At 27.9% G+C, this 57,671-nt stretch carries 55 protein-coding genes (1 of these 55 running past the window's edge); 34 read left to right on the forward strand and 21 right to left on the reverse strand.

Going from position 1 to position 57,671, the window contains the following annotated elements:
* The first annotated feature begins 469 nt into the window (after nucleotides 1-469).
* Both ACERKK_RS00330 and purE read left to right on the forward strand, forming a co-directional pair.
* On the forward strand, nucleotides 470-1,621 hold the full coding sequence (locus ACERKK_RS00330) for a 5-(carboxyamino)imidazole ribonucleotide synthase (RefSeq protein ID WP_373771071.1): 1,152 nt from the start codon (nucleotides 470-472) through the stop codon (nucleotides 1,619-1,621).
* Nucleotides 1,618-2,145 carry a 5-(carboxyamino)imidazole ribonucleotide mutase gene (purE, locus tag ACERKK_RS00335; RefSeq protein ID WP_373771072.1) on the forward strand — a complete coding sequence of 176 codons (528 nt, stop codon included), beginning with the start codon at nucleotides 1,618-1,620 and terminating at the stop codon, nucleotides 2,143-2,145. Before ACERKK_RS00330 ends, purE begins: the two co-directional genes overlap by 4 nt.
* A 79-nt stretch (nucleotides 2,146-2,224) precedes the next feature.
* Here the strand turns inward: purE and rpsU are convergent, their stop codons facing one another.
* The gene (rpsU, locus tag ACERKK_RS00340) at nucleotides 2,225-2,437 is read right to left on the reverse strand and encodes a 30S ribosomal protein S21 (RefSeq protein ID WP_071628030.1); all 213 of its coding nucleotides are present in this window, start codon (nucleotides 2,435-2,437) and stop codon (nucleotides 2,225-2,227) included.
* A gap of 116 nt (nucleotides 2,438-2,553) precedes the next feature.
* Between rpsU and moaC the strand changes: the two genes are divergently transcribed.
* The 4 genes from moaC to ACERKK_RS00360 are packed head-to-tail and all read left to right on the forward strand — an operon-like array spanning nucleotide 2,554 to nucleotide 5,358.
* Nucleotides 2,554-3,027 carry a cyclic pyranopterin monophosphate synthase MoaC gene (gene moaC / locus ACERKK_RS00345; protein WP_373771073.1) on the forward strand — a complete coding sequence of 158 codons (474 nt, stop codon included), beginning with the start codon at nucleotides 2,554-2,556 and terminating at the stop codon, nucleotides 3,025-3,027.
* 6 nt (nucleotides 3,028-3,033) lie between these two features.
* Nucleotides 3,034-3,297, forward strand: coding sequence for a YbeD family protein (locus ACERKK_RS00350; RefSeq protein ID WP_373771074.1), 264 nt, complete (start codon nucleotides 3,034-3,036; stop codon nucleotides 3,295-3,297).
* Nucleotides 3,298-3,302: 5 nt separating this feature from the next.
* Nucleotides 3,303-4,076 (forward strand): M15 family metallopeptidase, encoded by a 774-nt coding sequence (locus ACERKK_RS00355; RefSeq protein WP_373771075.1) that lies wholly within the window; start codon nucleotides 3,303-3,305, stop codon nucleotides 4,074-4,076.
* Nucleotides 4,048-5,358, forward strand: a complete 1,311-nt coding sequence (locus ACERKK_RS00360; protein WP_373771076.1) for a M99 family carboxypeptidase catalytic domain-containing protein — start codon at nucleotides 4,048-4,050, stop codon at nucleotides 5,356-5,358. Before ACERKK_RS00355 ends, ACERKK_RS00360 begins: the two co-directional genes overlap by 29 nt.
* Nucleotides 5,359-5,370: 12 nt before the next feature.
* Here the strand turns inward: ACERKK_RS00360 and ACERKK_RS00365 are convergent, their stop codons facing one another.
* From ACERKK_RS00365 to ACERKK_RS00385, 5 genes are read right to left on the reverse strand one after another with little or no spacing between them, the layout of a single operon-like run.
* Nucleotides 5,371-5,640 (reverse strand): hypothetical protein, encoded by a 270-nt coding sequence (locus ACERKK_RS00365; protein WP_373771077.1) that lies wholly within the window; start codon nucleotides 5,638-5,640, stop codon nucleotides 5,371-5,373.
* A 12-nt stretch (nucleotides 5,641-5,652) separates the two neighbouring features.
* Nucleotides 5,653-6,441, reverse strand: a complete 789-nt coding sequence (gene surE, locus ACERKK_RS00370) for a 5'/3'-nucleotidase SurE (RefSeq protein ID WP_373771078.1) — start codon at nucleotides 6,439-6,441, stop codon at nucleotides 5,653-5,655.
* Nucleotides 6,441-9,983 (reverse strand): DNA polymerase III subunit alpha, encoded by a 3,543-nt coding sequence (gene dnaE / locus ACERKK_RS00375; RefSeq protein ID WP_373771079.1) that lies wholly within the window; start codon nucleotides 9,981-9,983, stop codon nucleotides 6,441-6,443. Before dnaE ends, surE begins: the two co-directional genes overlap by 1 nt.
* A 38-nt stretch (nucleotides 9,984-10,021) precedes the next feature.
* Entirely contained in the window at nucleotides 10,022-10,768 is a 747-nt protein-coding gene (locus ACERKK_RS00380) for a patatin-like phospholipase family protein (protein WP_373771080.1), read from the reverse strand.
* A complete protein-coding gene (locus ACERKK_RS00385) occupies nucleotides 10,768-11,313 on the reverse strand; it encodes a DJ-1 family glyoxalase III (protein WP_373771081.1) in 546 nt (181 codons plus the stop codon). The genes ACERKK_RS00380 and ACERKK_RS00385 overlap by 1 nt, the downstream gene beginning before the upstream one ends.
* Before the next feature lie 161 nt (nucleotides 11,314-11,474).
* Here ACERKK_RS00385 and ACERKK_RS00390 point away from each other — a divergent pair, with 161 nt between their 5' ends.
* The gene (locus ACERKK_RS00390; RefSeq protein ID WP_373771082.1) at nucleotides 11,475-12,125 is read left to right on the forward strand and encodes a FlgO family outer membrane protein; all 651 of its coding nucleotides are present in this window, start codon (nucleotides 11,475-11,477) and stop codon (nucleotides 12,123-12,125) included.
* Nucleotides 12,126-12,707: a FlgO family outer membrane protein gene (locus ACERKK_RS00395; protein ID WP_373771083.1), complete on the forward strand. Its 582-nt coding sequence runs from the start codon at nucleotides 12,126-12,128 to the stop codon at nucleotides 12,705-12,707.
* Here the strand turns inward: ACERKK_RS00395 and recJ are convergent.
* From recJ to mnmG, 5 genes are all read right to left on the reverse strand, one after another.
* A complete protein-coding gene (gene recJ, locus ACERKK_RS00400) occupies nucleotides 12,702-14,267 on the reverse strand; it encodes a single-stranded-DNA-specific exonuclease RecJ (RefSeq protein ID WP_373771084.1) in 1,566 nt (521 codons plus the stop codon). The genes ACERKK_RS00395 and recJ overlap by 6 nt on opposite strands.
* Nucleotides 14,267-15,883, reverse strand: a complete 1,617-nt coding sequence (locus tag ACERKK_RS00405; RefSeq protein WP_373771085.1) for a CTP synthase — start codon at nucleotides 15,881-15,883, stop codon at nucleotides 14,267-14,269. Before ACERKK_RS00405 ends, recJ begins: the two co-directional genes overlap by 1 nt.
* 139 nt (nucleotides 15,884-16,022) lie before the next feature.
* Complete coding sequence (ccoG, locus tag ACERKK_RS00410; RefSeq protein WP_373771086.1) at nucleotides 16,023-17,405, reverse strand: cytochrome c oxidase accessory protein CcoG; 1,383 nt, start codon at nucleotides 17,403-17,405, stop codon at nucleotides 16,023-16,025.
* 100 nt (nucleotides 17,406-17,505) lie between these two features.
* Complete coding sequence (locus tag ACERKK_RS00415; protein ID WP_373771087.1) at nucleotides 17,506-18,345, reverse strand: hypothetical protein; 840 nt, start codon at nucleotides 18,343-18,345, stop codon at nucleotides 17,506-17,508.
* A gap of 1 nt (nucleotide 18,346) precedes the next feature.
* Nucleotides 18,347-20,221, reverse strand: a complete 1,875-nt coding sequence (gene mnmG / locus ACERKK_RS00420; protein WP_373771088.1) for a tRNA uridine-5-carboxymethylaminomethyl(34) synthesis enzyme MnmG — start codon at nucleotides 20,219-20,221, stop codon at nucleotides 18,347-18,349.
* 168 nt (nucleotides 20,222-20,389) lie between these two features.
* On the opposite strand from mnmG, the gene ribE reads away from it, so the two are divergent.
* A complete protein-coding gene (gene ribE / locus ACERKK_RS00425) occupies nucleotides 20,390-21,004 on the forward strand; it encodes a riboflavin synthase (RefSeq protein WP_373771089.1) in 615 nt (204 codons plus the stop codon).
* On the opposite strand, the gene mreC is transcribed toward ribE, so the two are convergent.
* The 7 genes from mreC to ACERKK_RS00460 are packed head-to-tail and all read right to left on the reverse strand — an operon-like array spanning nucleotide 20,994 to nucleotide 27,440.
* Nucleotides 20,994-21,779: a rod shape-determining protein MreC gene (gene mreC / locus ACERKK_RS00430; protein WP_373771090.1), complete on the reverse strand. Its 786-nt coding sequence runs from the start codon at nucleotides 21,777-21,779 to the stop codon at nucleotides 20,994-20,996. The genes ribE and mreC overlap by 11 nt on opposite strands.
* Complete coding sequence (locus ACERKK_RS00435) at nucleotides 21,772-22,803, reverse strand: rod shape-determining protein (protein WP_373771091.1); 1,032 nt, start codon at nucleotides 22,801-22,803, stop codon at nucleotides 21,772-21,774. Before ACERKK_RS00435 ends, mreC begins: the two co-directional genes overlap by 8 nt.
* Before the next feature lie 10 nt (nucleotides 22,804-22,813).
* Nucleotides 22,814-24,031, reverse strand: a complete 1,218-nt coding sequence (gene clpX / locus ACERKK_RS00440; RefSeq protein ID WP_373771092.1) for an ATP-dependent Clp protease ATP-binding subunit ClpX — start codon at nucleotides 24,029-24,031, stop codon at nucleotides 22,814-22,816.
* Between the two features lie 14 nt (nucleotides 24,032-24,045).
* Nucleotides 24,046-24,828: an acyl-ACP--UDP-N-acetylglucosamine O-acyltransferase gene (lpxA, locus tag ACERKK_RS00445; RefSeq protein ID WP_373771093.1), complete on the reverse strand. Its 783-nt coding sequence runs from the start codon at nucleotides 24,826-24,828 to the stop codon at nucleotides 24,046-24,048.
* 4 nt (nucleotides 24,829-24,832) lie between these two features.
* Nucleotides 24,833-25,276: a 3-hydroxyacyl-ACP dehydratase FabZ gene (fabZ, locus tag ACERKK_RS00450; RefSeq protein ID WP_373771094.1), complete on the reverse strand. Its 444-nt coding sequence runs from the start codon at nucleotides 25,274-25,276 to the stop codon at nucleotides 24,833-24,835.
* A 50-nt stretch (nucleotides 25,277-25,326) separates the two neighbouring features.
* Nucleotides 25,327-26,370, reverse strand: coding sequence for a lipid-A-disaccharide synthase (lpxB, locus tag ACERKK_RS00455; protein WP_373771095.1), 1,044 nt, complete (start codon nucleotides 26,368-26,370; stop codon nucleotides 25,327-25,329).
* A complete protein-coding gene (locus ACERKK_RS00460) occupies nucleotides 26,367-27,440 on the reverse strand; it encodes an epoxyqueuosine reductase QueH (RefSeq protein WP_373771096.1) in 1,074 nt (357 codons plus the stop codon). The genes lpxB and ACERKK_RS00460 overlap by 4 nt, the downstream gene beginning before the upstream one ends.
* A 92-nt stretch (nucleotides 27,441-27,532) precedes the next feature.
* Between ACERKK_RS00460 and ACERKK_RS00465 the strand changes: the two genes are divergently transcribed.
* Nucleotides 27,533-27,889 carry a hypothetical protein gene (locus ACERKK_RS00465; RefSeq protein WP_373771097.1) on the forward strand — a complete coding sequence of 119 codons (357 nt, stop codon included), beginning with the start codon at nucleotides 27,533-27,535 and terminating at the stop codon, nucleotides 27,887-27,889.
* A gap of 16 nt (nucleotides 27,890-27,905) precedes the next feature.
* On the opposite strand, the gene ACERKK_RS00470 is transcribed toward ACERKK_RS00465, so the two are convergent.
* On the reverse strand, nucleotides 27,906-29,861 hold the full coding sequence (locus ACERKK_RS00470) for an EAL domain-containing protein (protein ID WP_373771098.1): 1,956 nt from the start codon (nucleotides 29,859-29,861) through the stop codon (nucleotides 27,906-27,908).
* A gap of 83 nt (nucleotides 29,862-29,944) precedes the next feature.
* Entirely contained in the window at nucleotides 29,945-31,144 is a 1,200-nt protein-coding gene (locus tag ACERKK_RS00475) for an NAD(P)/FAD-dependent oxidoreductase (protein WP_373771099.1), read from the reverse strand.
* A 347-nt stretch (nucleotides 31,145-31,491) separates the two neighbouring features.
* Here ACERKK_RS00475 and nfo point away from each other — a divergent pair, with 347 nt between their 5' ends.
* Nucleotides 31,492-32,343, forward strand: coding sequence for a deoxyribonuclease IV (gene nfo / locus ACERKK_RS00480; protein WP_373771100.1), 852 nt, complete (start codon nucleotides 31,492-31,494; stop codon nucleotides 32,341-32,343).
* 32 nt (nucleotides 32,344-32,375) lie between these two features.
* On the opposite strand, the gene ACERKK_RS00485 is transcribed toward nfo, so the two are convergent.
* Nucleotides 32,376-32,993 carry a sel1 repeat family protein gene (locus ACERKK_RS00485; protein WP_373771101.1) on the reverse strand — a complete coding sequence of 206 codons (618 nt, stop codon included), beginning with the start codon at nucleotides 32,991-32,993 and terminating at the stop codon, nucleotides 32,376-32,378.
* 140 nt (nucleotides 32,994-33,133) lie between these two features.
* Between ACERKK_RS00485 and ACERKK_RS00490 the strand changes: the two genes are divergently transcribed.
* From ACERKK_RS00490 to ACERKK_RS00600, 23 genes are all read left to right on the forward strand, one after another.
* On the forward strand, nucleotides 33,134-33,487 hold the full coding sequence (locus ACERKK_RS00490; RefSeq protein WP_373771102.1) for a hypothetical protein: 354 nt from the start codon (nucleotides 33,134-33,136) through the stop codon (nucleotides 33,485-33,487).
* Nucleotides 33,488-33,501: 14 nt separating this feature from the next.
* Nucleotides 33,502-35,235: an ATP-binding protein gene (locus ACERKK_RS00495; RefSeq protein ID WP_373771103.1), complete on the forward strand. Its 1,734-nt coding sequence runs from the start codon at nucleotides 33,502-33,504 to the stop codon at nucleotides 35,233-35,235.
* A gap of 332 nt (nucleotides 35,236-35,567) precedes the next feature.
* Nucleotides 35,568-35,957, forward strand: a complete 390-nt coding sequence (locus ACERKK_RS00500; protein WP_373771104.1) for an NAD(P)H-quinone oxidoreductase subunit 3 — start codon at nucleotides 35,568-35,570, stop codon at nucleotides 35,955-35,957.
* Entirely contained in the window at nucleotides 35,939-36,448 is a 510-nt protein-coding gene (locus ACERKK_RS00505) for an NADH-quinone oxidoreductase subunit B family protein (protein ID WP_373771105.1), read from the forward strand. The genes ACERKK_RS00500 and ACERKK_RS00505 overlap by 19 nt, the downstream gene beginning before the upstream one ends.
* Nucleotides 36,448-37,254, forward strand: a complete 807-nt coding sequence (locus ACERKK_RS00510) for an NADH-quinone oxidoreductase subunit C (protein WP_373771106.1) — start codon at nucleotides 36,448-36,450, stop codon at nucleotides 37,252-37,254. Before ACERKK_RS00505 ends, ACERKK_RS00510 begins: the two co-directional genes overlap by 1 nt.
* Nucleotides 37,255-37,259: 5 nt before the next feature.
* Nucleotides 37,260-38,486 (forward strand): NADH dehydrogenase (quinone) subunit D, encoded by a 1,227-nt coding sequence (nuoD, locus tag ACERKK_RS00515; RefSeq protein WP_373771107.1) that lies wholly within the window; start codon nucleotides 37,260-37,262, stop codon nucleotides 38,484-38,486.
* A 9-nt stretch (nucleotides 38,487-38,495) separates the two neighbouring features.
* A complete protein-coding gene (locus tag ACERKK_RS00520; RefSeq protein ID WP_373771108.1) occupies nucleotides 38,496-38,774 on the forward strand; it encodes an NADH-ubiquinone oxidoreductase subunit E family protein in 279 nt (92 codons plus the stop codon).
* Nucleotides 38,774-39,583, forward strand: a complete 810-nt coding sequence (locus ACERKK_RS00525) for a hypothetical protein (RefSeq protein ID WP_373771109.1) — start codon at nucleotides 38,774-38,776, stop codon at nucleotides 39,581-39,583. The genes ACERKK_RS00520 and ACERKK_RS00525 overlap by 1 nt, the downstream gene beginning before the upstream one ends.
* Nucleotides 39,583-42,057, forward strand: coding sequence for an NADH-quinone oxidoreductase subunit G (locus ACERKK_RS00530; RefSeq protein WP_373771110.1), 2,475 nt, complete (start codon nucleotides 39,583-39,585; stop codon nucleotides 42,055-42,057). The genes ACERKK_RS00525 and ACERKK_RS00530 overlap by 1 nt, the downstream gene beginning before the upstream one ends.
* Nucleotides 42,058-42,059: 2 nt before the next feature.
* Complete coding sequence (gene nuoH / locus ACERKK_RS00535) at nucleotides 42,060-43,058, forward strand: NADH-quinone oxidoreductase subunit NuoH (RefSeq protein ID WP_373771111.1); 999 nt, start codon at nucleotides 42,060-42,062, stop codon at nucleotides 43,056-43,058.
* Nucleotides 43,059-43,060: 2 nt separating this feature from the next.
* Nucleotides 43,061-43,681: an NADH-quinone oxidoreductase subunit NuoI gene (nuoI, locus tag ACERKK_RS00540; RefSeq protein ID WP_373771112.1), complete on the forward strand. Its 621-nt coding sequence runs from the start codon at nucleotides 43,061-43,063 to the stop codon at nucleotides 43,679-43,681.
* Nucleotides 43,682-43,690: 9 nt separating this feature from the next.
* Nucleotides 43,691-44,269 carry an NADH-quinone oxidoreductase subunit J gene (locus ACERKK_RS00545; protein WP_373771113.1) on the forward strand — a complete coding sequence of 193 codons (579 nt, stop codon included), beginning with the start codon at nucleotides 43,691-43,693 and terminating at the stop codon, nucleotides 44,267-44,269.
* Nucleotides 44,266-44,565: an NADH-quinone oxidoreductase subunit NuoK gene (nuoK, locus tag ACERKK_RS00550; RefSeq protein WP_373771114.1), complete on the forward strand. Its 300-nt coding sequence runs from the start codon at nucleotides 44,266-44,268 to the stop codon at nucleotides 44,563-44,565. The genes ACERKK_RS00545 and nuoK overlap by 4 nt, the downstream gene beginning before the upstream one ends.
* 2 nt (nucleotides 44,566-44,567) lie before the next feature.
* Nucleotides 44,568-46,439: an NADH-quinone oxidoreductase subunit L gene (gene nuoL, locus ACERKK_RS00555; RefSeq protein ID WP_373771115.1), complete on the forward strand. Its 1,872-nt coding sequence runs from the start codon at nucleotides 44,568-44,570 to the stop codon at nucleotides 46,437-46,439.
* Nucleotides 46,440-47,966, forward strand: a complete 1,527-nt coding sequence (locus ACERKK_RS00560) for an NADH-quinone oxidoreductase subunit M (protein WP_373771116.1) — start codon at nucleotides 46,440-46,442, stop codon at nucleotides 47,964-47,966.
* On the forward strand, nucleotides 47,966-49,468 hold the full coding sequence (gene nuoN / locus ACERKK_RS00565) for an NADH-quinone oxidoreductase subunit NuoN (RefSeq protein WP_373771124.1): 1,503 nt from the start codon (nucleotides 47,966-47,968) through the stop codon (nucleotides 49,466-49,468). The genes ACERKK_RS00560 and nuoN overlap by 1 nt, the downstream gene beginning before the upstream one ends.
* A gap of 115 nt (nucleotides 49,469-49,583) precedes the next feature.
* On the forward strand, nucleotides 49,584-51,401 hold the full coding sequence (locus ACERKK_RS00570; RefSeq protein ID WP_373771117.1) for a 7TM diverse intracellular signaling domain-containing protein: 1,818 nt from the start codon (nucleotides 49,584-49,586) through the stop codon (nucleotides 51,399-51,401).
* Between the two features lie 72 nt (nucleotides 51,402-51,473).
* Complete coding sequence (locus ACERKK_RS00575; RefSeq protein WP_373771118.1) at nucleotides 51,474-52,337, forward strand: menaquinone biosynthesis family protein; 864 nt, start codon at nucleotides 51,474-51,476, stop codon at nucleotides 52,335-52,337.
* Nucleotides 52,338-52,347: 10 nt separating this feature from the next.
* A complete protein-coding gene (locus ACERKK_RS00580) occupies nucleotides 52,348-53,127 on the forward strand; it encodes a UDP-N-acetylmuramate dehydrogenase (RefSeq protein WP_373771119.1) in 780 nt (259 codons plus the stop codon).
* A 61-nt stretch (nucleotides 53,128-53,188) separates the two neighbouring features.
* The gene (gene topA / locus ACERKK_RS00585) at nucleotides 53,189-55,585 is read left to right on the forward strand and encodes a type I DNA topoisomerase (protein ID WP_373771120.1); all 2,397 of its coding nucleotides are present in this window, start codon (nucleotides 53,189-53,191) and stop codon (nucleotides 55,583-55,585) included.
* 2 nt (nucleotides 55,586-55,587) lie between these two features.
* The gene (locus tag ACERKK_RS00590) at nucleotides 55,588-56,100 is read left to right on the forward strand and encodes a YfcE family phosphodiesterase (protein ID WP_373771121.1); all 513 of its coding nucleotides are present in this window, start codon (nucleotides 55,588-55,590) and stop codon (nucleotides 56,098-56,100) included.
* On the forward strand, nucleotides 56,090-56,959 hold the full coding sequence (locus ACERKK_RS00595) for a biotin synthase (protein ID WP_373771122.1): 870 nt from the start codon (nucleotides 56,090-56,092) through the stop codon (nucleotides 56,957-56,959). The genes ACERKK_RS00590 and ACERKK_RS00595 overlap by 11 nt, the downstream gene beginning before the upstream one ends.
* Nucleotides 56,960-56,968: 9 nt before the next feature.
* Nucleotides 56,969-57,671: the 5' portion of a cation:proton antiporter gene (locus tag ACERKK_RS00600; protein WP_373771123.1), read on the forward strand. Its footprint extends 455 nt past the window's final position; only the first 703 of its 1,158 coding nucleotides appear in the window; the start codon lies at nucleotides 56,969-56,971; its stop codon lies beyond the right edge, outside the window.

Genomic DNA, 57,671 nt, shown 5'->3' on the forward strand with positions numbered 1-57,671 from the left:
GCTCTTGAGTTTTTTAATTAGCTTAGCTCAAAACATCTATCATGTTTTTAGCTAAGCTTTTTTTTTAGGTTGTTTATAATTAAGTCATCTTTCCCTTTTTTAAAAGTAATATAATATTAATAATTTATATATTAAAATTGTTAAATTTTGGAGTTGTGAGAAATGAATATTGATTTAATTTTACAAAACATTTTAAAACCTACTATTCTTTTCTTTTTTTTAGGAATGCTTGCCATTCTTTTTAAGTCTATCAATACCCCAATCATTAACAATTTATAATTATTTAATTTAAAAAAACTTAATAGTCATAATACTATTAAATTTATTGGTGCATTATTTATAATATGCTAAGAATCAAATATTTTAAAATAAGATATTTAAACTTTATGAAAATATATGGTGGTAAATACATTGTAATTGATGTAATTTTACTTTTATAATACAAAATTTTAATAGGATGATGAATTAAATGAATAAAGATTTTAACTACTCTAGTTTAAAACTAGGGATTATTGGTGGTGGACAACTAGGTAAGATTATGTCTCAAAAAGCAAAAAAGATGGGCTTTCATGTTACGATTTTAGATCCAACATTTAATTGTCCAGCAGCACAAGTTTCTGATAAACATATATTGGGTGGATTTTATGATAAAGAGAAACTTGAGCAATTAGTACAAGAAACAGATGTAACAACTTTTGAATTAGAACATGTTGACACTTCTATTTTAAAAGAGTTATATGATCATGGCCATAAAATTTATCCATCTCCTTATGTAATGGAGTTAATCCAAAATAAATATGAACAAAAGAAACTTCTTGATGAAAAAGGGATTCCAGTTCCTGCTTATAAGAATGTTGAAAATGATGATGATTTAAAAGCCTTTGGTTTTCCAGTAATTCAAAAAGCAAAGATGGGTGGTTATGATGGAAAAGGTGTTCAGATGCTTAAAAGTGAATCTGATATTGAAATTGCTATTAAAACTGAATCATTTATAGAAGAACTTGTTGATATTGAAAAAGAACTAGCATTAATTGTTGCAAGAAATATTGAAGGTGAAATGAAGTGTTATCCTGTTGTTGAGATGCTTTTTGATGAAAGAGTTAATATTTGTGATAGTGTAATGGCACCTGCAAGAATATCTAAAGAGATAGAAGAAAAATCAATTGAAGTTTCAATTAAATCAATTGAGGCATTAGGAGGTGTTGGTATTTTTGGGGTAGAACTATTTTTAACAAAAAGTGGTGAAGTTTTAGTTAATGAAATTGCACCAAGACCTCATAACTCAGGACATTATACAGTTGAGTCATGTGCAACATCACAGTTTGAACAAATAATTCGTGCAGTAACTAATTTACCTTTAGGTTCAACAAAATTAATTTCTCCTTCTGTGATGGTTAATTTATTAGGGGAAGAGGGTTATGAAGGTGAACCTTTTATTGAGGGAATTCATGATGCATTAGAAATACCAGAATTATCTTTTCATTTCTATGGAAAAAGTTATACAAAACCATTTAGAAAGATGGGTCATATAACTGTATTAGATGATGATATTGATAAAGCATTAGAAAAAGCAATGAGAGCAAAAGATATTTTAAAAATTAGAGGGAGCAAAAAATTATGAGTAAACCATTAGTTGGAATTATTATGGGAAGTGATTCAGACTTACCAGTTATGAGTGCTGCTGCACTTATGTGTGAAGAGTTTGGAATTGAATATGAAGTAAGTGTTGTATCTGCGCATAGAACACCAGATAGATTAGTTGAGTATTCAAAGGGTGCTGAAAAAAGAGGTTTAAGAGTTATTATTGCAGGAGCTGGTGGTGCTGCTCATTTACCTGGAATGGTTGCTGCTTTAACTGCATTACCTGTTATTGGAGTTCCAGTTAGAGGTTCTAATTTAGAGGGCATGGATTCTTTATTATCAATTGTACAAATGCCAGGTGGAGTTCCTGTTGCAACTGTTGCAATTAATGGTGCAAAAAATGCAGGGATTTTAGCTACACAAATCTTAGGTGTGAAAGATGCAAGTTTAAGAAAGAAAATTTCTGAATATAAGAATAAAATGAAAGAAGAAGTAGAAGAAAAAGTAAAAAAACTAGAAAATATTAAATATAAAAAGTATTTAAAACAGATGGCTAAAAAATAGTCACCTTTTTTAAATTAGAAGTTTTTAGACATAAAAAAAGGCCCGATAAAATCGGACCTTTGGATAAGAATTAAGAATCTTACAGTCTAGACTCGTATCGTCTAAGCATGTATAATCTCTTAAGCATTTTCTTTCTAGCATTGATTTTTTGTTTTTTTCTGATCTCTGTCATTGGCTCAAAAAATCTTCTAGCTCTTGTTTCAGTTACAATAAGATTTCTATCACATTGTTTCTTAAATCGTCTGTATGCTTCGTCGAAAGATTCACTATCTTTTACTTTAATGCCTGGCATGTAAAGTTCACCCACTTTCTTTTTAAAATTTTGACACCTATTATATTTAAATATTGCTTAATTCTTATTTAACTATATTTACAATATAATATTATTATCAAAAAAAAGGCAGAAAATTGAATTTAACACATTTAGATGATAATAACAGACCTAAAATGGTCGATGTTTCTGAAAAAATAGAAACTACAAGAGTTGCTATAGCATCTGGTGAAATTACAATGTCAAATGAAGCATATAATGCAATTATAGAAAATACTACAAAAAAAGGCCCAGTAATACAAACAGCAGTAATAGCTGCAATTATGGGTGTAAAAAAAACTAGTGAATTAATCCCTATGTGTCATCCTTTATTATTAAGTGGTATTAACTGTGATATTGAAGAAAAACCTGAACTACCTGGCTTTAAGTTATATGTAACGGCTAAATTAAATGGCCAAACAGGCGTTGAAATGGAAGCACTTACAGGTGTATCTATTGGCTTATTAACTATTTATGATATGGTAAAAGCTATTGATAAATCAATGGTTATTTCTAATGTACAACTTGAGAGTAAATCAGGTGGTAAAAGTGGAAATTTTAAAAGGAATTAATAGAATATGATAGATTTAAATAAAGAAAAATTAGAATTAGATTATCCATGTAATTGGGTTTATAAATTAGTTGTATCAGAAACAATAAGTGTTAAAACAACTGTAAAAGAAGTTGTTTTAGATAGAGAACATAGTATTAAAGAATCAAATGTAAGTAAAAAAGGTAAGTTTAGAAGTTATACTTTAGAATTACTTGTGCATAATGAGGATGACCGAAAAGAATTATATAGAATTCTTGGTGAACATGAAAATATAAAAATGGTATTATAAAAGCTATGAATAGAAGAGATTTTTTTAAAATAACTAGTGCTGGGATTTCAACTTTAGCATTAAATACAAATGTATTTGCTAATAGTGAAAATATCGAACTAAAGAATAGTAGTGATATTTTATTGGAAAATGTATATTTAAAAGAGCTTCAATCTATTAGACGAAAACTAAAATTAGTGCAAAGACATGTTGGATATGGAAATTTTAATCTTTTAAGTTTTGATGAGATGTTAAGAATTTCTAGAAACGTTAGTTCTATTGGTGCATTTACAAAAGAAGAGTTAACATTTTTAGAAACTATTTTTTATAGTAACCCTTTAAATCATGGCTTTTTTGGTGATAGGATTTCTGATAATATTACAAATATGATTAATACTAAAGAAGTTGTTAAAATTCCAAGAACTGGACATTATTTATTTAAAGGTAAATCTTTAGAAACATATAATCAAATGAAAAAAGATATAGGGGATACTCTTACTTTAACTTCAGGAATAAGAAGTATTGTAAAACAAACAAAACTTTTTTTAGATAAATTAGATAAAGAGCATGGAAATATAAGTGTAACTTCTAAATCTATTGCACCACCTGCATTTACTTATCATAGTATTGGTGATTTCGATGTTGGTAAAAAAGGTTTTGGTCATGCTAACTTTACATCAAGATTTGCATTAACAGAAGAGTTTTCAAAAATTAGAAAACTAAAATATATTGATGTTAGATATACAGTTAACAATAAAGATGGGGTAAGGTATGAACCTTGGCATATTAAAACCGTTTAGTGTTTTACTTCTATTTATTGTAAGTTTAAATGCTAATGTTCAAAATTTTGATTTTAATTTTATTAAAAAAGGTAAACAAGATAATAATACCTTACTTTTAATTGGTGGAATACAAGGTGATGAACCAGGTGCTTTTATGGCTGCTTCTCTGATTTCAACTCATTATGAAATCACAAAAGGTTCAGTTTGGGTTATTCCCAATTTAAATTTCTATTCTATAATAAAAAGATCTCGTGGCCCATATGGAGATATGAATAGAAAATTTGCCAATCTTTCTGCAAATGATCCTGATTTTAACTCTATAAAAAGAATAAAAAACTACATAAAATCTGATGATGTAAAATTAGTGCTAAATTTACATGATGGAAGTGGTTTTTATAGAGAAAAATATATAGACAATATTTATTCTCCAAGAAAATGGGGGCAATGCTCAATTGTTGATCAAAAAACTCTCGATGTTCCTTTATATGGAAATATGGAAGAAATCTCTAAAAAAGTTGTTAATTCAATAAATAATAATCTTATTAGAGAATCAGATATTTATCATGTTAAAAATACCAAAACAAGACTTGGTGATAAAGAAATGGAAAAAAGTCTTACTTATTTTGCTATAAATAATGGTAAAGCTGCTTTTGCAAATGAAGCAAGTAAAGAGCTAAATTTAAACGAAAGAGTTTATTATCATCTTTTAGCCATTGAAGAGTATATGAATATTATGGGTATTGAGTTTAAAAGAAAGTTTGAAATAAAACCTAAATATATAAAAGATGTTATTGATAATGATATTTTTATTTCATTTTATAATGATAAAATCAAACTTCCACTTGGAAAAGTAAGAAATAATTTAAGATATTTTCCAATAGATGAAAATGAAGTTTTAGATTTTTCAGTATCCAATCCATTAATGACTATTTTAAAAGATGGAAAAAACTATGTAATTCATTATGGAAATAGAAGACTAGCTACTCTTCATGCTGATTATACAAAAATTGCAAATGAAAATAGGTATATAAATTTATTAGTTGATAATAAATTAAAAAGTGTTAAATTCGGTGATATTGTATATGTAAAAGATTTTTTTAATATTGAAGCTATATCTGATTTAAGAGTTAATATTATTGGTTATGTGAATAAAAATAGTAAAAGTGAAGTGAATTTAGATATTAATAAAAATGATATTGAAAAGAGATTCTCAATAGATAAAAATGGTGATTTATTTAGAGTTGAGTTTTATAAAGATGATTCTTTTGCGGGAATGGTTCTTTTAGCATTTAAAAAATAGAGTATAAATACTCTATTTAAAAGAAACTAATTCTTTTTTTGTTTTTTCTTGATTTAATTTTTTACAAGCTGCTTTAAAAATTTCATTAATTCTTTCTTCGTCATCATTAACAATCTCTTTAATTTCTTCTATTGATTTACCTTCTGCAAATCCAAAGAATATTTTATACTCTTTTTTTGTAAACTTTCTTTTTAGAACTTCTTGAATCTGTTCTTCGCTTTTTAAATTTCCTACTAATTTGTCAATATGTGACATTATAGCTTCTGTAAATGTGAAATCCATGTTTTTCCTTTTTTAGTTGTTCAACCAATTTTCTAAAGATTCTATATCTGAATAAGATGTTAAATCTAACATAATTGGCGTAATTGATATACAATTATCTTTAATCGCTTCAAAGTCACAATCTTTATTTACTGATGATTTCCAGATAAGTGGATGTAATCCTACCCAATAGAACTCTTCACCTCTTGGGTTTAAATGTCTATGCGTATCATTTCCATATTCTCTATAACCAGCTTTAGTAATTCTTATGCCATTGCACTCATTAGGTTTTATAGGAGGGATATTAACATTTAAAAACTTTCTTTCATCTAATGGAAACTGGTTTTGAAGTATTTTTTGAGCTAAATTTGCAATAGTTTGTTTTGCAAGGGCAAAATCAAAGCCATTTTTGATATCACTACAATTATCATTGCAAACTTGAGAAATTGCAATTGCTGGAATTCCTTGTAAAACTGCTTCCATTGCTGCTGCAGCTGTTCCACTATATGTGATATCCTCACCCATATTAGCACCAATATTAATTCCACTTATTACTAAATCTGGTTTGCATGTTTCTTTAAATAGATTATTTAGTGAAATAAAAACACAATCAGTTGGAGTACCATCATCTATTTTATAAAAATCATCATCAACACTAGCTAATCTTAGTGGTTTATCTAAAGTTAAAGAGTGACCACATGCTGATTTGTTTTTTGCAGGTGCAACTACTGTTATTTTTGCAATTGGTTTTAATGCTTCAATTAATGCTTTTAATCCAATAGCATCAAAACCATCATCGTTTGTTAATAATATATGTTTCATTATAAAATAAATGCTCCCTCTATTTGTGTAATTAAGTTTTCTACATTTGCTGTAACTTTATATCCTGAATCTAATTCAATATCTGCAAGTTTTGATTTTACAATTATTCTTAATTCTCTTTTCCCTTGATTATTTGCAACTATATCAAATAACTTATAAACACTATGGTCATTATCACTATATGGAATAACTACTGTTAAAGGAGGTTCTTTTATTTCCATTTGTTTTGTTTTGATTTTCTCTTTTTTTGCATCTTTTAAATCTTCTATTTTAATAATATTCATTCTTGTAAAATTTTCATCTTTTGAAATTTTTACTTTAAATGCAATAGGTTGTTCTAAATCAAAATCTTCTTTAAGCTCTTTTATTCTATCTTCAAATAATAAAAGTTCAATATTTCCATGTAAATCCATAATTGAAGCAATACCAAATTTATTACCTTTTTTTGAAATTTTCTCTACGATATTTTCAATTTTACCAATAAATAAAGCTTGTGAACCATCTGCTAATTCATCAATTTGAGATGATAATGTATAATTTATCCCATCTAATTGGTCTCTATATTTATCAAGTGGATGTCCTGATACATAAAATCCTAAAGAAGCTTTTTCTAGTTCTAATATTTCAGTTGCTTCATACTCTTCTAAAGGATCAAGTTCAATTGTGATTCTTGTTAACTCTTCTGAATCTCCAAATAAAGAACCAGTGGCCATTTTTTTGGCTTTCATTGAATTTGCTACACAATCAGAAATCTTTTCTATTTGTTCTAACATTGCTCGTCTTGAATAACCAAAACTATCAAAAGCTCCTGTTTTTGTAAGTGATTCTATTACTCTTTTATTTACTTTACTTCCATCAATTCTTGAAATAAAGTCAGATAAATCAGTAAAGTTACCACCTTTTTTTCTAGCTTCTAAAATAGATTTTATTGCAACATCTCCAGCACCTTTAACAGCACCCATTCCAAACATTACAACTTCTTCTCCATCTAATTTAGTTGCAGAAAAAACTAAATCTGATTTATTAATATCAGGTGGGAATAAATCAAGTCCTAATCTTTTTACTTCATCAACATACTTTACAACTTTATCCGTATTATCTTTTTCAAGTGTAAGTAATGCTGCCATAAATTCAGATGGATAATATCTTTTTAAATATGATGTATAAAATGTTACAAGTGCATAAGCTGCTGAATGGGATTTATTAAATCCATAACCAGCAAACTTTACAATTAAATCGAATAGTTCTTCACAGTGAGATCTTTGGTAACCTTTTTTAACACCACCATCTGCAAATTCACCCTTAAGTCTATCCATCTCTTCTACAATTTTTTTACCCATGGCTCGTCTTACAAGGTCCGCACCACCAAGACTAAATCCACCAATTGTTTGTACAATTTGCATAACTTGCTCTTGATAAACAATAACCCCATAAGTTGGTTCAAGTATAGGTTTTAAAGGTGCTTCAAACTCATCATAAAAGTAATCAATCTTTGCACGACCATGTTTTCTATCAATAAAGTCATCAAGCATACCAGACTCCATTGGACCTGGTCTGTAAAGTGCAAGAACGGCAATAATATCCTCGAAGTTTGATGGTTTAAGTCTTTTATTTAAATCTTGCATACCATCTGATTCTATTTGGAATAGCCCGATTGTATTACCTGTTTGAATTAAATCATAAACACCTTTATCATTTACATCTGCTGTAATAAAGTCTATTCTTTTTCCATGTCTTTTCTCAATTAGTTTATTTGCTTCTTCAATTACTGTAAGAGTTTTTAATCCAAGGAAATCGAATTTAATTAAATCAACATCTTCAACATATTTACCATTATATTGAGTGGCTAGGGTATCTAAACCTGATGGTTTAAATAGTGGTGTTTTATTCCATAAAGGTTCATTTGAAATAACAACACCCGCTGCGTGAGTTCCTGCATTTCTATTTAGTCCTTCAAGTGCTAAAGCATATTCCCAAACTCTAGCTGATTGGGGATCTGAATCACAAAGTTCTTTTATTTTTGGTTCTTTTAAATAAGAGTTTTCTAAATTAATACCTAATTCATCAGGAATTAATTTTGCCATAGCATCTGCTTTTGCATAAGGCATATCTAAAACTCTTGCTACATCTCTAATAACACCTTTTGCTAATAATTTACCAAAAGTAATAATTTGTGCAACATTGGCTCGTCCATATTGTTGTACAACATAATCAATTATTTCACCACGTCTTGCTTGACAAAAATCCATATCAATATCAGGCATTGAGATTCTTTCAGGGTTTAGAAATCTCTCAAAAAGTAAACCATAAGGCATAGGGTCAATATCTGTAATTGCAAGTGAAAATGCAACTAATGAACCAGCAGCAGATCCCCGTCCTGGACCAACTGGAATTTTCATTTGTTTTGCAACAATAACGAAATCCCAAACAATAAGCATATATCCAGGAAACCGCATATCATTAATAATATCAATTTCAACTTGAAGTCTATCTTTGTATTCTTGATGCTTAGATGGATCAACAATTTTAAGTCTTTCTTCTAAACCTTTCCAACACTCGTGAATAAATAAAACTTTATCATTTTCAAGTGAATACTCAAGCTCAGGTTCTGGTAAAACAAGATTATCAATTTCAGACTTTTGTCTTGTAAATTTAAAGTTTGGAGGTGTTGGATCACCTAATTTTATCTCTAAATTACATTTATCTGCAATTTCTTGAGTTGCTGCGATTGCTTCTGGAATATCTGCATAAAGTTTTTCTATTTGCTGTGGTGTTTTTAAATAAAATTCATGAACACTATGTCTTAATCTATTTGGGTCATCATAAAGTTTATTCATGGCAATACACATAAATGCTTCATGCGCATCTGCATCTTTTTGAGTTAAATAATGTGTATCATTTGTAGCTACAATTTTAATGCCAGTTTCATGAGCTAATCTTAATAATGGATCATCAATAAAATATTGGTCATCAATACCATGTCTCATTATTTCTAAATAAAAATCATCACCAAATATTTCTTTGTATTCTAAAGCTGCCGCCTTAGCACCTTCATATCCTTTTGCTCCATTTTTTACATTTCTTTCATTTTTAGTATTTAAGTGCCAACTTACTTCACCTTGTAAACAAGCAGCAGAACAAACTAAACCAGCAGAATGGTCTTTTAATAATTGTTTATTAATTCTTGGGTAATAATAAAAACCATGCATGTAAGCTTGTGAGCTTAGGAACATTAAGTTTTTATAACCTTCCTGATTTTTGGCATATAGACATAAATGGAATCTTTGTCTTGTAGTTTTATCACCAATTTCCTCATTATTATGAATATAAGCTTCCATTCCAATAATAGGTTTGATTCCTTCTGCTCTCATTGCATTATAAAAATCAATTGCCCCAAAAAGGTTCCCATGATCTGTCATTGCAACAGATGTCATTCCCATCTCTTTAACTTTTTTTGCTAGAGGTTTAATTTTATTTGCACCATCAAGTAATGAATATTCTGTATGTAAATGTAAATGTGTAAATTGTGGTGTTTCTGACATATATAATCTTTAATATTTATTTTGAATTTTAAAGCTGATTATATCTTAAAGTATTTGTGTGCCTCTTTAAAACCAAGATTAAAACACTCTTCTAATTCTTTAAATGTATAAAGAGAAAAACCTCTAATATGATTTGAACCTAAATAGTGGTGAGTATTTTGTATTGAGTGTTTATTATTTTCATATAGTTGTGTGAAAATTTTTCTTTTTACTATTTTTAAAGGGTTGAATTTTGGTTTAAGTAGAGAATACTTTCTTGGAAATAAATCAATTGCATAAATATCATAGTTTTTATTTTCTAAAGGTTTTATTGGAATATTATCAAATAATCCACCATCTATTAAATACATATTTTCATATTTTACAGGTTTAAATAGTGGAACCAAAGCACTTGATGCCATACATAAAGTAAGTGTATCTCCAGTATTAAAATAATGAAGTCTTTTTTCTTTTGTATCATAAGCACTTACATAAACAGGCTTTTTAATATCTTCAAGTTTAGAAATTGGTAAAAGTTCTTTTATGATTTTATTTGATGTATCAATTTTTAATAAGCCATTTTTGAAATAATTAAATTTTAAAGCTTGCCTTATCTCTTTTGATGCAAATATTTTTAGTTGTTCTTTTGCTGAAACTCCACTTGCATGAGAGCATGAAATAATTGCTCCAATTGAAGAGCCACTATAAGCTTGAATTTGCATATTATGTTCTTCACAAAAATGTAAAAAACCAAGATGAAAGGCTCCTCTTGCAGCTCCTCCACCTAATGCTAATGCTAAATTCATTATTTTACTAATAAACCATTTTTTACATTTAAATATGTGTTTTCATTTGTAAGAATTTTTACAATTTCTAAAGCAAAATTCATAGCGGTTCCTGGTCCTCTTGATGTAATGATTTTACCATCAACTATTACGTCTTTATCATCATGGTAACCATCTAATCTAATTTTTTCTTCAAATCCTGGATAACAAGTAAAATTTTTATTTAAAACACCTGCTGTATGTAAAGCATATGGTGCTGCACAAATAGCGGCTATTCTTTTATTCTCTTTTTTCATATTTTTTAATATATTTTGAACATCTTCATTTTGAGCTAAAGTATAAGCATTTGGTAATCCACCAGGTAAAACAATCATGTCATAGTTATTTGGGTTAATATCATTTATTAAGTAATCTGCTTTAATCGTAATATTATTAGCTCCAATTGTAAGAATTTGTTCAACAGCAACAATTGTTACATCAATACTTGCTCGTCTACAAACATCAATAACTGAGATAGTTTCTATTTCTTCGAATCCATTTGAAATAATAATTATTAGTTTTGTCATAATGTATCCTTTTTTACTTTAAGTATATTAAAAAGCTGATTAAATCTTATATAAAAAAAATATGGATAAAAAGTTATTATAAACTCATTAAAAAAGCAATTTTTCAAGAGTATCTAAGCAAATTTTAAATAAAATTTAGCCAATTAGTAAAAGGGGTTTTTATGTTTAAAAGTATCTATAAAGTAGGTTTGATGACTACTTTGTTATTATTTGTACTATCTGGATGTACTCAATATAGAGTTCTAGATAATAATACAAAAGAATGGAACAAGGTTCAAACAACAAAAGAAAGATTAGCTATTGCTGCTGATGAAGAGGAATTTGTTACTACGCAAAGAACTTTAGAATCCACTATTACCTCTTTAGCAACTCAAATGCTAAGAAATAAAAAGATGAATACAAATAAACCTATTATTATTACATCATTTGTAAGACTAGATCAATTTAAGAAAACATCAGAATTTGGAAGAATTATTAGTGAGAGTTTAATAAATGAACTTTCAAATAGAGGTTTTAATATTATTGAATTTAGAGGAAGACTTGCTGTATCTGTTAATGATAAAGGTGAGTATTTTATGACTAGAAAATCTAATGAATTAAAAGGCGAAATTCCTAATACTTATGTTGTTGTAGGAACTTATTCTAGACAATTTGGGAAAGTAATAGTTAATACAAGAGTTATTGATAACATTACTGGGAAAATAATTACAAGTGCAAGAGCAACCTATCAACATGGAAAGGTAAATGATTGTTTAATTTTTAAAGATTGTAGACCTTCTAGAAATATCAAGATTATAAAAGAACATAATTAGATGATATTTTTACACTTTAAAAAAATGAAGATATTTATATTTTCATTTTTTTTAATGTTACTTTTTACTTCTTGCTCACATAAAAATCCATTAAATGGAACAAATGATTTTCATTCTTTAGTATCTAATCTTGTGGATGAATCATCAAATAAAATTAAACAAAAACTCCAAATAAGTGATATTGTACTAGTATCAGATTTTGTAAACTTAAATGATTTAACTAATAAATCAGAATTAGGATTCTTACTTTCTAGTATGTTAAAAGATAGTTTAGTATCCTTAGATATTATTGTAAGAGAAGTAGAATTTGCAAAACAGTTTCAACTAGGTAAAAAAGGTTTTAATGTATTAATTAGAGATAATAATAAAATACTTTCAAATGCTGTAGAAGAAGAAAGATATGCTGTTGTTGGAACTTATTCAATTACAAGTAAAAGTTTAAATGTATTTATTAAATTAATCGATATTAGAACAGGACATATCTTAGCTTCATCGTTTGAAAGAACAGCAATTGATGAAGAAATTTTACAACTTGAAGGCGAAGGACGAACTCAAACTCTTCGACCTCATGTTGTTTTATAAAATATCTTGAATTAGGAATTGAGGTTTTACTTCACCTCTAAATTCATTTTTACTAACTGATACTACTAGTTTAAGATTCTTTTGTAAATTAGTATTTGAATCATTAAATTTTAAAGCTTCAAATATTACTCCATCACTATTAAGTGTTAATTTTAAGTGATTTTTATCTTTACCTATTAAATCATATTTTACTAAAGTAGCATTTGATATTTGAAATATTGGTCTATGATTTTCTAATCCATAAGGTTCAAATTTTTCTATAATATCTAAAAACTCAATATCAACAGAAGCAACATCAAGCTCTCCTAAAGTAATAGGATCAATATGAAGTTTATGTTTATGTTGTTCTAACTCTTCATTTATGATTTTTTTAAACTCTTCAAGATTTTCAATTTTTAAAGCAAGTCCTGCAGCATTTTTATGTCCACCAAAACCTAATAATAAGTGTGAGGCTTTAGTTATTATTGTATGAAGATTAATATCTGCATTTGCTCTTGCACTACCTTTTGCAATACCATCTTTTATTGAGAAAATAAAGGCAGGTTTTTTATGTGCATTTGATAATTTTGATGCAACTATTCCAATTACACCCTCATGCCAATGCTCACCCCATACAATAACTGCATTATCATTTTCATTTGTTTTACTTTGTGCTTTGTTTGAAATATCTTCTTGTAAGGCTTTTCTGTAATTATTTAACTCTTCTAATTCTTGTAAAGATGAGTTTGCATTATATGAAGTTTTTGATAATAAAAAATCTAAGGCAATTGAAGCATCTTCCATTCTTCCTGCACTATTTATTTTAGGTGCAATAAAAAATCCAATATCATCAGAAACTAGAACTTTTTTAGCCATTACTTCATTTAATTTTTTAAATGCTTCTCTTTTTGAAGTTTTTATCTTTTTTAAACCACTTTTTACAAGAGTATAATTAAGTGCAGTCATAGGCATAATATCAGCAACAATAGCAACACAAAGTAAATCTAAGTATTCACCCATATTAACATCTGCATTTATCTCTTTTTTAATTGCAGCACATAAATACCATGCAACTTGAGCCCCACAAATCTCTTTAAACTCAAAAGTACAATCTTCTTGTTTAGGATTTATTATTGCAAGTGCATAAGGAACTTCTTTTCCAACAGTATGATGATCTGTAATAATTAAATCAATACCTTTTTCTTTTAGCTTTAAAGCAGCCTCAATGGCTGATATTCCATTATCAACAGTAATTACAAGTCCACTTTCAATCATATCAACAATTTTTACAGATAATCCATATCCATGAGTAAATCTATTTGGGATAATATGATTAACTTTTACATTTATTGATGTAAAAAAATCAACCATAATAGTTGTAGAAACAACACCATCTACATCATAGTCACCAACTATAGTGATTTGTTCATTATTTAAAATTGCTTGTTTAATTCGTAAAGAGGCTTTATTTATATCTTTGAAGTTATCAGGAGAAGGGATATTGGCTAGACTAGAATATTGATTATTCTGGTGTCTAGCCGATAGTAGTTCAAAAAGTCTATTTTTTGTAACTTTTGACATTAATCTTTTTTATTAGCTTGTCTAACAAACTCTAAAATAATAGGGTTTGGAGTTTCTAAATGTGAAGTAAACTCAGGGTGGAATTGAACACCTACAAACCAAGTATGGTCTTTAATTTCAACTGCTTCAATTAATCCATTTGATTCACCAGAAATAGTCATTCCTGCTGCTTCTAATGCATCTTTATATTTAGGGTTTGCTTCATATCTATGTCTATGTCTTTCAAAATAAACATCATCATTTCCATAAGCTTTTTTAAGGTGAGTTCCTTTAGCTGGTGTAAATGGATATTCACCTAATCTCATAGTTCCACCCATTGGTGATTTATGAGTTCTTAATTGTTTTTGACCACTTTGATCCATAAACTCATCAATTAAGTAAATTAATGGGTTAGGAGTATTTTCATCAAATTCAATTGAGTTTGCATCTTCAATACCTAATACATTTCTAGCATATTCAATTACTGCTAATTGCATACCTAAACAAATTCCTAAGTAAGGGATATTATTTGTTCTTGCATATTCAATAGCTTTTAATTTACCTTCAACACCTCTGTGTCCAAATCCACCTGCAACTAAAACAGCATCAGAGTTTCCAATAATATCATAAGCTCCAACATCTTCGATTCTTTCAGAATCACACCAATGAATATTTACTTTAGTGTTAAGATGTGCTCCTGCATGAATTAGAGCTTCTGTTAATGATTTATATGATTCTTTTAATTCTAAATATTTACCAACAAATGCTATTGTTAATTCATCTTGAGGAACTAAAATATTTTTTACTAAAGTATCCCATTTACTCATATTTGGTTTAATTTTAATATTAAAATGATCAGATAAAGGAGTTAAAATTCCTTCTTTAATAAAATGTAATGGAACTTGATAAATTGATTGTGCATCACCTGCTTCAATAACTGCATTATTGTCAATATCACAAGACATTGCAAGTTTTTCTTTTAAGTTTTTAGGTAATGCTTTTTCAGTTCTACATACTAACATATGTGGAGTAATACCAATTCTTCTTAATTCTTGTACAGAGTGTTGAGTTGGTTTTGTTTTAAGCTCACCTGCTGCTGCAATATAAGGAATTAACGTTACATGAATATTCATTGTATTAGTTTTTGGTAACTCATGTCTGATTGCTCTAATAGATTCCATAAATGGTAATCCTTCGATATCTCCAACTGTTCCACCAAGTTCTACTATTAAAAATTCATGACCTTCTGCGGCTGCATAAATTCTTGATTTAATCTCATCAACTACGTGAGGAATTACTTGAATCGTTTTACCTAAGTATCCACCTTCTCTTTCTCTAGTGATTACACTTTGGTATACTTGTCCTGTTGTAAAGTTATTCTGTGCTGTTAATGTTGTATCGATAAATCTTTCGTAGTTTCCTAAATCAAGGTCAGTTTCTGCACCATCTGCTGTTACAAAAACTTCACCGTGTTCAAGTGGACTCATTGTCCCTGGATCTACGTTTAAATATGGATCGATTTTTAACATAGAAACTTTAAATCCAGATTGTTTTAAAATAGTTGCAATAGAAGCAGCAGTTATCCCTTTACCTAAAGAGCTTAGAACCCCACCTGTTACAAAAATGAATTTTGTCATGTTAAATACTCCAATGAAAATTGTTAATTAGTTATATATATTTCGCGATTATATCTAAGTTCAGTTGATATGTAAGTTAAGTAAGAGTATTTTTACGCTTAGATAAGTTTATATAATATTAACTTACCCAGCATATTATTTATTTTAATTTATCAGCACGAGGGTAGATAAATACAGCTTGTCTTAGAACAGAAACTCTTTTAGGATCTTCAATTGCATAAGCTCTTAAAGTTACTTTTAAAGGTGTGTCTTTTGTTAAATCATTTACTAATACTTTATTAGTTTCAAGTACCATAACTTTTTTAACAAGTTTTCCAGGATTTAAAGTAAATGGTTTAAATCTTTTTATTTCAATATCTTTATTTCCAACAACTTCAAGTTCATATGTTAAAGGTTTATCTTCTGTATTTTGGAATAATAATACAAAGTTATTTCTTACTACATTACCTTCTTTTATTGAATAAAGCTGTGTAGTTTTATTAATATTTAATAACATATACTCTTTTTTTGAACCCATTACAAATAATAGTGCTACAACTAAAAGTAGTGCAACAGCATACATTATTGTAGACTTTCTTATCATTTTAGTAGGAATGTCTTTTTTAATTGCATTTGTACTTGACCATTGTACAAGTGAAGGTTTTCCAAGTTTCCCCATAACCGTTGTACAAGCATCAACACACTCTAAACAGTTAATACATTCTAATTGTAAACCTTTTCTAATATCAATATGTGTAGGACAAACAGTAACACATGATTCACAAGTAGTACATTCATTATTTGGATTTGGTAAATCTTTTGCTTTAAAAATGATTTTTTCTTTATCACCATTATAAATTTCACCACCTCTATTTGTTGAATAAATAGCTTGGTATGTGTCATCATCATATAATACTGATTGAACTCTTGAGTAAGGACATACGTAAATACAGAAATCTTCTTTTAACATAACAACATCATAAATTAAAAAACCTGCAATTGTTAAAACAATTCCAATTAAGAACATATGCTCAGAAGGGTTTGAAATATAGTTGAAAAAATCTTCTGGAGGAATAAAATACCACATAAAATTTGATGCAACAAGTAGTGATAAACATGACCAAATGATAATAGCGATTACTTTTTTAGAAGCATTTGTAGCTTTTGACCAATCTGGTTCTTTTTGTTTATTTTTAATTCTTTTTAGGCCTAGAAGTTTAGATTCGATTAAATCTCTAAATATAACTCTAAAAATTGTTTGAGGACATGCCCATCCACACCATGCTCTACCACCTAAAGAAGTAGCAGCAAAAATACCTAAGAATAAAAGCATTAATAAAAAAGGCATTAAATATAGTTCTTGCATATCAAATGCAGTTCCTAATAAATGTAATTGTTTTTTATCAAATGATAATAAGAACATATGGTGAGAACCAATAGTGATAAAAGGTAAAGTTAATGCAATAATTGTAGCTATTACATAACCATAATACCTTTTTATTCGGTAGGGAGTTTTACTTAAAAATTTATTTTTTTCTTTCACGATAAGACCTTTATAATTTATCTTGAAGTAATTTTATATAAATTAAACTTATAATTTACATAATAAAATTATAAGTAAAACTTATGATTCTTAGATTATTCTACTTAGTTCCCATAATCCTTGCAAATTCTTCTGTTTTGATTTTTATCTCTTCTTTAATATTTTCAAAATTCATATTTTTAAACTCACAAAGTTCTGGATAATCTAAGATAATCTCATCAAAACTTTTTAGAATCTCTTCTAAAGTATCTTTAGAAATTGTTGGAATATTTAACTCTTCAATTAGTTTATCATCATATTTTTTATCTTCTCTTTTGAAAATAACTGGTTTATTTCCACAAGAAATTGACTCTAATGCTGTTTGTAATGACGCTGTTAATAAATATTTACTATTTTGAATCGTTTCTACATACTCTTCTTCATCTATTACATTTGAAAAATGTTCAGTAAAGATTTTTTCATTTCCTAAGAAGAAGTAATGTCCCATTAATAAATCAATATCATATTTTGAAGAGTTTGTAACTAAATCTAAAAAAAGATTATTATAGTCATCATCACCAAAAAAGATTGTTTTTTCTATTGAAGGATTTTTTACTTTAGTATAAATAGTTTCATCAACTAAAATTTTTGAAGTATCTTCTGCTACTGTATATAAAAGAGTACAAAACTCTTTCATATCTTTTTTCATTAATTCATTAGTTTCATCTGTATCTAAAACTAAAATATCTCTTTTTTCCATAATATTGTAAAGATTTCTTACTACATCAATATTTACATATTTTTTAACAGCTAATAAATCTTTTGCAAATGCTCCTGCTCTAAAATCAGATGTACATAAAATAGGGTTAAACTCTTTTAATGCATTTGCAATTGTTGCACATCTTTTTGTTGCTTCAAGACCAATGGCATGACCACTTTTTGCGTATAAATAAACTTGCATATTACTTCTCTTTTTTTTCTTTTATATTTATGTTTAAATGAATAATATCAATAGCAGATGGCGTAATACCTGAAATTTCACTTGCATTAAATAAAGTAGGTGGTCTAAACTTTTCTAATTTTTCAACTACTTCATTTGATAAACCTGCAATTCCTTTATAGTTAAAATCTTCAGGAATTTTTAGTTTTAGCATTTTTTGCATTTTTTCAATTTGTTTTTGCTGTTTAGCAATGTATCTATAATATTTTGCTTCAATAATAATTTGTTCTTTTAAATAAGCATCTACATCTGCAAAAGAAGGTACTAATTTATCAAATTTCTCTACATCTATTGTATTTCTACCGACGATATCAATAAGTAATGCTCTATCTTTAATTTTATCTTCACCAAGAGATTCTAAAAGGTCTAAATTCTCTTTTTTAGATGTAAACCACTCATTTGCCATAAAATCAACAGCTTGCTTTAAAACATCTCTTTTATTATCAACTTTTGCCATAGTTTCATCATCAATTAATCCAAACTCATGACCATATTTACTAAGTCTTAAATCAGCATTTTCTTCTCTTAGAAGAAGTCTATATTCAGCACGTGAAGTAAACATTCTATATGGTTCACTAGTTCCTTTTGTAACTAAATCATCAATTAAAACTCCAATATAACCCTCATCTCGTCTTAAAATAAATGGTTCTTTTTCATCAATTGCTAAAGCTGCATTAATTCCAGCCATTAGCCCTTGTGATGCTGCTTCTTCATAACCTGTTGTTGCATTAATTTGACCAGCATTATAAAGGTTTTTAACTTTTTTAGTTTCTAAAGTATGTTTTAATTCTGTAGGATCTACATAATCATACTCAATAGCATAACCATATCTAATAATTTTTGCATTTTCTAAACCTGCAATTGAGTGAATCATTTGTTTTTGAACATCAATTGGTAAAGAAGTACTAAGCCCATTTACATAATATTCTGTACACATTGAAGTTTGTGGTTCTAAGAATAATTGATGTCTATCTCGTTCTGCAAATCTATTTACTTTATCTTCAATACTTGGACAGTATCTAGGCCCTGAACCTTTGATTTGTCCTGTAAATAGTGGTGCTCTATCAAAATTTGATGTAATAGTTTCATGTGTATCTAAATTTGTATATGTGATATAACATGGATATTGAGTAGGATTAAACTCTTTTTTATTTGTTCTAAAAGAAAAAGGTGCAGGTCTTACATCTCCACCATGAGCATCCATAACATCAAAGTTTATTGATGAACCATCAAGTCTTGCAGGTGTTCCTGTTTTTAATCTTCCAACATTTAATCCTAAATCTTTTAATTGATTTGATAATGTTGAAGATGGTAATTCCCAAGCTCTTCCTGCATCATAAGTATTTTCACCTATGTGAATAAGTCCTTTCATAAAAGTACCAGTTGTGATAATTACTTTTTTAGATTCAAACTCTTCACCAAGTTTAGTTTTTACACCATAAACTTCATTTTCATTTTTTACTAAAAGATTTGATACTTCATCTTGATAAATTTCTAAATTAGGACTATTATGACAAACTTTTCTCATATACTCTCTATATTTATCCATATCAATTTGTGCTCGACTTCCTTGAACTGCTGCACCTTTTGAACCATTTAATATTCTAAATTGGATTCCAGTTACGTCTGTACAAAGACCCATTTCTCCACCGATTGCATCAAGTTCTCGAACTAAGTGACCTTTAGCAAGTCCTCCAATAGCAGGATTACATGAAGCTGCACCAATTTGTTCTACTAGCATAGTAATTAATAAAGTCTTTTTCCCCATTCTTGCACTTGCAAGTGATGCTTCAATACCAGCATGACCACCGCCAACTACGATTACATCATATTCCATTTTTTGCCTTTTTGATTTTCTTTTAAATTATATAGTTTATTGTATTTTTATGTTTGATATTCAATATAGTTTATTAAAAAGTTTTAATAGTTTAAAGTCAAGTATTTAAAATTGGCTTCTTAACATATTTTGGATATTATACCTAAATTTTATCAAAAGGTTTTTTAAGTGTTTACAGGTCTAATAAGAGAGATGGCAAAAGTTGTAAGTTTCAAAAATAATTTCTTAACATTACATGCAAAATATACACCAAAGATAGGGGATTCTATTGCTGTTAATGGTGCATGTTTAACAGTTGTTAAATTTACAAGTGATACTTTTACAGTTGAGTTATCACCAGAATCTCAAAATATCCTTGCAATGGAAAACTATAAAAATGAAGTGCATATTGAACCTGCTATGATGATGGGTGATAGATTTGAGGGTCATATTGTTCAAGGTCATGTTGATTGTCTTGGGACAATTAGTTCTATTAAAAATAATGGTAACTCAACAGATTTTTTTGTATCTTTGCCAAGTACTTATTCTAAGTTTATTATCCCAAAAGGTTCTGTTACAATTGATGGAGTATCTTTAACAGTAAATGATGTAAAAGATGATACTTTTAGACTTACAATAATTCCTCATACTATTAAAAATACTTTATTTAATAGATATAAGGTTGGAACAAAAGTAAACCTAGAAACAGATATGTTTGCTAGATATGTTTATAATATGTTTAAAAAGGATAATGATAAAAAATTATCTTGGAATGAAGTTGATAAAATAATGGCTAATTATTAGCCTTTTTATCACTTCTTGAGTTTTCTTCATAAATATAGAAGTATTTCTTTTCTAGTACATTTGCATAAGGTTTAATCTCAGCTATTTGCATATCTGGATATTTAGTAACTTTAGTAACTTTACCAACTTTTAAGCCCTCAAAGAAAATATTATCCATTCCTGATGTAATTATTTCATCACCAACATTTACTTTTGCCCAAATAGGAATATATTTAATTACTACATTTCTAATATCATTTGATGACATAAAAATCCCAGGTATTTTGTTTTTACCTATAAATACAGCATAAGAAGATTTTTTATTACCATTTAATAAAGCAACCGCTCTATCATTTTCCCTTACAACAATACCTGCTGCATAGTTTTCTGTAATCAATCCTAAAATTGTGTCATCTTTTTTTTCGTGATCTAACCATACTTTTGTAAAATCATTATAATTTATATATGACAAAACTTTTGTTATTGTAACTTTTGATTTATCTTCATTTAGATTAATAGATGTAATTAATTCATTAATTGAGTCAAGTTTTTTTTGGCTTGTATTGTAAAGTATTTTATACTCTAATAAGTCATTGTTTTCAGCTCTTAATCTTTCGATATTTGAAGCTTGACTAAAGTATTTTTCAACTGTTGTTGAAATACTAATTACTTTATTGATATAGGCTAGTTTTAAGTCATTAAAGATTGTTAATTTCTTTACAACTAGTTTATCTAAATCAAAAAGATAAGATAAACTAATTATAATAAGAAGGATAAAAAATAGAAGTTTACGCATTAGTTATTAGTTTAAGTAAAGCGTCCTCATCAAGTACATTGCTTGTACCATAAGCAACAGCTAATAATGGTTCATCACAAACTCTAACTGGTAATTTAATAATATCAGCTAAATAAGTATCAAGACCTCTAATTAAAGCGCCTCCACCTGTTAATACAACACCGTTATCAACAACATCGCTTGCTAAATCTGGAGGCATATTTTCTAATACACTTTTAACAGCTGAAACAATCTCTTTTAATGGCTCTTTAATAGCAGCTCTTACACCTTCACTACCTAGTTCTATACTAGAAAGTAAACCTGAATTATCTCTACCTTTTACAGTGATTTTTAATTCAGTATCTAATTTTATTGCTGTTCCAATTTCAATTTTAATAGTTTCAGCAGTTCTTTCACCAATATAAAGATTGAAGTTTTGTCTAACATGTTCAATAATAGATTTATCAAACTTATCACCAGCAACTTTAATTGATTTACATAAAACTAAACCACCTAAAGAAGTAACTCCAATTTCAGTAGTACCACCACCAATATCAACAACTACATAACCAGATGGATCAGATACAGGAATTCCTGCACCAATAGCTGCTGCCATTGGTTCTTCTACTAAAAATACTTCTCTTGCACCTGCGCTCATTGCTGATTCTTCAACGGCTTTTCTTTCAACTTGTGTAATTCCATAAGGAATACAAATAATTATTCTAGGACGGATAAAAGATTTTCTTGAATGTGCTTTTTCAATAAAATATCTGATCATTCTTTCTGTCATTTCAAAATCTGCAATTACACCATCTTGCATAGGTCTTACAGCTTGAATATTTAGTGGAGTTTTCCCAATCATTTGTTTTGCTTCTTGACCAACTGCTAGGATTCTATCTCTACCAAATTTATCATTTTGAACTGCAACAACAGAAGGCTCGTTTATTATAATACCTTTTCCTCTAACTGAAACAATTGTATTTGCTGTACCTAAGTCAATTGCCATGTCATTTGAAAAAAGACCTATTAATTTATCTAAAAACACATATTATCCTTTATCCTATTTTAGGTTCTTCTATTTTAAGAACTACATTTTTTGTAATTGTAATTGTTTTATCTTTGTAATTTGGAAGATCAAACATAATATCTAACATTATATCTTCTAAAATAGATCTTAAACCCCTTGCCCCTGTTTTACGCTCAATTGCAAGTTTTGCAAGCTCTTTTAAAGCATCTTTTTCAAATACAAGTTTAACATCATCCATTTCAAAAAGTTTTATATACTGTTTAATTAATGCATTTTTTGGTTCAGTTAAAATATGAACCATATCATCTTCTGTAATTTCATTTAATGTAGCTAACATATGAAGTCTACCTATTAATTCAGGAATTAGACCATATTTAACTAAATCATCTGTTTCTACTTTTGAAAGTAGTTCTTTAGACTCTTTTTTATCTTTTTTATCTTGATTAAAGCCTAAAACATTAGCACCTTCTTTTTTCTTGATGATATCTTCTAAACCATCAAAAGCTCCACCACAAACAAATAAAATATTTGTTGTATCAACTTGAAGTGCATCTTGTCCAGGGTGTTTTCTTCCACCTTTTGCAGGTACATTTACAACAGCACCTTCAACGATTTTAAGAAGTGCTTGTTGTACACCTTCTCCTGAAACATCTCTAGTAATTGATCTGTTTTCACTCATTCTAGCAACTTTATCAACTTCATCAATAAAGATAATACCTCTTTGAGCTTTTTGTATATCACCACCTGCTGCTTGAACAAGTCTTGTAACAACATTTTCAACATCATCACCAACATAACCAGCTTCAGTTAAAGATGTAGCATCGGCAATTGCTAAAGGAACATCAAGATATTTAGAAATAGTTTGAGCTAATAAAGTTTTACCTGAACCTGTTGGTCCAATTAATAAAACATTTGATTTATTTAACTCTGTGTCATCATCGATTTCATGATGTCTAAAGATTCTTTTATAATGATTGTATACAGCAACTGATAAAACTTTTTTAGCAGTATCTTGACCAATAACATATTCATCTAAAATTGCTTTTAATTGTGCAGGTGTTCTTAATTTTACTTCTTCTTGAACATCTTCACTTGTTGTAATATTAGAATTTTCATCTATAGCACCATTCATAATTTCATTTGCTGCACCAACACAAGATTTACATATACTTGCATTATCACCAGCAATTACGGGATTATCAATTGAATCAGTTGCCCCACAAAAGTCACATATTATCTTACTCATTATTTACCTATTTCTTATTTTCTATTGTAAGGAATGCCTCTTTTTGTTTCTAAAACAAAATTAGCTAATTCTTTTACATATTTATTTTCACTAGTTTCAAGTAATTCATTTGCCGCTTCTGAAAGAGGTTTTGCAGATTCAAAAAGATTTTTATAAGCAGCTTTTATAGCATTTATATCATCTCTATTTTCAAATCTTCTTCTTAATCCATTCAGATTAAGACCTCTTAATACAGCTTTATTACCCTCAGCTAGACAAAATGGTGGAATATCTTGAGTTACAACAGAACCCCCACCAACCATTACTTGTGTACCTATTTTACAAAATTGGTGAATTGGTGTTAATCCACCAATTACAACAAAATCATCTATTTCAACATGACCAGCTAATGTAGCGCAGTTTGCGAATACACAGTTATTTCCAACTATTACATCATGTGCAACATGAGTATATCCCATAAATAGGTTATTGTTTCCTATTTTAGTGATAGACCCACCACCTTTTGTTCCTGGATTAAATAGTGTAAATTCTCTAATTGTATTATTATCACCAATTATAAGTTCTACATCTTCTCCATCAAATTTAAGATCTTGAGGAATTGTTCCAATAGCTGCATGTGAAAAAATATGATTATCTTTACCAATTGTAGTTTTCCCATCAATAACTGTATGAGAATCTATTTTAGTTCCATCACCAATTGTAACTTTTGAACCAATAATTGTGTAAGCACCAATTGTGATATTATCACCTAAAATAGCACCTTCTTCAATTATCGCTGTTTTGTGAATATTATTCATATTATTATTTATCTACTACCATTGCTTTTAATTCAGCTTCTGCAACAAGTGCATCATCAACATAAGCTTTACCTTCAAGAACAATTAAAGTACCTCTTAATTTTTTAACTTCGATTCTATACTCTAATTTATCACCTGGTTTAACAGGAGTTCTAAATTTTGCTTTGTCAATACTCATAAAATAAATAACTTTATTTTTTAATTCTTCGTTTGTTAAGTCATTGCTTTTTAACGCTAAAATTCCACCAGCTTGAGCCATTCCTTCAAGAATTAAAACTCCAGGATATATTGGATGTCCAGGAAAGTGTCCCATAAAAGCTGGTTCACTAATAGATATATTTTTAAAACCTACAATAGTTTTACCTTTTTCCATATCTGTGATTCTATCAACTAATAAAAATGGGTATCTATGAGGAAGTATTTCTTGAATTTCTGTAACATTTAACATATATTGTCCTAAATTGTTTATTAATAACGGATATTGTATCCAAAAAAAAATTAGTTTTGAATTATCTTTGCAACATTTTTTGAACTTCCATTTTGTAAGTATTCTCTTAGTATTTTAGAGTTGTCAAAAAATAACTTTTTATTCATTGTTTTATAATCTTGTAATAGATTTTCTAAATTCACATCTTCTTGTAAAAACTCTTTATGAATTGGATTTTTTCCCATTTTTTCAAAGAAGATATTTGCTAAACCAACATAGTTTAGTTTCACAAACATTTTTCCAATAAAAAAATCAAACTTTTTTGCAATATACGATAGAGTAAATGGTGTTCCAATTAAGGCAGCTTCAAGTGTTGCAGTACCAGAACAAATAAAAGCATACTCTGCTTCTTGCAGTGTTTTATGAGCTTGTGTAGAAATTGTAAAAGAAGATATATCGCCATAAACTTTTTCTATGTATTCTTTATCAAATTTTGCAGGAATAATTAAAATATGCTCTTTATTTGGAATTTTTTTAGCTAATTCTTTAAATATTGGCATATGATTTTTAATTTCAGTTTTTCTACTTCCTGGCATAAATGCAATTTTTCCACTTTGTGTAAGTTCTTCTTTAAAATTATGAATTTCATCAAGTAAAGGATGTCCGACATAAGTTATTTTATTTTTATCTAAATAGATTTCTTTTTCAAAAGGAATAATTGAACACAACTTAGTACAAAACTTTTCAAGCTTTTTAACTCTACCTTTTTTCCAAGCCCAAGCTTGAGGTAAAATATAATAAATAATTTCTTTTTTGGGATAAGTTTCATGAAGCTTTTTAGCTAAAGGTAAATTAAAACCAGAAGAATCCATAAGTAAAACTTTATCGCAATCTTTTGCTAATTCAACTAATTCATCTCTTAGTTTAAAAAAGAATCTTAATTTTTTTAAAGCATCAACAAAACCCATAATTGCTAATGCTGTTAAATCATATAAAGGATTTCCAAGCTCTTTATCAAAAACACCTACAAGCTCAACATCATCATTTAAATACTGTTTTAACTCTTTTAAATGAATATTTGAAGATGTTTCCATCGCGCAAACTAAAAGTTTCATATTATCTCTTCTTTTATATCTTCATAAGTCTGGGCATTTAACTCAATCTCATATTTTGCATCAACTACTTCATCTAAAACAATAATTGTTGATAAATCATAAGGATTATTTACAATTTGCTGTCTTACTTCTACTTCTGCATCAAAATCTAAAGGATTATACATAAGCTCTTTTATGCTTTTATATTCAGTTTGAGCAAGAGTATTAAATGTTTCTAAAGAGATGATTTTTACTTCTTCTCTATTTAAATAATGAATACCATCTTTTTCATACTCAATTCTTCCATTCATTTTATTTCTATTTATTGTTGAATAACACATAATATGTGATGGAACAATTTGTTTTGCTATTATTACTTTTGCACTAAGAAGTCGATAGTTTAAGAATCTTTGTTTAATTATTTTATATTTATCACCATTTTCTTCTAAGGCATTTCTTTTAATATATAACTCTAATCTTTGCTCAATTGATTCAGGTAAAATCTGCTTTGATATAGGATTAAACATTTCATCCATTATCTTTTTTTGTGCTTGTCTTTGTGCTGTTAAACCAAATAAACAACCACAATAATTTTGTCTATATAAAGAGTTTTCTTTTACTTTTTTACCTTGAATCTCTGCACCATTTCCTGCTTTATAATCTCTATAAATAAACTCTAATCCAGTTAAAGATGACAGATTATTACCAATTTTTTCAAGTTTTTCTTGAGATTTTTTAGGAGAAATTAAAAGAGTAGTAGTAAATTTATCATGTCCTAATTCTTGGGCTTTTTTTACAGTAGTATCAAGTCTATCATCATAACATACTGTACATCTATCACCTTTTTCAGGTAAGTGTTCCATCCCTTTAACTTTTTTCAACCATTCTTCTAGGTTGTAAGCACCTTCTATTAACTTAATTCCAAGACGTTTACATGAGTATTCAACATCTAAGTATCTTAATCTATATTCACTATAAGGATGAATATTTGGGTCATAAAAATATCCAACAAGTTCTTCATTTGGAAACTCTTCTTGAACTCTTTCTAAAAAGTAATGACTATCAACTGCGCAACAAATATGTACTAACAAAAATAACCTTCAATTATATAATTTATAGATATTATAGTAAAATAAATTAAAACAAAGGATTAGAGATAAAAAATATAGCTTTACTTTTTCTAATGATATTTCTCTTCACAGGTTGTTTTACGAGAACTCCACAAATTACATCAAGTGCTACAATACTTATAAAAACACCAGCTATGAAGTTTTATGATAAAGGTTTTATTTTTAAGTATGAAGATTATACACAAGTTCAAATATTTACAGCAGGCACTGTTATTTTAGATATGAAAATATATGAAGATAGAGTTTGTAAAAGTACTTTTGAATGTCAAGATTTAAAAACATTTAATAGAAATAATTTACATAAATCATATGATGATAGATTTTTAAAAGAGTTATTTGAAAGAAATCAAAAAGAAGTAGTTTTTAGAGATAAGGAAAATAGAATCTTAATTAAAATAAAAAGAGATTAGAATAGTTTAAACTGTTCTAATCTAATTCTCTTGGTTCTCCAAAATAGTAACCTTGAGAGTAATCTATACCTATTTTATTAACAACCTCATAAACACTTTTTGAATGAACAAATTCACCAATAGTTTGAATACCCATTTTTTTTGCAAAACGTATAATAGTTTTTGTAACAATCTGAGAATCTTTATTTATATCTATATCTTTTATCATAGAAGCATCAATCTTTAGATAATCAACTTTTAATTTCATTAGATATTCAAAATTTGAATAACCCGTTCCAAAATCATCAATAGATATTTTTGCACCATAAGATTTAATTTCATTAATAAAAGTTAATACTTCTTCAAAATTTTCAATACCTTCTGATTCTAATATTTCAAATACAATTCTATGGGCAAAATTATATTCTTTTAATTTTTTTATTATAGTTTTAGTAACCACTTCATTAAGAATATCTTGAACAGATAAATTTATTGATACTTGATATTCAGAGTTTTTAAATTTTTCAAAAGTTTTATCAAGCATAATTTTTGTAAGCTGAGGATATAGTTTATTTTTTTTAGCAAGCTCTAAAAAATGTATAGGAGAAATATACTCTCCATTTTCATCAAGCATTCTAATTAATGCTTCATATTTAACTATCTTCTTTGTTTTAGTTTCTACAATTGGTTGAAATAAAGGAACTATTCTATCTTGTGCAATAGCATCTTTTATTTTTTTTGACCATTTTAGGTTTTGCTCATATTCATGTTCTATATTCATAGAAGAATCATAAACTAAATATTTTTTCTTTTTCTTTTTTGCAAGTTTTAAAGCAATATCTGCGTTTGTTAATAAGTAATTATTTCCATTGGCAATTCCAATTGTAGCATTCATAAAAATTTCTGAGCCATTTACTAAAAATGTATCATTTTGAATGGCATTTGTTAAATGAAGAGCTAACTCTTTTATTTCATCATAGATGTATTCAGATTCACAGAATAATGCAAATTCATCAGCATGAAGTTTATGTAATACAGAATGAGGGGGTATATTTTGCTTTAAAATATTTGCAGTATTTTTTAGAACATCATCTCCAACTTTATCTCCATATAAATCATTTATCTCTTGAAATTTATCAAGATTAATCATCATTAATACAGCATTTTTTCGCTCAAGCAAGTTTTCAATTAATCTTTTTCTATTTGGTAGTTGTGTTAATTCATCATTATAAAATTGATATTCTAAAGAGTAGAGCATTTTATTAAATACTTCTTGCATCTCATCTATTTCTTTTATTTCATTATTTACATTAATTCTTTGTTTAACATCTTTATTATCAGATATTCCATTAATATCAGTAATAAATGTTTTAATAGGTTTTACTAAGTGTTTATCAAATTTTAGAAATAGGGCTATAAATATAATCACTGAAAAAACAATCATAAATACAATAAAAAAGTTTATTATAGAACCTAAGGATACTTTTAAGTCATTTATTGGATACGAAATATCAATTACTCCAAGGACTTTACCTTCTTGAGTTTTAGTATGACATTTAAGACACTCTTGTTTAGCAACAAGAGGATAATAATACTCAATAGTAGAATTCTTTACCATATGAATAGTATCATTTTTTTCTATAGCATTTTTAACATTAAAATTATTTTTTCTTGCGAATAAATCTTTTGGAATTTCACCATACTCTTTTGAAACTTCTTCACTTCTGTAAACATTTACAATCATATCTTCATCAATATTATTTACTCTTTGAATAATATTTTCTAATTCTTCTCTTGTCCAGCCTTTTGACATTGCTGAATATAATGTTTCAAAAATTAATAAGGTTGTTTTTTTTGCTTCTTCTTTCGTTAATTGTTCTAAAGCTTCTTTTTTCATAATTTGAGCATAAAAGAATGCAAAGGTAAGTGTTACAATAAGAGTGATTAAAATAATTTTAAGAATTAATTTCTTGTAAGTGATTTTCTTAGACATATATTCCCAATTGATAATTTAAATTAATTATTGAGAGTATATATCAAGTAAGCTTTAAAACTTACTTTTTTCTTAGGTGAGTATTATAATTTTTTTAGTTTTTTATAACCTTCTCTAATAAGTTTTAATAGAGGTTTTCTATATGAAGAAAATACATACTTTTTAATTTCATATGCAATTCTACCTTGAACATGAACTAATCCATATAGGTTACCAGCTGCAAACTTTCCACCAAGAGCAATAAGTATACCTTCTAGTTTAGGGTCACATTTAATTAGTTTTTTCTTTGCAATTAAATTTAAGATATTTTTACCTGCATTTGTACCACTGATTCTAGCAATAGTAACATTTGGAGGCATTATTTCACCTTTTTTATTTTTAATCTCAGCCATATCACCAATAGCAAAAATATTTGAATATTTTGTACTTTGCATATATTCATTTACAATGATTTGACCTCTACCATTTTTTTCAACATCTAATTCAGATGTAATAGTTGAAGCTTCAATACCACCTGTAAAGATAATAAATGAATGATAGATTTTTGTACCATTTGACAACTCTAAATGATCTTCATTACATTTTTGTAGTTTAGTATTTGTAATTACATTAATACCTAAAGATTTTAATCTCTTATGTGACATACTGATTAATTCAGGTGTTAAACCTGGAAGAATTGTATCAGAAGAACTTACAAGTGAAATTTTTAAGTTATCACAAGAGAAGTTACCTCTTTTAAAGAACATCTTAGAGTTATATGCCATTTCAGCAGCAATCTCAACACCAGATAATCCAGCTCCTACTACAACAATATGTGTATCATCACACTGTTTTGCTTCAAATTGAATTTTTTTGAAAAGTTGATTTTCAAAACTTTGTTTAAAAAACATTGCCCAATGAAGTTTTTTAATATCATGCGCATTATTAAGACCTGGAATTTGTGGAGGAAAAAATGTTCGTGTACCTGCTGCCATAACTAGATAATCAAATTCTACAATCTCTTTCTCTTCTGTAAAAATCTTTTTAGAATCTTTATCTATTTTTCGCACTTTTAGGTTTTTATACTCTAAATATGGGTGGTTTAATCCCATACATAATGTAGTTAAATCAATTGTAACATCTGCAATATTTGACTTATTTGCAATTAAATCATAAACCTCTGGCTGTAAGTTATGAAATGTATGTTTATCTATTAATGTTATTTTTATATTCTTGTTTTTTGCGAGTTCTCTTAGTGCATATATTCCAGCATATCCACCTCCAATAATTACAACTTTTTCCATGAAGTTTGGTCCTTTACTAAATACTTTTTTTATCTACAATTGTTTTATATATAATTCCTTATGTCTTATTATTAAAAAAATTGACAAAACAATCAATATGAAAATAATACAAGAAATTTATAGCTTAGATGTAGCGCGTTTTAAAATTATTGCTTATTCTATACTTAGGCATTTTAGGGTAAGATAAAAACTTGTAAATGTTAAAGATTTTATTTGCTTATGTGGATAAATGACACGATATTAAGGGTTTAAAATTACTAACATTATATATTAAAATCTACTTATTAAACTAAGCTTATAATATTACTTTAATAAGTTTTTATAATTAAATACTTATAGGAATAAAAATGAAATATGTTGGAGCACATGTAAGTGCAAGTGGAGGTGTTTATAATGCCCCAATTAATGCCTCAGCAATTGGCGCAAAAGCCTTTGCTTTATTTGTAAAAAATCAAAGACAATGGAAAGCAAAAGATTTAGAAACTAAAGTGATTGATAGATGGTTTTTAGAGTTAGAAAAATCAGGAATTCAAACTAAACATATCTTACCTCATGACTCATATTTAATCAACTTAGGACATCCTGTTGTTGAAAATAGAGAAAAATCACTTGATGGTTTTATTCATGAGTTAAAAAGATGTGAAATACTTAAACTTGATAGATTAAATTTTCATCCAGGTTCTCACCTTAGAAAAATTACAGAAGATGAGTGTTTAACTAATATCTCTGAATCTTTAAATAGAGCACTTGATGCAACAGCAGACAGTGATATAAAATTAGTAATAGAAAACACAGCAGGTCAAGGAAGCAACCTAGGATATAAGTTTGAACACTTAGCTCAAATCATTGATAAAGTTGAAGATAAAAGCAGAATGGGTGTATGTATAGATACATGTCATATGTTTACAGCTGGTTATGATATTAGAACTAAAGAAGCTTATGATAAAACATGGAATGACTTTGATAATATCGTAGGTAGACAATACCTAATGGGAATGCATATAAATGACTCAAAACCAGAACTAGGTTCAAAAGTTGATAGACATGATTCTTTAGGTGTTGGAAAAATTGGTTGGGATGCATTTAAATTTATCATGAATGATGATAGAATGGATGATATTCCTCTTGTATTAGAAACAATAAACGAAGATATCTGGGCTGAAGAAATTCAAGCTCTTTATGATTTAATTGAAAAATAGAAAATAAAATAAACTCTTTCGAGTTTATTTATTTAAATTCCATATACTTTATTTATAAAACTATTATTATTTTGTTCAAACTCATTTTTCCAAAAATCACTTAGCTTTTTATCAATAGGAATAAACTTATCATCTTGATATATTTTTACTAACTCTTCTTGAGCCTTTTTTACATTATTTTTTGCAGCAAAATCCAATAGTCTGATAGCTTTTTTGAAATCTTGTTTATTTCTATATTGAAAAGAAAGTTTATATGCAGCAATTGGGTCTACTTTTTCAACTTCTTCTAAAAGCTCAAGTGCTAGTTCTTGATTTTGTTTAACAAATACACCATTATTATACATATCTGCTAATAAAGCATTTGAATAAAAGTTACCACGTTCCTTTGCTAAAGTGTACTTAGCAAATGCTTCTTGGTGGTTACCTGCAATATAAGCATGGATTCCTGATCTTATTAGTGCTATTGAATTTTTATATGAAATCAAATCATAACAATCTATCTCAAACTCTTTATTTTCTGTTTTACATTCATTTGCTTGAGCTATTTCATTTGGTAGAACTTTTAAAGCTGCTTCATGATTTGCACAAGCTACAAAAAGTAGTGGCAAAAAACTTGCAACAATAAAACTTTTCATCCCAGTTTTAAACATTTGACTTCCTTTGATATTATAAGTGGCAGTATTATATTTTATTTTACCTTTTATTTTAGAAACAACATTATATTTACAATTTTTGTTCATAAATAGTTAAGATAAAATTTTGTATCATCATTCCAACATAGGAGTTAGCAATGATATTTATTGTATTGTTTTTATTTATAGGTTTTATAATTGTTTCTTTAAACATGTATAATGCCTCAAATATAGATGAAATTAAAAATTATTTGATTAAGCAAGAGTGTAATAATAAAGTATACTCAAAGGGTTCATATAAAGCTTTATGTGAAGATAAACTGTTAGAAATATCAAATAGTTTTAAAGTTGACATTGAAAATAACTCAAGAGTATTTAAATATAGTGAAATAAAAAATGCATCTATTGAAAAATTAGATATATTAATAAACAATGAACATAAAGTAAGTTTTAAAGATAAAGCAGAAGTAGATAACTTCTATAATGATTTAAACAAAAAAATAAAGAATTAGGATTATAGACAATAATGAAAGAAGTAATTGATTTTATAGAATCAAAAGATATTGAAAAAACAAATTTTTTCTCACAATTAAAATGTACAAAAGAAGAAGCATTAATTTTACAATATATAACAAAAGAGTATGTAGAAGGAAGAGATACACTTATTATAATAGATATATTAGGTGAATTTTATGATTTAAAAAAATTTAAACACTTAGAAAAATTAGATTTAATTAAATCACTATTAGAGTTTGGTTGGTTAGTTCAAATTTCATTTGATCAAATTAAATTAAGTGAGGTTTCAAAATTAGAGTTATTAAACTCAAGTATTAGTTTATCAAGCTCATATTTAAAACTAATAGAAAATGGCTCAAATGATTTTGTATTACCAGAAATCAAAAATTATAGTGATCATTTAGAGTATTTACAAGATCAGTTTTTTAAAATTGATTTAGCTCAACAATTAAATGTTGTAAAAAGAAACTTTGATGTAAATTCTCCTAGTTCAAATAGATTAAAATCAAAATTAATTTTATTAGAAAACAGAATCAAAGAGAGAATCAAAGTTACAAATAACTCAATAATGCTAGAAGATTTTTTTAAAGAAAATGAATTAAATGAACAAGAACAAACACTTTTCCTTGCACTATTAAAAGAAGAATATTCAGGTGGTGATGGTTCTATTAGAGATATGAATGCTTTAATTGAATTAATTTCAAGTGATGATTATGAGAAGATTAAATTTAGAAGTTTATTAGAAGAGAGTTCAACTTTAGTTTCTAATAATTTGATTGATTATGATGAGGTATTAACTGCATTTGGTGGAATCAATAGAAATTTCTATATTCCTGATGAAGTATTATATAAAATATCACATCCAACAAAGAAAAAAACAAGAGCTGGTAAAATCAAACTAGATTCTGTAATCAAAGAACAAGAAACTTTTGAGTTAATTAGTACAAATAAAAATCTTGATGATGTAGTATTAAATGAAAAAACAAAAGAGACTTTAAACGCTTTATTAAAACAAGTTGATAAAGAGGTTGTAAATAGACTTAAACTTTGGGGAATCAAAGATAAAAAAAGAGGAATTGAAGCCAAGATAATTTTTTATGGAGTAGCAGGAACTGGTAAAACTATAACGGCACTTGCTTTAGCAAAATCACTTAAAAAAGAAGTTCTAAGTTTTGACTGTTCAAAAATTTTATCTATGTATATAGGTGAAAGTGAAAAAAATGTTAGAAGTATTTTTGATAAGTATTATGAACTAAGAGAAAAAACAAAAGCTGAACCAATATTATTGCTAAATGAAGCTGACCAATTTTTAAGTTCACGTTCATCAGGTGCAGGAACAAGTACAGATAAAATGCATAATCAAATGCAAAATATTTTCTTAGAACAAATAGAAAGATTTGATGGAATATTAATAGCAACAACTAACTTACTTGAAAACTTAGATAAGGCATTTTCAAGAAGATTTAACTATAAAATTGAGTTTGTAAAACCAAATAAAGCACAAAGACTTTCTTTATGGGAAAAACTACTTCCATCAACTCTTCCTTTAGCTGAAGATTTTGATATTAATGAACTTGCTAAATATGAATTAACAGGTGGACAAATTGAACTTGTTATAAAAAATACTGCTTATAAAATTGCTGTTAGTGATGAACCAATCTTTAAAGTTGAAGATTTTAAAGAACAAATTACTAAAGAAGAAAAAGGTCAATTTGACAGTGAAAATAAAGTAGGTTTCTTCTAAAAATTAATATTATGGGAAAATGTAAATTATCATATGTTTTCTCATATTTATATTATACTTAAACGATAAAATTAGATGTTAATTTTAATATTTTAATAAAATATTGATTTTTTTTCTAATTCTTCTAATGATTTTTATATATTAATCTTATGTTTCTTTTGGTACCAGTTTTCTTTTTATACTTAGAAAAACATTAAGTTATAAGCTTACTTTTATTAGGTTAGATTATTATTTGCCTAAATATAAATTTTTGGCTATTTATTAGGACTTAGATATACTATAAGCCAGAAAAAAAATAAGAAAAATTCTATAGCTTTTAAAGGATATATAATATGACACACATGGAATTTGCCCATCCATATTTTGGTGCATTTGTGATGTTTATAATAACATTTGGTGCGTTTGGTGCGACTGTATGGCTAGCTAGATACGTTAGTAGAAAGATTGCAAGACTTGATACTGAGAAATTAAAGACAACATTATATGAGTGTGGACCAGAGGTTACGAAGCAACCAAATACAATATCTACACAATTTTATTTAATAGCTTTACTTTTTATCCTATTTGATGTTGAAATTATATTTATGTTTCCTTGGGCAATCAATTTTAAAATTTTAGGTTGGTTTGGTTTTGTGGAAATGTTACTTTTCATCACACTATTATCAATAGGGTTTTTATACGCATGGAAAAAAGGAGCGCTTGAATGGCACAGCATAAAATAAATTACTTACAAGATGGTGGTGCGCCAATTAAGTTAACAACTATTGATAAGTTAGTTAATTTTGGTCGATCAAACTCATTATGGCCAATGACATATGGATTAGCATGTTGTGCTATTGAAATGATGGCAACTGGTGCATCAAGATACGATTTTGATAGATTTGGTACTATTTTTAGAGCATCTCCAAGACAATCGGATGTTTTAATTATTGCAGGAACACTTACGAAAAAACATGCTGAATTTATGAGAAGATTATATGATCAAATGCCTGATCCAAAATGGGTAATCTCAATGGGTTCATGTGCAAATACTGGTGGAATGTTTAATACTTATGCAACAGTACAAGGTGCAGATAGAATCATCCCTGTTGATATTTATCTTCCAGGATGTGCGCCAAGACCTGAAACTTTACAATATGCTTTAATGGCTTTACAAAAAAAGATTAGAAAAGAATCAATTTTTAGAGCGCATAAGAAAAAGAGGTTAGTGTAATGAGACAATATACTCCAAAAGATGATGTACAAAGAAAATCACCGTTTTCAGATAGATTTTTTGTAAGTCCAACTGTTCCAAGACTTGAGATTTCATCTGATGAAATTTTTCAAGCTGATCTTGAAAAATTTCAATCAAAAATAAATGTTCAAGATGCATATATTGAACATACTCATTTAGTAATTCATATTAATAAAAATGCAATTGTTGAAGCAATGAAATTCTTAAGTGAAGAACTAGAATATGATATGTTAATTGAAATGTCTGCAATTGATTATTTAGCAGCAAGAGATGGATATGAATTATTCTATGAAATGCTTTCTATTTCTAAACATAAAAGACTTAGAATCAAGTGTTTTTTAAATAAAGATGAATCTGTAAATTCTATTACATCTATTTTTGATTCAGCTAATTGGTCTGAGCGAGAAATGTATGATATGTTAGGTGTAAAAGTTGATAATCATCCTAATATGAAAAGAATTATTATGCCTGATGATTGGTATGATCATCCACTTAGAAAAACTTATCCATTACAAGGTGATGAAGTGGCTTCTTGGTATGAAGTTGATAAGATTTTTGGAAAAGAAGCAAGAGATATTATTGGACCTGAACAAAGAGATCCTGCTGCTATTGATAGATATGATACTACAAGATTTGCAAGACTTGGACATGAAGTTCCATTTGATACAAAAATATCTGAAGGAAATGAGCCTGACACTGCTATTTCTTATCAAGAAGAAGATGCATCAAAAATTATGAAAAGATTAAAACCTGAAGAATCAGTTGTTTTAAAAAGAAGAAGGTAGAGAATATGCAACAACCAAATAGATTAAAACCTTTCTTTGAAAATATTCACTTTGAAAGAGAAGATAATACAATGATGGTGAACTTTGGACCACAACATCCATCTGCTCACGGTCAATTAAGACTTATCTTAGAACTTCAAGGTGAAGAAGTAGTAAAATCAAGACCAATGATTGGATACCTTCATAGAGGTATGGAAAAAATGGCTGAGAATATGATTTATAACGAATTCTTACCTACAACAGATAGAATGGATTATATTGCTGCAACTTCAAATAACTATGGTTATGCTTTAGCTGTTGAAAAACTTTTAGGTATTCAAGCTCCAAGACGTGCTGAAATAATTAGAACAATGCTTTTAGAATTAAATAGAATCACTTCTCATTTATTCTGGTTAGCAACTCATGCACTTGATGTTGGTGCTATGTCTATGTTCTTATACTGTTTTAGAGAACGTGAATATGCAATGGATTTAATTGAAGATTATTGTGGTGCAAGACTTACTCATAGTGCTATTAGAATCGGTGGAGTTCCTTTAGATTTACCATCAAATTGGATTGATGATTGTTTAAGCTTTATTGATATTTTAAATACAGAAATATCAAAATATGAAGGTTTATTAACAGAAAATAGAATCTGGAAAATGAGACTTGAAAACGTAGGTGTTATTACTCCTAAAATGGCAAAATCTTGGGGATGTTCTGGTATTGCATTAAGAGGTTCTGGAATTAAATGGGATTTAAGAAAAGAGATGCCTTATGGAATTTACGATGAATTAGATTTCGATGTTCCAATTGCACATACAAATGACTCTTATGGAAGATACAAAATTTGTATTGAAGAGATGAGAGAATCTGCAAAAATATTAAAACAATTAATGCCAATGTATAAAGAGAGTGATTCTCAATTAATGGCTCATGCACCTGAGTATATTTCAGCTCCAAAAGAGCAAATTATGACTCAAAACTATTCATTAATGCAACACTTTGTACTTGTAACTCAAGGTATGAGACCTCCAAAAGGTGAAGTTTATGTTGCAACAGAATCACCAAAAGGTGAATTAGGATACTTTATTGTAAGTGATGGTACTCCTTATGCATATAGACTAAAAATTAGAGCTCCAAGTTTCCAGCATACAGCAATGCTTGAAGAATTACTTGTAGGATTACAGTTAGCAGATGTTGTTACTTTAATAGGTAACTTAAATATTGTATTCGGTGAGATTGATAGATAAGGATAACTGATGAAAAGATTTGATTTAAGACCTTTAAAAAACGACTTCTACGATAGAATGCTTGAACTAATGGATAAGCAAATTGCACAAGGTGAAACTGCAATTATAATGTTTGAAATTGGTGATTTTGATAATATCCAAAAATCTGCTGATGTGATTTATGATGCAGGTTATACTTTAATGAATTCTATTAAATTCAATGAAGTAGATTGGACTTTAGTTGTTAAAAAAGTAAAACCAGAACCAAAAGTTGTTGAAGAAGATGCTTCTTCTGTGGAAGCAAAATAATGAATAAGAAAGAGATAATTTCAAAGAGTGATTTCATTATCTCTCTTGGAACAATGTTATCTAATAATAAAGAAGAAATACGAAATTCAATAATTGAATCAATTGCAAAAACAAATTGTCAATTTGTTTATATGCACCCAATTGATAATATTGATTTAAAACTTTATTATACGCAATTTGTAAAATATGAAGTAGGAAGTGAAGAGGGTATATTTGCTTTATTACTTGATACATTTGCAAAAGAAACAAATGAAGAAGTACAAACATATATCGATAATTTTGATTTAGGTTATATCTCAGCTGAAACTTCAGCAGGAGAAGAAGAGTTTGAAGAAATGCTTGAAAACTCATCTAATAGCAAAAATAAAACATTAATTATTGGTGATGATATATTAGAGCATGATAGAATCGAAAATATTATTAGAATTATTGCTCTATTAAAAAAATATACAGATTTTAATATTATTGTTTTAAATGATGATTTAGAAAAAAGAGTTAATAACTGTGATGGTTCATCTTTAGAAGAGATTGCAGAATTAAAATCATTTGATGGAACTTTAGTTTATAGATTATTAGAAAATGAATCAAATGACGATTTAATCTCAAGTGTTTCATTTGCAAATATTGCAAAAGTTTCAAATAATGATGAAATATATATAAATTATAAAGATCAAAAAGTAAAAAAGAAATTAGTAATTGATGAGAAACTTCAAGGAACAATAGCAATTGCTAAGATTCTTGAAGAAGACAATGAAATATTTAATGGTTATAGATATAAACAAGTAAAAATACAAAAGGTTGATGCGTAATGAGTGATATGATTACATTAACAATTGATGGTAAATCTATTGAAGCAAAAGAGGGTGAATCGATATTAAACGTAGCAAGAGCAAATGATATTTTTGTTCCTGCTGTTTGTTATTTAACAAGATGTTCACCTACTTTAGCTTGTAGATTATGTTTGGTTGAAGCTGATGGAAAACAAGTTTATGGTTGTAATACAAAAATCAAAGCTGATATGGAAATTAATACAGTAACTCCTACTATTGCAAAAGAAAGACGTGCAATTATGGAAGTTTATGATGTTAATCATCCTTTACAGTGTGGTGTATGTGACCAAAGTGGTGAGTGTGAATTACAAAATTACTCTTTATATATGAAAGTTGATTCTCAAAGCTATAGTATTAGAGATATTCATAGACCTACACAACATTGGGGTGTAATGAACTATGACCCTGCTTTATGTATTGTTTGTGAAAGATGTGTAACTGTATGTAAAGATATGGTAGGTTCAAATGCTTTAAGTACAGTAAAAAGACCATCTGAAGCAATTGAAAAAACATTTAAAGAAGAAATGCCTAAAGATGCATATGCAATGTGGAATAAACTTAATAAATCACTTATTGGTTATGATGCTGATGCATGTACTGATTGTGGTGAGTGTATTTCTGCATGTCCAGTTGGTGCTTTAGTTTCTCATGATTTCCAATATACATCAAACTCTTGGGAACTTAAAAAAATACCTGCTGCAAACTCTCATTCATCTGATTGTGCATTTATTTATTATGAAACTAAGCAAGAATCAATTGATAATCATGAAACAAAAAGAATTTATAGAGTTACAAATGAACCTCATTATTCAACACTAAATGGTGCTGGAAGATTTGCTTATGACTTTGATAATAAAGTACAAGAAAAAGATGAAAAAGCATTTAATGATGCAGTTGAAGCATTTAAAAAAGCTGATGCAATTAAATTTAACTCATTTATTACAAATGAAGAAGCTTTAATTTTACAAAAAATTGCAAATAAAACTAATACAAGATTAGTAAATGAAGATGCAAGAAGATATCAAGAATTCTTAAAAAATTATTCAAGTACTTCAGGTTCAACGTTATACTCATCAAAATTATCAGAAGTACATGATTCAAATTTTGTAATTTCTGTTGGTTCATATTTAAAATCTGATTTACCAAATGCAAGATATGCTTTAAATAACTCTGTTATTATGAATAAAGGTGCTTCATTATATTTCCACCCAGTAGCAGATCCTGTTATGGAAAAAATTGGTAAAAAAGGTAAAACAACTGAATTTATTTATCATGATGCTTTAGCGCAAGAATCAATTTTATATTTTATTCTTTATAAATTTGGAAAAGATTTACCACAAAATGTAAAAACATACTTAGATTCATTAATTGAAACTAGAACTAAAACAGTTACAGAAACTATTAAAGAAAAAGTTGTTGAAATTGTTAAAAATGAAGAAACTGGTGAAGAAAAAGAAGTTTCTAAAATGGTTCCTAAAAAAGTTTCTAAAGAAGTAGAGTTTGAATATATTACATTATTAGAAGATATTAATAAAGATGAAACATTTATTGAATTAATTGATTCTATGCTTGCTAAAAAAGATGCTTTCTCTTTAATTGTTGGAGAAGATTTAATTACACATCCAAATGCTAAAAACTTAGCTAAATTATGTGGATTAATTTCTAGATGTACAGAGTTTAATGTAGTTATTATACCAACTCAAACAAATACTTTAGGAGTTGCACAAATTTGTACACTTTCTTCTGATGATTCAGGATTTACTGTTGGATATAATCAAAAAGCAAACTTTGAATTATCTGCTTTAGGTGATGGAGATTTAGATATTCCTGCACTTAATCAACAAGAAGGAACATTTACAAATATTGATAAAAAAATCATTCCTACAAATGCAGCAGTTGGATATAAAGGTTATACTTTAAATGAAATTGCAAATGTAATTTTAGAAGATGATATTGAATATACAATTGATTACACTTGTGAGTTACCACTAGAAAAAGGTTACCAAAGAGTTGAGTTTGATAACTTACCTAATATGTTTGGTAATGATAGAGTTGAGTATAGAGGTTATGATATAAATGCATTTGATGTTCAAACTCAAGATAATGTTGAAGAAATTTCTTCAAAAAAACTTGAAGTAAAAGAGAATGAAATAGTAATTTATAAAGCTAATCCTATTAATCAATTTAATGAATTTACTGCAATGTCACATGAGTTTAAAGATGAACTTCAATCAGGTATTTTCTTTTCACAAAAAAGTTTTGATGCTTTAGAGCTTCAAAATGGTGATAAAGTAGAAGTAACAGCTAATAATCAAACATTACAATTAGAAGCATTTGTTGATACTCAAATCAATGGTGAAATTGCTTATGTTTCAACTTTTGAAAAAAATTCATCATCAGAAGTTTTATTTGATACATTCAGATATAACACTGCAGAAGTGAAAAAGGTATAGTCATGGAAACTAGTATTATTTTAGAAACAATAATTAAAGTTATAGTTGTACTTACAATATTTTCAGCACTAGCTGGATTTACTACATATATTGAAAGAAAAATATTAGCATTTATGCAAAGAAGATTAGGGCCTACAAATGTAGGTCCTTATGGTCTTTTACAAATTGCAGCTGATGGTATTAAACTTTTTACAAAAGAAGATTTTATTCCTGCAAATGCAAATAAACCAATCTTTATGATTGCTCCATTAATTACAGCAGCAACTGCATTTATTGCAATGAGTGCAATTCCATTTTTCCCTGAATTTGAGATGTTTGGATATACAGTTAGACCAATTATTTCAGATATTAACGTTGGGGTTTTATTTGTTATGTCTGTTGGTGCTATTGGACTTTATGGACCTCTTTTAGGTGGTATGAGTTCTGCTAATAAGTGGGCATTACTTGGAGGAGCTAGAACTGCAATTCAACTTTTATCTTATGAAGTTGTTTCAGGTCTTTCTTTATTAGCACCTTTAATGATGGTTGGTTCTTTATCATTAATTGATATTAATAACTACCAAGCAGGTGGAGTTAGTGAGTGGATTATTTGGTCTCAACCATTAGCATTTGTTTTATTTACAATTGCTGGATTTGCTGAGACAAATAGAACTCCATTTGATTTACTTGAGCATGAAGCTGAATTAGTTGCAGGTTATGCAACTGAGTATTCAGGTATGAGATGGGGTATGTTCTTTATTGGAGAATATGCGAATCTTTTCACAATTTCATTCTTAATTTCACTAATTTTCTTAGGTGGATTTGAGCCATTATGGTTTATTCCAGGTGGATTAGCAATTATTTTAAAAGTAATGTTATTAATCTTCTTGTTCTTATGGACAAGAGCTTCATGGCCTCATATTAGACCTGATCAGTTAATGTGGTTATGTTGGAAAATATTAATGCCTTTATCAGTTCTAAATATCTTAGCAACTGGTTTTGTGATTATGGTTAGGGGATAATTATGGGATTCGAAGAATTTAAAAATAGAAATATATCTGAAGATTATGTTGTAGTTCAAGAGGACAATTATCCTAAAACTTCATGGGAATCTTTTAAACAAGTAATGTCAAGATCTGTAAAAGGTGAATTATTTACAGGTTTAAAAATCACATTTAAAATGATGACAGGTGCATTATTTAATGGTGAAATGGCAACAGTTCAATACCCAAAAGAAAAATTACCAATTGGTCCTAGATATAGAGCCGTACATAAATTACTTGTATTATTAGAATCAGGTGAAGAAAGATGTATTGGTTGTGGATTATGTGAAAAAATTTGTATTGCTAATTGTATTAGAATGGAAACTAGAATTGATGAAAATTCTAGAAAAGAAGTTTTAGAATATACAATTAATATGGGTAGATGTATTTTCTGTGGTTACTGTGCAGAAGTTTGTCCAGAGTTAGCAATTGTACATGGTGGAAGATATGAAAACTCTTCTGAGCAAAGAGCTCACTTCTCATTAAAAGAAGATATCTTAACACCATTTGATCAATTAAACCAACAAACTGAGTTTGCTGGTTTTGGTTCAGTATCACCAGATGCTGATGAAAAAATTAAAAAAACACCACTGTCATACTAAGGAGTTTTGATGTTTGAAATAGTAGCTTTTTGTCTTTTTTCTGTACTTACAATAACAATGTTTAGTATTACAGTATTAACAAACAATGCATTATATGCTTTAAGTTCATTAGCAGCAGGTATGATATTTATCTCTGCATTTTTCTTCTTGCTAAATGCGGACTTCTTAGGTGCAGTTCAGATTGTTGTTTACACAGGTGCAATTATGGCCTTATATGCATTTGGAATGATGTTCTTTGATACTTTATCAGAAGTAAAAGAGAAGGTTAAGAACCCAAGATTAGTGTTTTTCCTTTCAGGAATGCTTGCACTAATTATTGTTGTTATATTTATCTCTCCTGTAATTGGTGAGAATGTTCAAGCTAATTATCCAGTTCATCCAGAACTAGGAAACTCAGCTGATGTTGGTATTATTTTATTTACTAAATATTTAGTTCCATTTGAAGTTGCAGCAATTATGTTACTTGTAGCAATGATTGGTGGAATTGTTTTAGCTGGTAAAAAAATGAATGAATCATATTCTGAAATGTTAGAAGAAGAAATTGATGCAAAAATTGAGCTTGACGCAAAAGAAAAGGATGTTAAATGACACTTAATGCTTATTTAATACTATCAACTGTAATTTTTTGTATTGGACTAATTGGAGTTTTAAGAAGAAAAAATGTTTTAATGCTTTTCTTCTCAACTGAAATTATGTTAAATGCTGTAAACATTGGTCTTGCTGCTGTTTCTAAATTCCATGGAGATTTATCAGGTCAAATGTTTGCTTTCTTTATTATTGCTGTTGCTGCAAGTGAAGTTGCTATTGGACTAGGTTTATTAATTCTATGGCATAAAAGAACAGGTTCTATTAACCTAGATGATATTGCAAGAATGAAAGGTTAAGAATGGAAAAATATATATATATTGCACTTTTTGCACCATTAGTTGGTTCTTTAGTAGCTGCACTATTCGCAACTCAACCTAAAACAGCATTTACAGGATGGTTTACATCTTTAATGCTAGCTGTTTCTATGGTTGCATCAATTAATTTATTAGCATATGTTTATACAACAGATAGTGCTTTACACGTAGAATTATTTGACTGGATTAGTGTTGGAAACTTAAGTATACCATTTGGTTTTGTAGTTGATCAAGTAAGTGTTGTTATGATGACTGTTGTTACAGTTGTATCAACAATGGTTCATATTCATTCAATTGGATATATGGAACATGATAGAGGATTTAATAGATACTTCTCTTACCTTTCAGCATTCGTATTCTCAATGTTAGTATTAGTTATGTCTGATAACTTTGCTGGTTTATTTATTGGATGGGAAGGTGTTGGAGTTTGTTCATGGTTACTTATTGGTTTCTGGTACGAAAAAGAATCAGCATCATGGGCAGCTAATGAAGCATTTATTATGAATAGAGTTGGGGATTTAGGTCTTTTACTTGGTATGTTCTTAATTTATTGGAACCTTGGTTCTTTACAATATGATGTAGTATTTGGAACTATTTCTACTTTAGAAACAAGTACAATTGTTTGGATTGGTGGTTTATTGTTCCTTGGTGCTATGGGTAAATCAGCTCAGTTCCCATTACATACATGGTTAGCTGATGCAATGGAAGGACCTACACCTGTTTCTGCATTAATTCACGCTGCTACTATGGTAACAGCTGGTGTTTATTTAGTTGTAAGATCAAATGAACTTTATACACTAGTTCCTGAAGTTGGTTATGCAATTGCTTGTTTAGGTGCATTTGTTGCAATTTTTGCAGCTTCTATGGCACTTGTTCATAATGATATGAAAAGAATTATTGCATACTCTACATTATCTCAATTAGGATATATGTTTGTTGCTGCTGGTTTAGGTGCTTATTGGGTTGCCTTATTCCATTTAGCTGCTCATGCCTTCTTTAAATCAGTATTATTCTTAGGTGCTGGTAATGTTATGCATGCTATGAATGATGAACTTGATATTAGAAAAATGGGTGGATTACATAAGAAAATGAAATCTACTTCAATTATTATGACAATTGCATCATTAGCATTAGCAGGGATTTTCCCACTTGCTGGTTTCTTCTCAAAAGATAAGATTTTAGAAGCATCATTTAATGCTAATGAAACAATGTTATGGTTTGTATTATGGGTAACTGCAGGTTTAACAGCATTTTATTCATTTAGACTTGTAATGAAAGTATTTCATGGTGAACAAAACTATTCAGATGCAGAAGTTCATCCACATGAAGCAAAAACATTTGTAATTGCTGCAATGATACCTTTAGCAATTTTAGCAGTTGTATTTGGTTGGTTTGAACATGCATTTGTTGACTTTGTTACAAAAGTATTACCTTCATGGGAAGCTTCAAATCTTTCACATTCAACAGCTTGGATTTTAATCTTAGTTACAACAGCAGCAGCTGTATTAGGAATTGCAGTAGCAGTTGTTAAATATAGAAATGGTGGATTTAGTAAAAGTTGGGAAAATACAGCAATTTATAAATTGCTAATTAACCAATATTATATTCCACAGTTCTATTCTAATTTCATTTCAAAACCATATTATGTAATGTCTGTATGGATGTTTAATGTACTTGAAATGAAAATCATTGATAATTCAATCGATGGTATAGCAAATTTAATAAATAAAGCAGGTAAAAAAGCAAGACCAATTCAATCAGGAAACTTATCATCAGCATTAAGACTTATGGTAGTTGGATTGATTGCTGGTTTAGTTTATGTTTTAGCTTTATCTGTATTCGAAGGGGTTATGTAAATGGAAAATATTTTATTAATGCTGATATTTTTCCCAGCAGCAGCAGCAACAGTTGGATTCTTAATTCATAAAGATTCTATGAGAGAATTTGGTATTGTTGTTACTGTAGTTGAATTTGTATTAGCATTATTGCTTTGGTATCATTTTGATGTAAATGATGCTGGTATGCAATTTGTTCAAACATTACCTATTATAAAAGAGTTCGGAATTAATTATATTGCAGGTGTAGATGGTATTTCATTATTCCTAGTTATTATGATTACTTTTATGACAATGATTGCATTAATTGGTTTAACAGAAAAAAAAGATGTTAAAAATTTAATTATTACAATGCTTTACCTTGAAATGACAATGGTAGGGGTATTTGTTTCTTTAGATGTGATTATGTTCTATGTATTCTGGGAATTAACACTTATTCCAATGTTCTATATTATTGGTTTTTGGGGATCAGAAAGAAGATTCTATGCAGCTATGAAGTTTTTCTTGTATACATTTACAGGATCATTAATCATGCTTATAGGTATTCTTTACTTTGGATATATCTTCCATGAAGCAACTGGTGTTTGGAGCTTTAGTTTCCTTGACTGGAATAGTGTAGTTTTACCATTTGATATGCAACTTTGGTTATTTATTGCTTTCTTCTTTGGATTTGCAGTAAAAGTACCAATGTTCCCATTCCATACATGGTTACCTGTTGCTCATGCACAAGCACCAACAATTGGTTCTATTATTTTAGCAGCAGTATTACTAAAAATGGAAACATACGGTTTTATTAGATTTTCATTACCATTATTCCCAGATGCAAGTGTTTACTTTATGGGATTCATGTCAGCATTTGGACTTATAGCAATTGTTTATATGGCAATGTTAGCTTATGCACAAGAAGATATGAAACAAATGATTGCATACTCTTCAATCTCTCATATGGGTGTAATTATCCTTGGGGTATTTGCACTAAATGTTGAAGGTATTGCTGGGGCAATATTTTTAATGATTGGACATGGTATTGTTTCAGGGGCACTATTTATGAGTGTTGGTGTTTTATATGATAGACGGAAAACCAAGATGATAAAAGAGTTTGGTGGATTAGCTAAAAATATGCCAATTTTTGCACTTGTTTATGGAATCATCCTAATGGCATCTATTGGTTTACCTTTAACAGTTGGATTTGTTGGTGAGTTCTTAGCATTACTTGGATTCTTTAAAGTTTCACCTGCCTTAACTTTTGTAGCTTCATTAACAATTGTATTAAGTGCAATTTATATGTTAGTTATGTACAAAAGAACTTTCTTTGGTGAATTAATTAAAGAAGAGAATAAATCTTTAAAAGATATTTTTGGTAGAGAATTAGTAGCATTAGGTTCATTAGTTGCACTAATTATTGCATTAGGAATTTACCCAAAAGTAGCTCTTGATCCTTTAAACACATCAGTTACTCATCTTGTTGAAACAATGCAAATGAAAGCTGTAAATAGTGATACGAAAGAGCGATTAAAAGAATTAAATACAATAGGGGAGGTTAAATAATAATGGAACCTATTTCAATTAGTTTAGAAAGTTTAAATTTAGGAACAATTGCACCAATGATTATTGCAATCGTTGGGGCTTTAAGTATATTAGTTACAGATTTATTTAATAAAGATAAACATAAATCTTTATATGTTCTTATGGTTGTACTATTTTTAATGTTTGATTTATTTACTCTTCTTGCTTTCTCAGGGGATGAAAGAGGATTATTTGATGTAATGTTAATAGATGGTATTTCGATACTATCACAAGGTATTATTATAATTGGTTCAATTTTATTTATTTTCTTAGGTCTTTCAAAATTAAGATTCCAAGATTTTAGATATGCTGAATATTTTGCACTATATTTATTTATGATTGCAGGATTCCAATTTATGGTAAGTTCTGATTCATTAATTCTAATTTTTGTTGGACTTGAAACTTCATCATTAGCATTATATACAATGATTGCAATGCATAATAGAATGGTATCAATTGAAGCTGCTGTTAAATACTTTACAATGGGTGCTTTAGCTGCTGCATTTTTCGTATTTGGTGCTATGATTTTTTATGCACTTACAGGTTCTTTAGAATTAACTCAAATTGCACAAATATTAAATGAGCAAGGTTTATTATCTCATGATAACTTCTCTAACTATGTATTTGTATTAGTTGGTTTTGTATTTATGTTTGCAGCGATTGGGTTTAAATTATCATTATTCCCATTCCATACTTGGGTTCCTGATGTTTACCAAGGTACAACTTCTGCGCTAGCTGGATTTATGTCTGTAATTCCTAAAATGGCTGGATTTGTTGTAGCACTTAGATTCTTTGAGATATTTATTGGAGCTGATGATATTATTATTAGATCAATGTTATATACAACTGTTGTTTTAACTATGACTATTCCTAATATTATTGCATTACAACAAACTGATATTAAAAGAATGTTAGCTTACTCATCTGTATCAAATGCAGGTATGGCAATGGCTGCTATTTTAATTGGAACAACACAATCAATTAATGCATTATTCTTATATTGGATTTTATTTACAATTACTAACTTTGGTGCTTTTGGTATGTTATGGCTAAATAGAGGGAAAGAGTATGAAGATTATAACTCTCCTTATGCATTTAAAAAGTATTCAGGATTAGCACAAATATCACCATTTACTGCATCTATGTTAGCAATGTTCTTATTTGCTTTAACTGGTTTACCACCATTTGCACTATTTTGGGGAAAAATGTACTTAGTTTCAAGTGCTGTAAATGCAGGTGAAATTATTTTAGCTATTATCATTGTACTTAACTCTGCAATAGCAGCGTACTACTACTTAAGACCAATTTCATATATGTTCTTAAGAGATCCAGAAAATGGTAAAAAAACAAAGTTTATGCAAAATGCTTCACTACCAATGAAATCAGTAGTTGGAGTTTGTGTATTCTTAATGGTTATTTCTATTTTCTTAATAGACCCACTTCTAAATATAATCTCTGCACTTGTAACAAGTTCAGGTTATTAATCTATAAGAGTACCCAAGAAAATGGGTACTCTTAAATCTTAAAATCTAAATAATTCCTCTGAAAACATATTTTTATATATGCTATAATAATTTTTTTATTTAAAAGGTCTTTTTTATGCTTCGTACTTTATTGATTTTAGTTTTCTTCTTTTCTTCGTTTTTATTTGCAAATTCAACTATTACTATAGATAATACAAAAAAGTTCTATGATAGTTTTAATTTTTCATATTTAAAAGATGAATCAAGTATTTTACATATAGAAGATATTTTAAAAAAAGAGTTTAGTAAAAATAGCAAAAACAAGTTTACCTTAGGATATACAAAAGGTAGTGTTTGGATAAAATTTTCTATTGAAAATAGAAGTTTAAATAATGATTTTATTTTATCATTAAATGAAAGTTTTTATGAAACAGCAAATTTATATTATTTTGAAGATAAATGGATAAAAAAATCAAATGGAGTATTTAATCCAATTGAAAATAGGGAAATTAGAAGTAACTTTTTAAGTTATGATATTAATTTATTAGAGAATGAAAAAAAAGTTTTTTATCTAGAGTTAAAAGGTAAATATGCATATTATGGAAATTTAACTTTATATGAAAAAGACTATTTTTATTTTACAAACGTAATGAATATAAATAATTTATATATTTTTATATTTGGAATTATTCTTCTTATTATTGTATTTAACTTCTTTTTATATTTAAAACTAAGAGAAAAAATATATATTTATTATGTTGGTTATAGTTTTTTCAATCTTATATATATGATAAATGCAAGTGGTATATTGGTTTATGTAAATTTACAAAAATATATGTATGATTTACTCTTATGTGCATCTTTTATGATTGGATTCTTGGTTCTTTTTTCATGTGAATATTTAGATACTAAAACATATTTAAAAAAATATCATAAAGCTTTAACTTTTGTTTCAATTCCATTTTTTATTTTAGGACTTTTAGTTTTAACATCATATCAACCTTGGAATAAATTTATAAATAATCTAGCAGGATTAGTTTGTATTTTACTTATTGTAGTTTCAATAATTATATATTTTAAAGGTAACCATAAAAGTAAATATTATATTTTTGCAATGATATTATATTTTTCATTTGTAGTTTTATTTACATTTACAGTTGCTGGTGCTTTTGAGTATACAAATATTACAAGATATGGTTTTCTTGTTGCTTCTGCTATTGAAGTTACAATATTTTCACTTATGCTTGCAAATAGATACAATGATAGAAAAGAACAAATTCAACTATATCTTGAAAAAGAGGTTGAAGTTAGAACAAATAGTTTAAGTATTTCAAATACAAAACTAAGTTCTTTAATAAAAGAGAGAGAACTTCTATTAAAAGAGGTTTATCATCGTGTTAAAAACAACTTTCATATGATTATTGGTATGTTATGGTTTGAAAATAAAAAGAATAACAATAATGAATTAGATGAATTAATAAATAGAATTAAATCTATGTCATTAGTTCATGAATATTTATATAGAATTGATGATTTTACAAATGTTAATGTTTATGAATATCTAAATAAAATTGTAACTAATATTAGAATGGGATATAAAGATGTAATTTTTGATTCTTCAATTGATAATATCAAAATAGAGTTTGATAATGCAATGTCTTTAGGAATTATTATAAATGAAGCTATTACAAATTCAATGAAACATAATAAAGATACAAAAGATTTTAAAATTGAAATGATACTAAAAAAAGAAGAAGATAATATTTGCCTAATTTTAGAAGATAATGGAAAAGGTTTTGATATAAATAACTCAAATGAAGGATTAGGTCTAAAACTTATAAAACAGTTTTCAAAAAAATTACCAAATTCAGATTTTAAGTACTCTTTTGAAAATGGAGTTAAGTTCGAGCTTTTATTTAATGAAAATGAAATAAAAAAAGATATTAAAGAATAGAAAATTTTATATATAAACAAAGAATAATGCACAACTTGATACAATCACAATAATTAATTTTAAGGATGCCAATTGAAGACAATAAGTGTTGCTCACTCACCAGATGCTGATGATATTTTTATGTATTATGCTATTAAGTTTGGATGGGTTACTCCATCAAACGCAAAATTTACAAATATAGCTGATGATATTGAAACGTTAAATCAAGCTACTTTAAGAGGACAATACGATATTTGTGCTATTTCATTTGCTTTATATCCATTTGTAAAAGATGATTATGCTTTATTAAAAACTGCAGTTTCTTTTGGCGAAGGTTATGGACCTAAACTTATTAAAAGAAAAGGAACAAAATTAAAGCGTAATTTTACAGTTGCTTTAAGTGGTGAATTTACTACAAATGGTCTTTTATTTAAAATTGCTTATCCAAATGCAAGAATTAAATATATTAACTTCTTAGAAATAGAACAAGCAGTATTAGACGGTGTTGTTGATGCTGGTGTTTTAATTCATGAATCAATTCTTACATATAATGATGAATTAGAAGTTGAAAAAGAGTTATGGGATATTTGGGTTGAATTAAGTGGTGGTGATTTACCATTACCTTTAGGTGGAATGTGTTTAAGACGTTCAATTCCACTTCATAGTGCAATTGATTATGAAAATACTTTAATTAAAGCAGTTCATGTTGCAAATAAAAATAGAAATGTTTTAGCACCTATGTTAATAGAAAAAGGTCTTATTAGAGTTGATGCTGCAACACTTGATAAATATTTAGACCTATATGCAAATGATAATTCTGTTGAATTAAGTGATATTCAATATAAAGCCTTAGATAAATTATTTGAATTAGGTTATAAACATGGATTCTATGAAAACCTAATAAAATCAAAAGATTTTTTAATTCCAAGTGAATATAGTGAACTTAGAGCACAATAATAAAAGGTAAGTGGTGAATTATTTTAAAGAGATAGATTTTTCAAGATATTCATCAATTAAAATTGGTCCAAAAGCAGAAGTTTTAGTAATAAATGAAATAAACTCTTATGATGATTATCAAATTATTGGACGAGCTAATAATTTATTAATTTCAAATAATCATCCTAAATTTGCAGTTTTAGGTGAAAACTTTGATTATATAAAACAAGAAAACGATTTACTTTACGTTGGTTGTGCAACAAGTTCTGGTAAACTTTTAACTTATACTCGAAATAATAATATAGCAAATCTTGAGTTTTTAGCAAAATTACCTGGAAATTTAGGTGGTTTGGTTAAAATGAATGCAGGACTTAAGTCTTGGGAAGTATTTAATTATATACACAGTATAAAAACTAAAGATGGTTATATAAAAAAAGAAGATATTGACTATTCTTATAGACATACAAAAATAGATACAATAGTATATGAAGTAGTATTTAAAATAGAAAATGGGTTTTGTAAAGATAAGTTAAAAGAGTTTAATAAAATGAGAGATAATCAACCTCATGTACCAAGTGCGGGTTCATGTTTTATTAATCCAAAAGATGATTATGCTGGAAGATTAATAGAAGCAGTTGGTTTAAAAGCTTATGAAAAAGGAAATATGTCATTCTCAAAAGAACACGCTAATTTTTTAGTAAATAATGGTGGTGGAACTTATGAAGATGCAATATATTTAATAAATTTAGCAAAAAGTAAAATAAAAGAGCAATTTAATATAGATATAAAAGAAGAAATAATAGTTTATTAGTTATATTATCAGTCTATAATATAAGATGCAAAAAAATTAAAATAATAGAAGGTTTTTTTTAGTGAAGAATTTAGTAATAGTGGAGTCACCAGCAAAAGCAAAAACAATATCAAAGTTTTTAGGAAGTGATTACGTAGTAATGGCTTCAATGGGTCATGTAAGAGATTTACCAAAATCAAAATTAGGGTTTGATCCAGAAGATAATTTCAAACCAAAATACTTAATTTCTACAGATAAGAAAAAAGTAATAGCAGATTTAAAAAAACATATAAACAAAGATACAACAATCTATCTAGCGGCCGATGAGGATAGAGAGGGAGAGGCTATTGCATGGCACTTAATCCCCGCATTAAAAATTGAAAATAACCCTATTAAAAGAATTGTTTTTCACGAAATTACAAAAGATGCAATCTTAAAAGCTTTAGAAAATCCAAGAGATGTTGACCAACATTTAGTTGATGCTCAACAAGCAAGAAGAATACTTGACCGTGCTGTAGGATACGAACTTTCTCCACTTTTATGGAAAAAAGTAAGATATGGTTTAAGTGCAGGTAGAGTTCAAAGTGTTGCTGTAAAAATCATTGTTGATAGAGAGAATGAAATTAGAGCATTTGAACCAGAAGAGTACTGGAAAGTTAAATCTGAGTTTGTAAATCCTGAATTAAAATCAGAACTTGCAAAAATAAATGGAAAAGTTAAAAAAATTAAAAATGAAAAAGAAGCAAAAGAGATTGAAGCTTCTATTAAATTAGGAAATTTTACTTTAGTAGATATTGAAGAAAAAGAGAGCAAAAGAAATCCAGCTGCTCCATTTACAACATCAACTCTACAACAAGAAGCAAGTAGAAAACTTGGATATTCTGTTAAGCAAACTATGATAATAGCACAGCAACTTTATGAAGGAAATGTAGGTAATATTCCAAATCATACAGGTGGTTTAATCACATATATGAGAACAGATTCACTTAATCTTTCAGCAGTTGCTACAAGTGCAGCTAAAGAAGTTATTGAAGCTCAATATGGAAAAGAGTATGCATTAAGTAAACCAAGAGCATATAAGTCTAAAGCAAAAGGAGCACAAGAGGCTCACGAAGCTATTAGACCTGTTAATTTAGCATTAAAACCTAGTGAAATAAGAGCTTATGTAGAAGCTTCTCAATATAAACTTTATAGTTTAATTTGGAAAAGAACACTTGCTACGCAAATGGCAGCTGCACAAATTGCAAATACTACATATAAAATTCAAGCAGGAAAAGATTCAGAGTATGAATTTCAAACTAAAGGTCAAAGAATTATCTTTGCTGGATTTATGAAAGCATATACAGAAGGTAGTGATAATCCTGAAAGTGCACTTGATAGTACAGAAAAAATTCTTCCTACAATTAAAAAAGGAACGGTTTTAGATTTAGATAAATTAGAATTAGAACAACTATTTACTAAACCACCTGCAAGATATACAGAAGCATCATTAGTTAAAAAACTAGAAGCGGAAGGTATTGGAAGACCATCAACATATGCACCAACAATTTCTACAATTCAACAAAGAGAATATGTTGTAAAAACTGAAGATAAAAAACTTACTCCTACACCAACAGGTGAAATAGTAAACTCTTTTCTATCAGATCACTTCTCTGATATTATAAATCTTGGATTTACAGCAAAAATTGAAGAAGAGTTTGATGAAATTGCTGAGGGAAATATTGCATGGGAACAAGTAATGCAAGATTTCTATGGTAACTTCAAAAAAACAATTGATGAAAAAGAAGAGAGTGTAAATAAAGAAGACTATCTTCAAATTAGAGAAATTGGAACTGATCCAAAATCAGGAAAACCAATGAGTGCAAGAGTTGGAAGATTTGGTCCATTTGTTCAAATTGGAACAAAAGACGATGAAGAAAAGCCATTATTCGTAGCAATTCCTAAGCATTTAAATATGGATACTATTACAATGGACGAAGCACTATTTTTATTTACGCTTCCAAGAGTTGTAGGACAAACTAGTGATGGTGAAGATATTAAAGCTAATATTGGAAGATTTGGGCCATATTTACAAGTTAAAACATCATATTATTCATTAAAAACAGATGATCCTTATACAATTGAATTACCTCGTGCTTTAGAAGTTATACAAGAGTTAAAAGAAGCAAAAGAGAAAGCTACAATTAAAGTATTTGAAAAAGAAAAAATTCATGTACTAATTGGAAGATATGGTGCTTATATTAAACAAGGTAGAAAAAACTTTAAGATTCCAAAAGGAAAAGTTGCAGAAGATTTAACACTTGAAGAGTGTGAAGAGATAATTGCAAAAGATCCAAAATCTAAAACAACAGCTAAAAAAGCTCCGGTTAAAAAAACTACTACAAAGAAAGCACCAGCTAAGAAAGCAGCTGCAAAAAAGCCAGCTGTAAAAAAAGCGCCAGCTAAAAAAACAACAGCTAAGAAACCAGCAACAAAATAATCATGAAAATCGGAATTTTATCAGATAGTCACTTTAAAAGTGACTATACTAAAGATGTAATAGATTTCTTAAAAGATAAGGGAAGTGAATACTTAATTCACGCAGGAGACTTATGTACAGAAGAGAATCTAAAACTATTAGAAGAGTCAGAACTTAAATATGTTAGCGTTTTTGGAAATAATGATAGTAACTTATTATCACTAGTTAATAAATATAATATAAGACAAGAACCATATTATTTTAAAATAAAAGATATAAAATTTAAACTTATGCATATGCCATTTTATTTAAATGGTGATAGTGATATTATAATTTTTGGACATACTCATATTTTTGAAAGTGATTATAAAAATAAAACACTTTTTATAAATCCAGGTGAAGTATGTGCAAGGGAGAAACCACGTATAGAGTGTGTATTTCTAGAAATTAATGAAAATGAGTATATAATCTCATACTATTTTAAAGATATAAATAAAAATTTTTATGAGAAAGAAGAGTATAAATATGAAAGATAATGAAGAAATATTTTTATGTGCTATATGTAATGTTGAAAGTGGTACTTGTAATGAAGATTGTAAATTTTGTACACAAAGTGTAAGATATAAAGCTGATATTCAAAGATACAAACTTAAAAGTATAGAACAAATTATAGAAGAAGCTAAAAAAGCAAGAGAAAATGGTGCTGTTGGATTTTGTTTAGTTACTGCTGGGCTTGGATTAACAGATAAAAAAACAAAATTTATTGCCCAAGCTGCAAAAGCTATTAATAAAGAAAACTTAGGGCTTAGATTAATTGCATGTAATGGAACTGCTACTGTTGAACAATTAAAAGAGTTAAAAGCAGCAGGTATTAGCAATTATAACCATAACTTAGAAACATCAAAAGAGTTTTACCCAACAATTTGTACAACACACTCTTGGGATGAAAGATACCAAACTTGTTTAAATGTTAAAGAAGCTGGATTAAAATTAGTTTGTGGTGGAATTTTTGGAATGGGTGAAACTCAAGAAGATAGAATTTCTATGATTAAAGCAATTGCATCTTTAGATCCTATGAATGTACCTCTTAATTTTTTCCATCCAAATGAAGCTTTACCAATTGTTGAAAATACAATTACAAGAGAAGAAGCATTTGATTTAATTACATTATCAAGAGAATTAATTCCTAATGCACATAAAATTATGGTTGCAGGTGGTAGAGAATTAATGTTTGGTGATGAGCAATATGAAATCTTTAATAGAGGTGCAAATGCATTTGTTATTGGTGATTATTTAACAACAGCAGGTAAAACACCAAAAGATGATGTTGAAGCATTAGAAGCCTTAGGTTTTAAAATTGCTAAAAACTTTCATGTAATGCCAGACGAGAAATAGGACTGTTTAATGAGTGAAGAAATATCAATAATTATAACAGTATCTCTAATTATATTTTCTTCACCTTTAATAGGAAAGCTTTTTAGGCTTCCTACTATTACTGTTGAAATAATATTAGGTTCAATTGCAGCATATTTTGCATTTATTTCAGATCATGCAATATTACATTTAGTTGCTGAACTTGGATTCTTATATCTAATGTTTTTAGCCGGACTTGAAGTTGACTTAAAAAAACTAGTCAATATCTCATCTTCTATGTTGAAAAAATCATTAATGTATAATGTTGTACTTTTTTCACTATCAACCTTAATATCTTTATATTTAGATTTAGGAAAGATATTTATAGTGATTTTACCTTTAATTTCAATAGGATTATTAGCTGCACTAAAAAAAGAGTACGGTGATGTTGAGTGGATTAGATTATCAATTGTAGTTGGGCTAATAGGTGAGATTGTATCAATCTTTGCATTAACTACAGTATCAGCAGCATTAGAATTTGGTATAAATTTTGAATTCTATAAAACTATGATTTTATTTACTGCTTTCTTAGTTTCAATGATTTTTATATATAAGTTATTTCATAATCTTATTTGGTGGTATCCAGAAATTAAAACATATTTAATGCCAGCAAAAGATCATCAAGAACAAGATATTAGAATATCTATGGCTATCTTTTTCCTTATGATTACTGTAATGATGTATTTACACTTAG

Origin of the sequence: Poseidonibacter sp. (assembly GCF_041821165.1) — a bacterium.
Lineage (GTDB): Bacteria > Campylobacterota > Campylobacteria > Campylobacterales > Arcobacteraceae > Poseidonibacter.

Bases quoted from the DNA above. Each gene is read 5' to 3' on its own strand.
- ACERKK_RS00330 (WP_373771071.1), top strand. From the start codon at position 470: ATGAATAAAGATTTTAACTACTCTAGTTTAAAACTAGGGATTATTGGT.
- purE (WP_373771072.1), top strand. From the start codon at position 1,618: ATGAGTAAACCATTAGTTGGAATTATTATGGGAAGTGATTCAGACTTA.
- rpsU (WP_071628030.1), bottom strand. From the start codon at position 2,437: ATGCCAGGCATTAAAGTAAAAGATAGTGAATCTTTCGACGAAGCATAC.
- ACERKK_RS00350 (WP_373771074.1), top strand. From the start codon at position 3,034: ATGATAGATTTAAATAAAGAAAAATTAGAATTAGATTATCCATGTAAT.
- ACERKK_RS00355 (WP_373771075.1), top strand. From the start codon at position 3,303: ATGAATAGAAGAGATTTTTTTAAAATAACTAGTGCTGGGATTTCAACT.
- ACERKK_RS00360 (WP_373771076.1), top strand. From the start codon at position 4,048: ATGAACCTTGGCATATTAAAACCGTTTAGTGTTTTACTTCTATTTATT.
- ACERKK_RS00365 (WP_373771077.1), bottom strand. From the start codon at position 5,640: ATGGATTTCACATTTACAGAAGCTATAATGTCACATATTGACAAATTA.
- surE (WP_373771078.1), bottom strand. From the start codon at position 6,441: ATGAAACATATATTATTAACAAACGATGATGGTTTTGATGCTATTGGA.
- dnaE (WP_373771079.1), bottom strand. From the start codon at position 9,983: ATGTCAGAAACACCACAATTTACACATTTACATTTACATACAGAATAT.
- ACERKK_RS00380 (WP_373771080.1), bottom strand. From the start codon at position 10,768: ATGAATTTAGCATTAGCATTAGGTGGAGGAGCTGCAAGAGGAGCCTTT.
- ACERKK_RS00385 (WP_373771081.1), bottom strand. From the start codon at position 11,313: ATGACAAAACTAATAATTATTATTTCAAATGGATTCGAAGAAATAGAA.
- ACERKK_RS00390 (WP_373771082.1), top strand. From the start codon at position 11,475: ATGTTTAAAAGTATCTATAAAGTAGGTTTGATGACTACTTTGTTATTA.
- ACERKK_RS00395 (WP_373771083.1), top strand. From the start codon at position 12,126: ATGATATTTTTACACTTTAAAAAAATGAAGATATTTATATTTTCATTT.
- recJ (WP_373771084.1), bottom strand. From the start codon at position 14,267: ATGTCAAAAGTTACAAAAAATAGACTTTTTGAACTACTATCGGCTAGA.
- ACERKK_RS00405 (WP_373771085.1), bottom strand. From the start codon at position 15,883: ATGACAAAATTCATTTTTGTAACAGGTGGGGTTCTAAGCTCTTTAGGT.
- ACERKK_RS00415 (WP_373771087.1), bottom strand. From the start codon at position 18,345: ATGCAAGTTTATTTATACGCAAAAAGTGGTCATGCCATTGGTCTTGAA.
- mnmG (WP_373771088.1), bottom strand. From the start codon at position 20,221: ATGGAATATGATGTAATCGTAGTTGGCGGTGGTCATGCTGGTATTGAA.
- mreC (WP_373771090.1), bottom strand. From the start codon at position 21,779: ATGCGTAAACTTCTATTTTTTATCCTTCTTATTATAATTAGTTTATCT.
- clpX (WP_373771092.1), bottom strand. From the start codon at position 24,031: ATGAGTAAGATAATATGTGACTTTTGTGGGGCAACTGATTCAATTGAT.
- lpxA (WP_373771093.1), bottom strand. From the start codon at position 24,828: ATGAATAATATTCACAAAACAGCGATAATTGAAGAAGGTGCTATTTTA.
- fabZ (WP_373771094.1), bottom strand. From the start codon at position 25,276: ATGTTAAATGTTACAGAAATTCAAGAAATACTTCCTCATAGATACCCA.
- lpxB (WP_373771095.1), bottom strand. From the start codon at position 26,370: ATGAAACTTTTAGTTTGCGCGATGGAAACATCTTCAAATATTCATTTA.
- ACERKK_RS00465 (WP_373771097.1), top strand. From the start codon at position 27,533: ATGATATTTCTCTTCACAGGTTGTTTTACGAGAACTCCACAAATTACA.
- ACERKK_RS00470 (WP_373771098.1), bottom strand. From the start codon at position 29,861: ATGTCTAAGAAAATCACTTACAAGAAATTAATTCTTAAAATTATTTTA.
- ACERKK_RS00475 (WP_373771099.1), bottom strand. From the start codon at position 31,144: ATGGAAAAAGTTGTAATTATTGGAGGTGGATATGCTGGAATATATGCA.
- nfo (WP_373771100.1), top strand. From the start codon at position 31,492: ATGAAATATGTTGGAGCACATGTAAGTGCAAGTGGAGGTGTTTATAAT.
- ACERKK_RS00485 (WP_373771101.1), bottom strand. From the start codon at position 32,993: ATGTTTAAAACTGGGATGAAAAGTTTTATTGTTGCAAGTTTTTTGCCA.
- ACERKK_RS00490 (WP_373771102.1), top strand. From the start codon at position 33,134: ATGATATTTATTGTATTGTTTTTATTTATAGGTTTTATAATTGTTTCT.
- ACERKK_RS00495 (WP_373771103.1), top strand. From the start codon at position 33,502: ATGAAAGAAGTAATTGATTTTATAGAATCAAAAGATATTGAAAAAACA.
- ACERKK_RS00500 (WP_373771104.1), top strand. From the start codon at position 35,568: ATGACACACATGGAATTTGCCCATCCATATTTTGGTGCATTTGTGATG.
- ACERKK_RS00505 (WP_373771105.1), top strand. From the start codon at position 35,939: ATGGCACAGCATAAAATAAATTACTTACAAGATGGTGGTGCGCCAATT.
- ACERKK_RS00510 (WP_373771106.1), top strand. From the start codon at position 36,448: ATGAGACAATATACTCCAAAAGATGATGTACAAAGAAAATCACCGTTT.
- nuoD (WP_373771107.1), top strand. From the start codon at position 37,260: ATGCAACAACCAAATAGATTAAAACCTTTCTTTGAAAATATTCACTTT.
- ACERKK_RS00520 (WP_373771108.1), top strand. From the start codon at position 38,496: ATGAAAAGATTTGATTTAAGACCTTTAAAAAACGACTTCTACGATAGA.
- ACERKK_RS00525 (WP_373771109.1), top strand. From the start codon at position 38,774: ATGAATAAGAAAGAGATAATTTCAAAGAGTGATTTCATTATCTCTCTT.
- ACERKK_RS00530 (WP_373771110.1), top strand. From the start codon at position 39,583: ATGAGTGATATGATTACATTAACAATTGATGGTAAATCTATTGAAGCA.
- nuoH (WP_373771111.1), top strand. From the start codon at position 42,060: ATGGAAACTAGTATTATTTTAGAAACAATAATTAAAGTTATAGTTGTA.
- nuoI (WP_373771112.1), top strand. From the start codon at position 43,061: ATGGGATTCGAAGAATTTAAAAATAGAAATATATCTGAAGATTATGTT.
- ACERKK_RS00545 (WP_373771113.1), top strand. From the start codon at position 43,691: ATGTTTGAAATAGTAGCTTTTTGTCTTTTTTCTGTACTTACAATAACA.
- nuoK (WP_373771114.1), top strand. From the start codon at position 44,266: ATGACACTTAATGCTTATTTAATACTATCAACTGTAATTTTTTGTATT.
- nuoL (WP_373771115.1), top strand. From the start codon at position 44,568: ATGGAAAAATATATATATATTGCACTTTTTGCACCATTAGTTGGTTCT.
- ACERKK_RS00560 (WP_373771116.1), top strand. From the start codon at position 46,440: ATGGAAAATATTTTATTAATGCTGATATTTTTCCCAGCAGCAGCAGCA.
- ACERKK_RS00570 (WP_373771117.1), top strand. From the start codon at position 49,584: ATGCTTCGTACTTTATTGATTTTAGTTTTCTTCTTTTCTTCGTTTTTA.
- ACERKK_RS00590 (WP_373771121.1), top strand. From the start codon at position 55,588: ATGAAAATCGGAATTTTATCAGATAGTCACTTTAAAAGTGACTATACT.
- ACERKK_RS00595 (WP_373771122.1), top strand. From the start codon at position 56,090: ATGAAAGATAATGAAGAAATATTTTTATGTGCTATATGTAATGTTGAA.